Genomic DNA, 57,671 nt, shown 5'->3' on the forward strand with positions numbered 1-57,671 from the left:
CTAATATGGCGCCCAATGGTATATATCACTGGAAAAAGTACTTTTCGATCTGTAAAAGCATGATATTTAATCATTTCTTTAAAAAATGCATTTACTCCATAGAATGTAAAGCAGTGTACTAGGTAATCAACTTTAAGCTTTACTAAGCTTAATTTTACAATATCAGCTTTACTGTTATCGTACTTTTCCAAAAACAAAATAGCTTTTTTGTAGCCATCAATTAGTTTCTGATTTGCCTTCGCAACTGAACTTGTCGTTCTTTGTCTATAGTGCACCAATGATTTGTTAATGTGGTATATAGTAATATCTTCAAGATATATCTTCGAAAAGACTTGTACATCTTCAAGCAGGATGTTTTCAGGAAAAAGATTCTTTTGCATGATTTCTGCTTTAACAATCCGACTCCAAGATTGCCATGAGCACTCTTCAAATACTTTTTTAAAAAAATATGATCATTCTTAAACAAGCCTTCTGGTAATTGATCCCCTAATATTCCTAGTTGTTTATTGCTAACATCTTCAAAATGAATCGCTGAGAAACTAAATAAATCTACGTTTGGCTGTTGTTCAATATGAGTCAAAATTGTTTCAAAGTAATTATCTGCAATATAGTCATCGGAATCAAGAAAGCCTATATATCTTCCCTTCGCAATTTTGATTGCATTATTCCTTGCGACACTCTGTCCTTGATTTGATTGATTAAGTATGACGAACTGTTTTTGCTGATTTTCAGAAAGGCCTCTAAGAACCTGCTCGACTATGCACATCGAATCATCAGGAGAGCCGTCATTTATAATAATAACTTCAACATCACTTGGGAGCTGTCTTACTATGCTTAAAAGACACTCCTCTATGTAATCTTGTACCTTATAAACAGGTACAATTAAACTCAACTTCACTATGCACCTGCTTTCTTATAGGTTGAACTGAGGAAAATTCGTCTATGGGTATCAAAAATGATATTGTTTTTAAAGAAATAATTAAAAACAGTAGTCGAAAGAATTTCAGTAACAAGTATGGCAAATACGGCGCCATATACTCCGTATGCTTGAATGATTAAAAATGCCAGCACAATATTAAATACAACCAAAACGTTTGTTTTCTTTTGTAGATATGAATAAGCATTGAATTTTAATAAGTACTTTTCAGCAACTGTTGATAAACCAGAAAATAAACAAACAACGACCATCCACAAGATGATCTGTGCCGCCTGTTGAAACTGTTCGCCATACAATACTTTGATAATCCACTGCCCAAAGAGCAAGAAAAAGACAAATGCACCTATGCTAATAAATATGACCAATGCATTTAATCGAGCAACTTTCTTTTGAGACTCTTCCAATGACTTTTCTTGATAAATATCTGTCATAAAAGAAGAGATTAGAGCAACCAGTACAAAATAAAAACTTGTTCCCAGTGTGGCCGCTACAGTGTAAATACCTAAATCGTAAGCCGACTTTAAACCTAAAAATATTTGCGAGGTTTTAGTAAAAATTGCTACCGATAAACTATAAAAAACTAGTTTAGATCCCACATGCATCATATAAGATCTGTATCTTTTATCTTTAGAGTCGAGCAAAACATTCTTTTGTTTTACTCGCTTATAAAATATTACTCTTCGGAGAAGAAAAGGAATAAGCGCAACAGCAATAATTGGTATTACCAAATATTCTACATTTAATTCTAGTACCGCGATGATATAGCGCAAAATCAAAGATATGATAATACCGATGACGTTACAAAATGCATTTATTTTTGACTCTAAGACAGCATTGAAATATATATTAAAAACATCATGTAATGAAAAGAATACCGCAATACAAGACGCAACTGAAAAAATAAAAGTAAGTAAATCAACAGAAAAATATAAGTATGTTAGTAATATCGAGCTACTTATTAAGAATAATATATTCCGTATAATCCTTGTGGCTGCAATAATTTTAATCCCCATTTTGGGATCTTTACTTGTTTTTTGGAAAATAACACTTTCAGAGCCAAAAAGAGAAATTGTTTGGACAATTGCAAACAAAGATCCAGCAAATGTAAGCTTCCCAAAATTTTCAGGACCTATATATTTAGCAACAAATGATGTCACAAAGATTAGCCCAAAGATTGAGATAATTTTTTCAGATATCATCCAAAGCGAATTAGAAAAAAGCCGGCCTTTTAATAAAGAAAATAGTTTCATGGTTTATAATTTTGTACCGACTTAATTTCTATACAATATTTCATCTAGCTAGATTAAAAAATTTTATTTTCTAATATAGCCTGCTTTAAACTCAATGCGTATTTATCTTTATCTGTTAATTTCAGCTCAAGTCCATGCTCAATTGGCCATTCAATGTTAATGGTTTCATCATCCCAAACAATAGAGCACTCACATTCTTTAGAGTAATAGTTCGTTGTTTTATATAAGAACTGCGTATTATCCTCAAGAGCCACGAAACCGTGTGCAAAACCTGCTGGAATCCAGAACTGCTTATGGTTTTCGCCAGTAAGTTCTACACCGACCCATTGACCAAATGTAGGAGAACCTTGGCGAATATCAACAGCCACATCCCAAGCACGGCCTTGTACTACACGTACCAATTTGCCCTGAGCATGTGGATTCAGTTGGTAATGCAACCCTCTCAGTACACCTTTTTGAGAATACGAATGATTATCCTGAACAAAATTTGGAACCTCAAGACCGCGCTCTGTTAAAGCTTGTTCAAAGTTTTTTTGGTTAAAGCTTTCCATAAACCAACCACGGTCATCTCCAAACACGCGTGGTTCAAGTATAAGTAGGCCATTAATTTTTGTTTCAATAATATTCATTCGTATCACTCAGTTTTATCTAGTTTTTTATAGCACTATATTTATGCTTGACGCTCTTTATATAGTTTCAGCAAGTACTGACCATAACCTGTCTTTTTAAAGAACTCGCCACGCGCTTTGAGCTGATCGGCATTGATCCATCCATTGTTGAAAGAAATTTCTTCCAAACTCGCCACTTTCAAACCCTGACGGTGTTCAATGGTTTGTACAAACTGACTTGCTTCGAGCAATGAGTCATGCGTACCTGTGTCTAACCACGCAAAACCACGACCAAGCACTTCAACATTCAACTCATTTTGCTGTAAATAAAGGTTATTTACATCCGTAATTTCCAACTCACCACGGTGCGATGGCTGAATATTTTTAGCAATTTCAACGACTTTGTTGTCATAGAAATATAATCCCGTCACCGCGTAGTTTGATTTTGGTTGTTCAGGCTTTTCTTCAATACTGAGAGCCTTTCCTTCCGCATCAAAGTCAACCACACCAAAACGTTCAGGATCATTTACATAATAACCAAAGACTGTTGCACCACTAACTTGTGACGCAGCACGTTTGAGTTGATCACTAAAGTGTTGACCATAGAAAATGTTATCGCCCAATATCAGACAAACATTATCCTCACCAATAAACTCTTCCCCTAAAATAAAGGCTTGAGCAAGACCATCTGGTGAAGGTTGGACTTTATAAGAAAGTTTAATTCCGAGCTCTTCACCTGTACCTAAAAGTTTTTCAAAATTAGGTAAATCTTCTGGTGTCGAAATAATCAAAATTTCATTAATCCCTGCCAGCATCAGAACTGACAAAGGATAATAAATCATAGGCTTATCATAAATTGGGAGTAACTGTTTTGACGTTCCCATAGTAATTGGATACAAACGTGTGCCTGACCCACCCGCAAGAATAATGCCTTTGCGTTTTATTTGACTCATGGAAGAAGTTCCTCTAATACTTGTGCTACACCTTGCTGCCAATGTGGCAGGTGTAATTTAAAATTTTGTTGTAACTTATCTGTATTTAAACGTGAATTTAAAGGGCGCTTTGCTGGTGTTGGGTAAGCTTGTGTTTCTATGGGATTCACTTGTTTTAAGATCAACGGTTGATTATGTTCACGTGCCTGCGCAAACACAAATTGAGCATAGTCATACCATGTTGTTTCGCCTGTAGGCGCTAAATGGTAATGACCGTGCAGCAGTATTTTTTGTTCATCCGACTGTAAAGTATAATAGCGAATAGCTTGAGCCGTGACATCTGCAATCAGTGCTGCCCCAGTAGGTACACCAACTTGATCTTGGATGATATTCAGCTCTTCTTTCATTTGCGCCAATTTGAGCATGGTCTTAATGAAATTATTTCCTCGCGCCGCATAGACCCAACAGGTACGGAAATTTAGAAATGAAACTCCGCTTTGCTCTAAAGCAAGCTCACCGTCTCGTTTAGTTTGACCATACAAATTAACTGGGGCAGTTTGGTCATCCTCTTTCCATGCCAAAACACCTGTGCCATCAAACACATAGTCTGTTGAATAATGAATCAACAATGCACTATGCTTTTGACATTCCTCAGCCAAATGTTTAACCGCTAAAGCATTGATAAGATGTGCCTGTTCAGCATCAGATTCAGCCTTATCTACAGCGGTATAAGCGGTTGCATTCACAACAATATCTGGGCGAATTTGTTCAAAGGCTTTTGAGATTTCTGCAAAGTTTGCAACATCACCACACCAACCCTCAGGGTTTGTTTGACGATCTAAAGCAATCACCTCTCCAAGTGGTTGGAGTGCACGCTGTAACTCCCACCCCACTTGGCCATTTTTTCCTAACAACAGTATTTTCATAGTATTACGCAACTTAATTTGTTTCTTCTGCAACCTGATACTGTTGATTGATCCAATTTTGATATTCACCACTTTGGATATGTTGAACCCACGCTTGGTTATTCAAATACCACTCAACGGTTTTTCTTAAACCCGTTTCAAAACTTTCTTCAGGCACCCAACCAAGGTCTTTTTGAATTTTGCTTGCATCAATTGCATAGCGTAAATCGTGACCAGGGCGATCTGTCACATAAGTAATCAAGTCTTCATAACGAGTCACACCATTGGGTTTATTTGGTGCAAGTTCTTCTAACAATGTGCAAATGGCTTTAACAACATCAATATTCTTTTGTTCGTTATGACCGCCAATATTATAAGTTTCACCAACAGCAGCCTCAGTAACCACTTTATATAAAGCACGTGCATGGTCTTCTACAAATAGCCAATCACGAATTTGATGTCCATTGCCATATACAGGTAATGCTTTGCCATTGAGGGCATTCAAAATAATTAATGGAATCAGCTTTTCTGGGAAATGATAAGGGCCATAATTGTTAGAGCAATTGGTTAAAACGACAGGTAAACCATAGGTTCGGTGCCATGCACGAACCAAATGATCTGAACTAGCCTTACTTGCTGAATATGGTGAACTTGGAGCATACGGTGTTGTCTCAAGGAACAAGTCATCTGTACCTTCTAAGTCACCATAAACCTCATCCGTTGAAATGTGGTGGAAACGAAATGCTTGCTTTTTATCTTCGCTTAAACCGTTCCAATAATGACGAGCAGCCTCCAACAACTGGTATGTTCCAATAATATTGGTTTCAACAAATGCAGCAGGGCCTGTAATTGAACGGTCAACATGCGATTCAGCAGCCAAATGCATCACAGCATCTGGTTGAAAACTTTCAAATAATTGATCTAATGCAATGCGATCACAAATATCAGTTTGGGAAAATTGATAACGCTCATTATTTTCAACCAATGCCAACGATTCTAAATTACCCGCATAAGTGAGTTTATCGACATTGAGTACCTGATGGGGTGTATTTTGAATAATATGGCGAACGACTGCTGAACCAATAAAACCAGCACCGCCTGTTACCAATAATTTCATATTTTCCTGCTCTTAATTTAAATTGATTGATAGCAAAATAATTTTAGGTCGTTTATAGATAAATAAGATGTGTCTTTTATTCTAAAACTATTTCAGTATTTTATTCAAAATATGTGAATGAATTGTATAAATAGTTTAATTGAACACGTTAGGCTTTATCAAATTAACATCAATAAAATATATCAATTCTTGTGCAAATCTTTGGTTTTGTAACCCTCTACATAGGTTTGTAAGATATTTTTAATTTTTGCCTGATTATCTCCTTGTTCAGATAAATCAGATAACTGCAAAAATACGCTGTTAATTTGATCAAAAAAATAAAAATGCTCATACGATTTTAAAATTCGTTCATGGTCAGTTTTGCTAACATTTTCAGATTCGATGAGTAGCTCTTCATATAGTTTTTCACCTGGACGCAGTCCAGTAAACTGAAGTGCAATATCACCTAGACCTTTTTCATCCATAGGTTTAAACCCACTTAGACGAATCATCTGTTTAGCCAAATCAACAATTTTAACGGGTTCACCCATATCCAGTAGAAAAACATCTCCGCCTGTTCCCATTGCCCCCGCCTGAATCACTAGCTGCGCAGCCTCAGGAATGGTCATAAAATAACGAGTCACCTCAGGATGCGTTACTGTAACAGGTCCACCTTTTTCAATCTGTTTTTTAAACAAAGGAACGACAGAACCTGATGAACCTAATACATTACCAAAACGCACTATACTGATTTGTGTTTGCGGTTTTGTGGCAGCTAAACCTTGGCAATACAATTCTGCCATCCGTTTCGATGCACCCATAACATTGGTTGGGCGTACAGCTTTGTCCGTAGAAATCAAGACAAAAGTTTCTACCCCTTGAGCCACAGCGGCATCAACACTACGGGCCGTACCAATTGAAGTATTATAGATCCCTTCAAACGGGTTGGCCTCAACCAAGGGCACATGCTTATAAGCTGCTGCATGGTAAACCGTTTGCACAGCATGCTGTTGCAATATACGTTCCAATTTTATTTGGTGAGTCACAGAACCTAGTATAGGCACTACTTCTACACCTGCGTTTTGTAATTCGCGATCAATGGAATACAGTGCAAATTCAGACATTTCAAATAAAACAAGGCATTTTGGTTGATGCTTCACGATCTGACGGCAAAGTTCTGAACCAATTGATCCACCTGCACCAGTTACCATCACCACTTTATTTTTAATATTTTTTTCTAAAAGCGCTAACTTTGGTGGTACTGGATCACGTCCTAGTAAGTCAATAATGTCGACTTCTCTGATGTCAGAGACTTGAACGCGGCCACCTACCAGTTGGGTGACACCAGGCAGTTCCATAATTTTGACATTAGACGGTTCAAAAGACTCAATAATTGCTTTTTTACGTGCACGACTTACAGATGGCATAGCCAGTAATATTTCTTCGATGTGAAACTTACGAAATGCTCCGAGCGCCTTTTTCGGTGAAAAGATTTTTAGTCCGCTTAAAGACTGCCCTTGTAGCGAAGCTTTATCATCAATAAAACAGACGGGCAAATAGTCATCCGAGCGATATAATGCGGCCGCAATTTGTTGCCCCGCAAGTCCTGCACCATAAATCGCGACACGCTTACGGTTTTGCTTTTTCACAAAAGTACGCAGTGTGGCATAGCGAATCACAGCACGGCTCCACCACATCCAAGAAAACAGCACAAAGCCGTACATGAGCGGAATGCTCATAGGAATAAAGGCTAAACCAAGTTTCTTAACTGCATATAACCCAACAATTTGAATAAATGTCGCAATCGAGATCCGTAGCAAATAGTCTTCATTGAAGGAGCGTACAATCGCGCTATAAATGCCGAGTAAGGCAAAAATTGCAACACCAAAAACACCTACATACAGATACCAGAAATCTAAGCCTTCCATCACGGGAACATTGGGTTTGGCTAGTCGAATGGCATAAACCAGCCACATCATCAAAGGCAAAACACAGATATCCATGACCACTAACACAGCTTGTTTTTGACGGCGCGGCAAAGATGCAATGACTCGGATAATGTCTTTCACGATGGGCTCAATGGTTTAGATAAAGGCAAAAAGTTGCATAACAAATTATACGCTGTTTCACATGGAGATTTGTGAGATCACCTGTTGGATACCATCCACCGTTTTTTGCATATTGCTGTCGGACAAAGTCGGATGCACCAAGAACATTAAACTGCTTTCTCCCAAGCTTTTAGCATTAACCAGTCGTTGCTCAGGACGCCACGGCGTTCCATCGAAGGCTTTTTCTAAATACACTTCTGAACATGAACCACTAAAGCATGGTACACCCAGCGCATTAATTTCCGCCATAATGCGATCGCGCGACCAAGCTTCCGGCAATTGTGCTGTATTCACGTGTACATAAGCCTTATATGCCGCATGAACATAATTCGCAGGTGGCATTGGCACAGTAAAATAGGGGTTATTTTCAAAACTTGCTAAAACGCGACGCATATGCGCATTACGCACTTGCGTCCATTCTGGCATTTTTTGGAGTTGTAAGCGTCCGATAACAGCCTGCATTTCCATCATGCGCCAGTTGGTGCCAAAGCTGTCATGTAACCAACGAAAGCCGGGCGGGTGCTGTTTGTTATAAATGCTGTCAAAGTTTTTACCGTGATCTTTATATGACCACATTTTTTTCCATAAATTTTCATCATTGGTGGTGACCATACCGCCTTCACCACCCGTGGTCATGATCTTGTCTTGGCAAAATGACCATGCGCCAATATGCCCGATTGAACCTGCGGATTGACCTTTATAGAATGCACCATGGGCTTGAGCACAATCCTCAATGACCCAAATCCCTTTTTCCTCAGCCAACTGCATGATCGGATCCATATCACACATCCAACCCGCCAAATGCACACAAATAATGGCTTTGGTTTTCGGAGTAAGCACAGCTTCAATGGTACGGCGTGAAATATTCTGTGAATCCAATTCAACATCGGCAAAAACAGGATTAGCCCCTGCTGTCACAATTGAACTGGCAGATGCAAGAAATGTCCGTGAAGTGACGATCACATCATCGCCTGTGCCAATGCCAAGGGCTTTTAAGGCCAAATCCAGTGCAACTGTGCCATTCGCTACAGCGACGGCATACTGCGTCTGTGCAAATGCTGCAAATTCTTTTTCAAACTCACGGCACTCTTGTCCTGTCCAATAATTGACTTTATTGGATAAAAGGACCTTTGACACCGCATCTGCTTCAGCTGAGGTGAAACTTGGCCACGGTTCAAATGCAGTGTTTAACATGAGTTTTTCCTAAATTTATCATTTACTGGTCAGTATACGGGCAGGATTTCCCACCACTGTTACGCCCGCAGGTACGCTTTTGGTCACCACAGCGCCCATACCCACCACAGCACCACGACCAATTACCAAAGGTTGTGCAGGTGTGCCTTGTTTAATCACGGCACCTGCACCAATATAAACATGGTCTTCTATATGAATATTACCGTTGCATTTTACGCTCGGTGCAAACGTGACGAAATCACCAATCACACAATCATGCTCGACATAACTATATAAGTTGGCATGAAAACATTTGCCAATTTTAATATTGGATGTAATCGCGACAAAAGGACTCAACGCAGCACCTGCGCCAAGTTCTACCGTATCCATCAGCAACGTATTATCTGCCTGCACTGACCACAATGGAAGACCATCTTGCTCCAGTTTCAGCGCAATTTTTTCACGGACTTGACTGTTGGCAATTGCAATCAGTATCGCTTTGAAAGATACAGGCTCCGCTTTAAATTGTGGGTAGTTCATGGCACGATGACCATTCACTATCGTAATTTCAGTCAAGGCATCATCAATAAACACAATTTCAGCAGGCTCTTGCTGACGTGCTAATTGTTGACGTGCTACTGGCATCAAACTACGTCCACACCCCGAAGCACCATATACGGCATACAGCTTAGTCATGTTTGCTGCCTGTGAATTTATGCATCGTGACATCACCTTCGGCACTAATATCATCTTTCGCGAGCACTTTTTTGACGGTTTTCAGCATGATTTTAAAGTCGAGCCACAAGGACTGATTGTTGACATACCATGTATCGAGTTCAAACTTCTTTTCCCATGAAATGGCATTACGTCCATTCACCTGCGCATAGCCCGTAATACCGGGGCGCACATCATGGCGTTTGGCTTGCTCGCTATTATATAAAGGCAAATATTCCATCAACAACGGGCGTGGTCCCACGATACTCATGTCCCCTTTAATCACATTCCATAGCTCTGGCATTTCATCCAAACTGGTGGCGCGGAGCATTTTACCAAAGGGCGTTAAACGCTCACTATCGGGTAGCGGATTGCCTGCTGTATCCAGTGCATCTTTCATGCTACGAAACTTAATCATTTCAAACGGTTGCCCATGTAAACCCGGGCGGGTTTGGCGAAAAAGTACAGGAGAACCCAAATTCTTTTTTACTTTATACGCCACCAACGCATAGACAGGAGATAGCAGCACCAAAGCAGTTGAGGCGATCGCGACATCTAAAATTCGTTTCAGCATGCTTAAACTCCCATCTCGGACATCATGTGGGCATTCACTTGATGGACATCATATTTCTCTAAAGCGATTTCACGCGAACGTTGCCCCATCTGTACCATCAGTTGCGGGTCATCTATAAAAGTTTGCATGGCGTGCACCAATTCTTCAACTGACTTCACTGGCACCAAATACCCGTTCTGACCATGGATCACTGTTTCTCGGCAACCTGGGGCATCCGTAGTGATAATGGCGCGACCCATCGCCATCGCCTCAAGTACGGTGCGAGGTGTACCCTCACGATAAGATGGCAAGACATAGACCGAACTGGCTGCAATAGCAGGTCGTACATCACTGAGTTTACCCCAATAATTGACGACTTTCTCTGCCACCCAAGCATCTAGTTCAGCTTGCGCAATCGCAGCAGGATTTTCATCAATCCAACCCACCAAATGAAACTCGACTTCTGGATGCTTTGCTTTGATGATGCGAGCCGCTTCTGCATATTCTCGCACCCCCTTATCCCCCAATAAACGAGCAATCAGCAAGAAAGAAACCTTTGCTTGGCCATGTTCATTTTTAGGTAAATCCAGTACTGCAAAATCCTGCACATTCACCCCAGAACCATTCACCACCACCGTCGGTTTTTGAGGTGATAGGAGTTGCATACTTTGAAATAATTTTAAGTCGTCGGGATTTTGAAAAAAGACTTTGTGTGCATGCTTGAGCGCTTGCGCATACAGACCATGCACCATTTTTTGAAAAATACTGCGTTGACCCGATTCCGCATTTTGAAAGGCATACCCCAAACCCGTAATCAATGCAAAACGATGGGGCACTTTTGCCAGGCTTGCAGCCAATGTGCCATAAATCACCGGTTTGATAGTATAAGACAGCACATAATCAGGCTGAATTTGGCGAATCAGCTGATACATCGCTTTTAAGGTTTTGAGGTCTTGGATTGGGTTGGTTCCTGTACGTTGCATGGGCAGCGTATGTACCTGATAACCCAATTGCTGCAGTTTATTCAACTCATCAGGATAGTCGTGTAAATCAGGCGCTAAGACATGTATTTCTAAACCCTGAGCATGAATCGCCTCTAACAATTTACCGCGAAAGTTCAGTACAGACGGTAGATAACTACTGATCATCAAAAATTTCATCAACCTTGTCCCCATACCGTCATGTATTGCTGGCTTACGTGCTGAATACTAAAGTTCTGCTCTACCCGCGCCCGTGTTTGTTGCTTTAAACTGCGCTTATCAGCCTGTGACAATTTTACATAGTCTAAAATCGCCGCTTTCAACCCTGCTACATCGCGTGGCGCAACCACCCAACCTTTCTCTTCTACAATATATTTAGCATCCCCAACATCCGTCGTGATGCAGGGTAAACCTGATGCCATCGCTTCGACCAAAACATTGGGAAAACCTTCCGTAATCGAAGTCATCAAAAAAGCATCCAACGATTGATAAAAAGCTGGCATATCCGAAACCTGATCGAAGAGCTGTACTTTTTGTGGATCTAACTGATGCTCAGCAAAGGCTTGTTTGATTTCAGGGGTGGCTAAATTGGCACCACTTCCCGCAATTTTAAAAATAATCGGCTGATCTTTGAGAGCAGCAATCACTTGCAATAAATATGCATACCCTTTAGCTGTATGGTAGCGCCCTGCAAAACCAATTGTGATCGGTTCATGCAATTGCTCATTTACTAGAAACTGATCTAAGGCAACACCATTGGCAATCACCTGCTGATTTGCATTGTTAAAACCAAACGCTTGATGTTGCTCAAGGGATGAATGCGCACAATACACAATGCCTTTCGGCTGCTGAGAGAAAAGCTTGCTGAGGTTTAATGCCACTTTGGTACTCAGCGACTCTTCTTTAGGTGATGCCAGTGAATGATGAACCCCCCAAAAAACAGGTGGTTTTTGTTGCATGCCCAACAGACTTAGACTGGTCATCGCATTGGCATGGTACATCCAACCTTGTACCACATTCGGTTGAATCTGTTGCAGTAGTGTTCTGAGTTTAAGCATGACACTAAAACTGTTTATACCCTTCCAATTTAAACTGTAGTGTGAAGAGCACAGCTTCAAGGTTTCGGCATAAACATTGGATACATGCATTAATGAGATAATAATGTGTTCATACTCTGCCTGCGTTTGCGCAACCAAACGGGACAGCATCATTTCAGCGCCACCCACACCTGCGAAGTTGGTAATCACATGTACAACCACAGGTTTGTTCATACTGCCAACCCCATCATCTGAGCATAGCGTTGCAATACCGTATCTTTATGGAACTGCTGACAGTGCTGTTCAAATTCAGTCGCAGTATATTGCACACCGTCTGCACAAAGCGCTTGCTGCATAGCCTCTGCTAATGCAGGTGCATCATCGCAAGGCACCAATAAGCCGAATTTGGCATTATCCAAAATTTCCATCGGGCCACTTGGACAATCGGTACTCACCACTTTAATTTTTGAAGCTAGCGCCTGAATCAGCACACCTGGCAAACCTTCCCAATTTGAACTCAGCACAAACAGTTCAGCATATTTAAAATAAGCATAAGGATTGGCATCAAAACCGGGTAAATCCACAACATCGTGTAGACCCAAGTCAGCACGTAAATGTTCCAGTTCCTGACGCAACTCACCTTCACCCAAAATGATCAAACGGGTATTGGGCTGCTGTTGATGTAACCTAGCAAAAGCACGGATTAAATTAGCAAAGTTCTTTGCTTCCGTTAAACGTCCAACCGCCATGATGACTTTAAGATTAGGCTCAAAAAAACGATGCGTTACAGGTGCTTGAAGTTTAGTAAAATAACTGTCATCAATCACAGGGTTGTAAATGGTGACTAAATTAGGCTGTTGATAGCCATAGTATTTGCGAAAATCCTCTAACACCCCATTGGATACACAAACCACTCGGTCCGCCATCGGATAGCTATAGTTCACGAGGCTTTTCAAGACAAACTTGGCAAAACCTTGCAACTTCATATTTTTCGAAGGTGTCGACACTTCACGGAAGATTAATTTGGTTTTGACTCTTGCCAGTTTCTTGGCAAAGGCACAAATGATATTGCTATGGGTTTGGGTGGCAACGACTGCAAGGTACTGCCCTGTTTTTAATTGTTGTTTTAGTGGCATCAAAGCATTCACCACTCGCCCACAGTTCAAATCAAGCAGTTGGATTTTAGGGCTGACCTCAGGACGTAATTTTCCCTTTTCACCCTGTATATTACATACAGCCAAATCCACCTGAATACCTTGCTCAGCAAAGCTATTGGCCAGCTGGATGACGGTTCGCTCAGCCCCTCCACCACCCAGTGTTGGTAAAAAGAACATCACTTTATTCAACATCATAAAATCCACTTAAAGCTAAAGCTGAGATTGTTTTTGTGCTTGAAGCTCAATCGCACGCTGCACACGTTGAGTATAGTCCTGAATCCCTGCAAGCTCAGAGTCACTGGCACAAGTGGTTTTAATTTTGGCTTGAAAGTCATCAAAACTGCTCACCACTTTGGCAGGTACTCCAATTGCTACACTATTATCAGGAATATCTTTAGTCACCACTGAACCTGCGCCAATCACCACATTTGAACCAATCGTGACCCCCGGCATAATAATGCTATTGACCCCAATAAAAACATGAGAACCCACATGAATAGGGGCAAAACGTTGATAACGCTTGCCTTGCGCATCATAAACAAGGCAGGTACTACCATCATGCGTAATAAACTTAACGCCTGAGGTGACTGTAACGTGATTCCCTAGATGAATCAGAAAAGGTTCAGAGCCCCAGCTCTTGATATAAATTCGACAATGCTCACCGATAGTCACCCCTTTTTTACGCGCATAAGCAATACTGCCCTTGAACATAAAATAGGCTAAATCAAACACTGTGTTGAAAATTGACCGAATCAATGCCATGTATCAAAAAGACCCAAGATAAATAGATAAATGTGCAACAAAAGTACTGCAACGGGCTATTTTACTCTCAATTGTGCAACACGGATATGCTCTGTCCAACAGAGTTTTATTTTATTTTTTTTGCAGGTGTTCCCACGTAAACCCCCGCCTCGGGAATACTTTTACTCACCAATGAGCAGGCGCCCACGACCACATTATTGGCAATATTGACACCATCAAGCACGGTTACTCGAGCACCAAACCAAATATTTTCACCAATTTGAATCCCCTGTTTAGTAATTTGGTCTTTGACCAAAACCTCAGGATCATCAAACTTATGGTTACTGGCGATCATAATACTTTGCGTGCCAATCCGGGTATTATCCCCAATGCTTAGACCACCACAGCCATTGAGAAAAGATTTGGAGTTGATACTGACATTCTGTCCAATTTCAACCTTGCCACCAAAACACTTGATATAACAGCTTTCACCAATAAAACTGTGATCACCAATACAAAGCGTGGCGCCCTTTTCCACAATAATCGTGACATCATCGCCAATATAGACATTTTCCCCGATACTCACGACACCGCTAATATCGAGCTTAGTCCGCTTCCCAAAATATTTGAACCGACTTGAAAACGCCATGTTATACAGCGCTTTACGGCACTGTGCAGAGAACCAGTTGAGCAACTTCAAAGTTTTAAAAAACATCACAATTTTGCTCTCCACACCACATATAAAATGGAAAAATTATAAAAAATGAGTGCTACAGGAACAGCCAAAAGCATATAAATTTTATCATTCATCATGACATAGAGCCCAGCAAACAAAATGAACTTTAAAATCAATTCCACAATTTGCAGTCTAAACAAAACTTGGCTGTTTCGTTTCGCAATCAGATAAGCTGAACTGGGCGGATTACAAAAGACCGCCCAATAGCCCAATGCCAAAATTTGGAAATAGGTTGAAATACCGACCCACTCATGGCCAAAAGCCCACAAATAAACACTTTCAGGTAATACAAAAAATACTGCAAAAAATGGCAGCGAAATCAGGCTTAAAATCACACTGCTATGCAAAGCCTGACGATTGGTGTGTGCATGTTTAAATTTGCGAATAAAAAATTGGCGAAGGGTTTGCGACATTAGGTTAATTGGGACACGGAGCGTACGTTCAACAATGGCGTAAAAACCCATTGCCTGCACCCCGACAAAATGTGAAACCACATAGTATGGCAAGTTATGTGAAAAACTATTTAAAAGTGCATGTGGTGTATTGCTATAGATAAAATCTTTATAATGCTTAAATGCCTGCCAACTCACGCTATAGAGTTGATTTTTTAGAATATAAAGCACCACAATCATAAGCATGATCACTGAACTGACCGCATAACTACTCACCAGGCCAATGCTCATCCATAAAGGTAAACTTAACTGCACCACCACCACAATCAGGCTTCTAAAAATATTCAGCCCTGCACAAAAATATTCGGCATGTACTGAAAACTTATAGTTATAAAGGCTTTGAATCAAAGTATTGGCAAGTATTCCACTACAAATTGCCCCAACCATTGCTCCATCAAAAAAGCAACTCAAAACACCTGCCGAAAGCAAGGAAATAATGGTGGCAAAAATCGCACCTTCGAAAATCAGACTTTTTTGATGCTGTTGTTCGGCCACCAATTGCGCTTGGTCCAAACGCAAATTCGCTACCGTCGATAAGACACTAACGATGGCTAAAGCAATACCATATTCACCAAAGTCTTGAACCGAATATAAACGCGTTAAAAAAGGCAGGGCGATAAATGTCATTATCGCACCCACTAATAAACTGCTGGTGATTAAACCAATCGACTGGTATTTGGCGAACAGGCGCGCAATCATGTCAACCCGTTCAGGTCAAATTGTTGACATACCAACGCATTGCCAACTGAATGCCTTCAGCAATCGGGTATCCAGGCGCATATCCTAAAGCCTGTTGAATTTTGGCAATACTGGCTTGTGAATGGCGCACATCCCCTGCACGAAATTCACGATACACTGCAGACTTTTCATAGCGAATTGAGTTTTCAAACAATGCAACTTGAATTGCAGCATATAGATCATTCAAGGTGGTACGATCACCCACAGCTACATTATAAACTTGGTTTTTGGCCTCGTCAGGGGCTGTGGCTGCCAAAATATTGGCTTGTACCGTATTATCAATAAAACAGAAATCGCGACTGGTTTCTCCATCACCGTTGATGAAAACATCATCCCCTGCAATCATCGACGCAGTCCACTTGGGAATCACGGCTGCATAGGCACCATTTGGATCCTGACGTTGTCCAAAAACATTAAAATAGCGCAAACCAATGGCTTTAAAACCATAGCTACGGGCAAACACATCTGCATATAGCTCATTCACATATTTAGTTACGGCATAGGGTGAAAGTGGATTTCCAATATTTTCTTCAACTTTAGGTAATCCTGGATGATCACCATAGGTTGAACTGCTTGCCGCATAACTAAAACTTGAAACATGCGCATCACGTGCTGCGGTCAGCATATTCAAAAAGCCACTGATATTGGTGTCATTGGTCGTGATCGGATCAACAATCGAACGTGGTACAGAACCCAAAGCAGCTTGATGCAAAACATAGTCCACACCAGTACAAGCTGTTTGACAGTCTGCAAACTGACGAATATCACCCTCAATGAAATTGAAATTTGACCACTGTGCCTCTGAGACACATCCTTTCACTTCATCAAGATTATGTTGATAGCCTGTCGCAAAATTATCTAACCCGACCACGATCTGATCCAGCTTTAATAATGTTTCAAGCAAATTTGAACCAATAAATCCAGCAACGCCCGTGATTAGCCATGTCTTCGGTGCTTGTTGTAACTGCTCGCAGACCGTTTGATATTGGTTCATCGTAAATTTTCCAAAAACATTCAATAAATTATAGACGTAAATCAGACTCTGATTGATCTAATACATATTTTAAATCATACAAGACATGGCTTTCTTTACCTAAAGCACGAATTGCATCAGCGCCCATCACCTTAAATTGCTGGTGGGCAACCGCAAGAATCACCGCATCATACGTTTGCTGATTTAAAGACTGTACTGGGCTAATCGCATATTCACTTTCAGCCTCAATTGGGCTCACCCACGGGTCATATACATCAACATCAATATGATATTCTTCAAGTTCTTTCACAATGTCGATGATACGGGTATTACGAATATCAGGACAGTTTTCCTTAAAACTGAGCCCCAAGACTAAAACTTTTGCGCCTTCAACCTGAATCTTCTTTTTCACCATACTTTTAACAAGTTGGGTGACGACATAAGCACCCATGCCATCGTTCAGACGACGACCTGCCAAGATAATTTCAGGATGATAACCCATCGACTGTGCTTTATGAGTTAAGTAATACGGGTCAACCCCGATACAGTGCCCACCCACTAAACCTGGACGGAATGGTAAAAAGTTCCATTTCGTTCCTGCGGCTGTGAGTACATCTTCTGTATCAATGCCCATTTTATTGAAGATCAAAGCAAGTTCATTAATTAAAGCAATATTCACATCACGTTGCGTGTTTTCAATCACTTTTGCTGCTTCTGCGACTTTGATACTTGGCGCTTTGTGCGTGCCCGCTTCAATAATAAGATTATATACTTCATCGACAAAATCAGCGACTGCAGGTGTAGAACCTGAGGTGATTTTTAGAATATTCGTAACCCGATGGAGCTTATCCCCTGGATTAATCCGCTCGGGACTATAGCCCGCAAAAAAATCTTGATTGAATGTTAAACCTGATACTTTTTCTAAGACAGGAATACAGGCTTCTTCTGTTGCACCAGGGTAAACGGTCGATTCATAGACAACGATATCACCCGCAGATAATACCTGACCAATACTTTGTGATGCTTTGATTAATGGGGTGAGATCGGGTTGTTTAAATTCATCAATTGGTGTTGGAACGGTCACAATATAAAAGTTACAACTTTTTAGATCTTCTAAATCTGCGCTATAACTCAACTGAGTTGCTTGCATTAACTCATCTGGAGACACTTCTAAGGTATGGTCTTGACCAGACTTTAACTCATCAATTCGCTTCTGATGAATATCGAAACCCAGCACAGAAACTTTTTTACCAAACTCTACAGCCAGAGGTAAACCAACATAACCTAATCCGATGATGGCAATTTTTAGATCAGCGAGTTGTAGCATGGTACAGCCTTGTGCAATTTGAATAGGATAGGAGCAGAGATTTCAACGTTGCACAATATAGCAGAAATTTGATTTCTTTTAATGACTAAATTATGTTACTTAGTCCTCAAAAAATTATTCGATTAATTATAGAAACAGTACGTTTCACCAACATCTTAGGCTATGTTAAAGATATTAATTGGTATAAAATCTAACTGTTTTATATAAATTCTTCGGGTTGTCATAGCCCTGATCCATTATTCAAATTATTTATAAATAGGGTTTATTTTCGAGTGAGTTACTACCGCTATAGCATATTGTTAGCACTCAGTTTAAGCATAACTGGTTGTGCCGTAACATCAGGACTTCAAACTTATGATCTTCCTGAACAAGGCTCCTATAAAACAAATCAAGGTGCTGAACTTAATGTTGTACAGTTAACACAAGAGAATATCTCTAATATAGCGCAAGCACCTGTCAACAATTTTTCAGATATTCGAACTTTGTTTAATAAAAAACAAGGTATTTATCGCTTGAACTATGGTGATGTCCTATCTATCCAACTTTGGGCATATCCAGAAATTACTCCGCCTATTCAAGATGCGACCAGTGTGCGAACTGTAGGCTACCCGATTGATCCAAACGGGAATGTCCAACTTCCTTTAATTGGTTCTGTCAAAATTGCTGGAAAAACGCTTGCTGAAGCACATACATTCTTGCGTAGCCAATTTAGCAAGTATCTCAAGAATCCTGACGTGATTGTCCGCGTTCTGTCTTTTGAAGCAAAACGCTACTATGTCAACGGGCAAGTGCTTAAAAGTGGACAATACACCATCAATGATCTTCCAATCAGTCTCTATACTGCCCTAGGTCAAGCGGGCGGGATCGACACCAAGACTGGAGATACGACCAATATTCAACTCATCCGAAATGGTCAAACATATAATCTCAATACCATTCAGTTAGAAAAACAAGGCTTATCACTCCATAACCTACTGATCCAACCTGACGACACCATTTTCGTTAACACCAAACAAGACCAAAAACTATATGTCATGGGTGAGTCAAGTAAAAGCCAAGCGATTAGCTTAAGAGATCAAGGCATGTCTTTAAGTGATGTATTGGGTGAAAGTGAAGGTATTAATCCATATTCTGCAAGTGCAGCACGAATTTATGTAATGCGCACAGACTTAAAGTCCAAACAATCAACCATTTATCATTTAAACTTGAGTAGTCTGGGTAATTTGGCCTTAGCCAATCAATTCGACATGAAAAAGAACGATATTGTCTATATTGATGCAACAGGTTTAACTCGTTGGCAGCGTGTGATGAATCAAATTGTTCCGTTCTCAAGTGCTTTATATAGTTTTGATCAACTTGGAAAATAAGTCATGGGGATACAAAATATTTTAGTGGTTTGTGTTGGAAACATTTGTAGAAGTCCAATGGCGGAATATTTCCTCAAACAGGAAAATCCACAGCTCAATATTGACTCTGCAGGTCTATCCGCCATGGTGGGGCATGGTGCCGATGACAAGGCTATTCATTGTATGGATCAATTTAAGATTGATATGCGTCAGCATGTCGCAAAACAGATCAATGCCAGTCTCATTAAAGCTGCCGATTTGATTTTGGTGATGAGTAACAACCAAGCTCAACATATAGAAAAACAGTGGCCTTTTGCTAAAGGTAAAGTCTTTCGCCTAGGTCATTGGCAAAAACAAAATGTTGCTGACCCCTACCAGCATGATCAAGCTTTTTTTGATATAACCTGTAGCAATATTCAAAGCTTTGTTGCTGATTGGAAATCACATTTTTAAATTATTACGATATTAAATTATGAATCAAAACTCTAGCACTAGCGAAGATACAATCGACTTAAAAGAGTTATTTTTTTCTCTGATTGCTCAGTGGAAACTCATTGCTCTTTGTATTATTTTCAGTTTAATTTGTGCATTACTTTATTTAAGAGTCACTCAACCAGTCTATTCCACGGACGCTCTCGTTCTTGTTGAAGATGGTAAGAGCGCAGCCTCTGCTGCTCTTTTAGGTGAGCTCAGTCAACTCTCAGGAGCGATGGGGCAAAAGTCACCAGCCGATGCTGAAATTGAAGTCCTAAAATCTCGCATGGTTTTGGGACAAGTGATTCAAGATTTAAATCTTGATCTCCACATCACTGACTCAGAAAGTTCAGTATTTAATCGTCTAATTTCAAAGAACAAGTCAACAGTAGAATACACTCCGACTGAAGTAATTTATCAAAATCCATCTTCTTTAGTCCAAATTAAACAATTCAAAGTTCCTGATTTTTATCAAGATAAAGCACTTCAATTAAAGTTCAATGAACAAGGTACATTTCAACTTTTATATGAAGATGAAGTTGTTCTTGAAGGCAAAACCAATGCCAAGAATCAAGTACCTAGTCCGTATGGCTTATGGGAAGTCTATATAATTAAAAAAGATAAGCTTGCTTACGAACTTGGACTCACAAAATACTCTTTACCTTCAGCCATGAAAAACCTCATGCAAAATTATGGTGTGGCCGAACGTGGAAAAATGACAGGTGTAATCGGTTTAAACTACCAAGGTACTGATAAAGAACACATTACCAAAGTTCTGAATCATATTCTGAGTGTCTATCACAAACAAAACATTGAAAGAAAGTCCTTAGAATCAACGCAAACACTTGCCTTCTTAGATAAACAATTACCTTTACTTAAGCAACAACTCGAAGATTCTGAGATTAAGTTCAATAGATTCCGTGAAAAATACAACACCATTGATGTGACCCAAGAATCTGAACTGTTATTAAAGCAAAATATTGAGCTTGAACGCTTAATGATTGAGCTCAAGCAAAAACAAGCTGAACTTTCTGCAAAATATACCAATGATCACCCTTTAATGGCAGAAATTAATGCTCAGTTGAAAGAGTTGACTGGTAAAAAAGAACAGTTAAATCAAGCTTTGAAACAACTTCCAGAAACCCAGCGCTTATATTTACAGCTTTATCGCGATGTTAAAGTAAATTCAGAACAATACACTGCTCTGCTAAACAACTATCAACAGTTGAAAATTGCAAATGCCGGTGAGATTGGTAATGTACGTATTGTCGATACAGCCGTTAAGCCTTTTGAAAAAGTTAAGCCAAAGACACTTATCGTTCTAATTTTATCGCTCTTTGTCGGTGGTTTCCTTGGTACGCTGTTAGCATTATTACGCAATATGATGCGCTCAGGCATTAAAGACTCCGCTCAAATTGAAAATGAGCTGGATCTACCTGTGTATGCAACAGTCCCTCGTTCACCCGTGCAAGAAAGTCGCATCAATATTTTGAAGAAGAAAAAGAATATTCCTATTTTGGCTGTTAAAAACAGTGATGATATTGCGATTGAAAGCTTACGTAGTATGCGTACCGCCATTCATTTTGCTTTAAGTTCTGCAAAAAATAACCTGATTATGATTTCAGGCCCAGCACCAGAAGTCGGGAAATCTTTTATTTCGACCAACTTAGCCACAATTTTGGCGCAAAGCGATAAACGTGTTTTGATTGTAGATGCTGACTTACGTCGTGGATATTTACATAAATACTTTAACTACGACACTCAACCAGGTCTCACTGAATTACTCAATGGCCAACACAGCTTAGAGACAGTGATTCGAAATACTGAAGTACCTGGCTTAAGCGTCATCTCCAGAGGCAAAAGTCCAGCCAATCCATCTGAACTCTTAAGCTCGGCTCAGTTTAAGAACGTCTTGGAACAACTGTCTGAAAAGTTCGATCATGTGATCATCGACACACCACCAGTACTGGCTGTAACGGATGGGATTATTATTTCTCAATATACAGGCGTTAATTTAGTGATTGCGCGTTATGCGAAAACACAAATGAAAGAGCTTGAGTTAACCATCAATCGCTTTGAACAAGCAGGTGTTAAAGTCAATGGCTTCATTCTGAATGACATTCAACGTACAGCTGGTTCAGGTTATGGCTACAATTATGCTTATGCTTATAAAGCCAATAAAGAATCAGACTAAAGACAGCTATTAGCCGATAAAAAGCCAGAATGACAGTTCTGGCTTTTTATTTTGTATGACAAACGTTTATATATTCAAATCCTTATAGTTTTTTTAAGGACTTCGGCATATATTAATTTGGAAATGTACTCTAGGTACAAAACACGTGATTCATGAAGTCTGCTAAGATGCTGAAAACTTTTTGAATGTAATAGAATTAGGAAAAATTTCACATGAGTAAAGCCTTACCGATTGCTGTAGCTGTTCTTCTAGGCGGTGCTGCACTTGTTCCCGTTTATTATGCATCTCAACACCCTGCTTCGGCTGAAGCGCAAGTTTCAAAAAATGCATCTGCCGTAGAAAAAATTAGCTATGCACTAGGCTATGAAGTTGCTCATCAAACCCCACCAGAACTCGACATTAACAGTTTTGTCACTGGTGTTCGCGCAGGTCATGCACGTAGCCAACCCGCGTATACAGAAGAAGAATTAAAACAAGCCTATGAACAGTTCCAACAAGAAATGCAACAAAAACAGGCTAATGTTGCTCAACAAGCACAGACCACTAGCGATAATTTCTTAACTGAAAATGCAAAAAAACCTGGGGTGAAAACTACAGCTTCGGGCTTACAGTACAAAATCACCCAAGAAGGTACAGGTAAGCAACCAAATGCAAACTCGGTAGTGACGGTACACTACAAGGGCCAGTTGGTCGATGGTAAAGTCTTTGACAGCTCAATTGAGCGTGGCGAGCCAATTGAGTTCCCATTGAATCAAGTCATTCCAGGTTGGACTGAAGGTTTACAACTGATGAAAGAAGGTGGCAAAGCGACCCTCTATATCCCGTCCAACTTAGGTTATGGTTCACAAGGGGTACCTGGTATGATCCCAGCCAACAGCACACTTATTTTTGATGTAGAACTGATCAAAGTAAAATAACAATGCCAACTCAAGGAGAGCTTTTGCTCTCCTGTTTTTATTGAGAACAATTTATGAAAATTCAAACAACATTACTCTGTGGCTTGTTCCTTTCAACTCCTCTTTTCGCGGCGCCTATCACCAATAAAAGTAGTGTTCATCAACAGGTCGGTTATAGCTTTGGTTATTTGATGGGTCGCAGTAATGCAGAGTCTATTCAAGATTTAGATATAGATGCTTTTGTCCAAGGGTTACGAGAAGCATCTAAAGGCCAAACTGCCTCATTAAGTGATGAAGATATGGCGCGTGTACTCACCCAATATAAGCGTCAAGCCGAAGCGAAACAATTATTAGAAGTCAAACAATTGGCAGACAAAAATGCCAAAATTGGTGCAGCATTTTTTGCTGAGAATGCAAAAAAACCTGAGGTGAAAACTACAGCTTCAGGCCTGCAATATATGGTTTTACAACAAGGTCAAGGCAAGTCACCCAAGGCCAACAGTCGAGTCAAAGTCCATTATGAAGGACGTTTGATTGATCAAACGGTTTTTGACAGTTCGATTGCCCGCCAACAGCCTGCAGAATTCCAAGTCAGCCAAGTCATTCAAGGTTGGACTGAAGGTTTGCAACTGATGAAAGAAGGAGCGAAATACCGTTTCTTTATTCCATCTAAACTGGGTTATGGTCAAATTGGTTCAGGTGATGTAATTGAACCGAACAGCACGCTGATTTTTGATGTGGAACTGATTGCAGTATTGCCAAACTAAGGCAGTTAGGCAAAATAATTCTATAGATAAAATAAAAAGCCTGACATGTGATCAGGCTTTTTATTGATTACGCTTTTTATGAATTACAATCTATTCTCAAATCAAGCCATGCTTTTTTAAGCTACGCGCTTCACTGGTCTTGCAGCATAAAATCAAGTAGTGCTTTTTGTTTTATGCTTCATGCTTTAAATGGCGTGGTCTAAAACCCGTAATGAATAAACCAACGGCATAAGCCACTGCACCGACCACACACAGCCCAACCACTTCAGCAACGCGAATCCACTGTGACATTTCGCCATTATACCAAGTCAGTCCGTACCACAATGCTGCAATCATCACGGCGTTAGAAATACCAAACTGAATAAACAGTTTTTTCCAGTGAGCACCAAAACGGAAAATATCACGCTTATGTAGGTAGAAATACAACATTCCTGCATTTACAAGTGCAGACCCAGAAGACGCTAAAGCCAGTGCCATATGCTCTGCATGCCAGTCAATCAATTTAAAGAAACCAATAAACACTACGTTTAAAATCGCATTCGCAGCAACGGCCATTAGCCCCACACGGACAGGAGTCTTGGTGTCTTGTTGTGCATAAAACCCAGGTGCAAAGACTTTAATCAACATGAATGAAATCACCCCGGCGCTCATACACTGCAACGCTAAAGCCGTCATTTGAGTATCTTCAAGGGTAAATTGTCCGCGTTGGAATAGGGCCTGAATAATAGGGGTCGATAACATAAACAGTGCAATACTGGCAGGCACGCCAACCAAAACAATCACCTTCGCAGCCCAATCCATCATGCCACGAAACTTCGACATATCTTGCTCTGCATGACGGGTCGACAATGCCGGTAAAATTACCGTACCAATCGCCACCCCAATCAACCCCAAAGGCAATTCAGTCATACGTTCTGCACTATATAACCAAGACACAGAACCATCTTGCATAAACGAAGCCCAAATGGTGTTTAGAAGTAAGTTAATTTGCGTAACAGAAACACCAAATAGTGCAGGCAACATCAATTTCATGATGCGATCTACACCCTCATGTTTAAAATCGACTTTCGGCGGAATCAGTAATTTTTTATGCCAAAGTTCAGGAATTTGGATCGCTAATTGCAATACACCCGCAGCAATCACTGCCCAACCGAGTGCCATAATCGGCTCCGCCATATACGGCGTCAACCACCATGCTCCTGCAATCATCGCAACATTCAGCAATACTGGTGAAAATGCGGGTGAAGCAAAGGAACCATAACTATTTAGAATACTGCTGGCAAAGGCTGTCAGCGACATAAACAATAAATAAGGAATAGTGAGGCGGAACATCGAAACTGCAAGATCAAACTTCTCAGGGTCAGCATGGAAGCCCGGTGCATAAATATACAATACGGCAGGCGCCGCAACCATAGCCAAGAAAGTCAGAGCTGTCATGATCGTCATCAAGCAACCAAAGACACGGCTAATCAGGATTTGAACTTCCGCATGGGTACGCCCAGTTTTATATTCGGTCAGTACTGGAATAAACGCCTGTGAGAATGCCCCTTCAGCAAACAGCCGACGGAAGAAGTTCGGTATACGAAAGGCCACCACAAAGGTATCGAAATCTTTACCTGCACCAAAGACATTCAGTAAAACAATGTCTCGTACCAAACCCAAGACCCGAGAAAGCATGGTCATTGCACTTACAATTACGGTTGACCGCCACAGCGCCATCGTATCCACCTAGTTTTTCATTTGCCGCTATTGTAATGAAACTTCAACGAATATTTGATTGTTTAATGTTGTTGTCTGCACTCAATTTATTGACTTTTTAACTGCTGCAAACGACTTCTATATTTGTACCAATCGAAAAATGGGCCAGGATCCGTTTTTCGACCTGGAGCAATATCGGAATGCCCCGCCAAATGCTGTTGAATTTGAGGATAGGTTTGCTGTAAGCAGGCAGTCACATGTACCAATGCTTCATATTGGGCATCTTCAAAAGGCATGTCATCACTGCCCTCAAGCTCAATGCCAATCGAATAATCATTGCACTCTTTTTTGCCCAAATAACTCGAACGCCCTGCATGCCATGCACGGTCATGAAAGTTAACAAATTGTAAGACTTCCCCGCCTCTTAAAATCAGTAAATGTGCTGAGACTTGCATGCCTTGAATAGTTTGAAAATATGGATGTACTGACCAATCCAATTGATTTTGAAAAAATTGTTCAATATAGCCACCACCAAACTGTGAGGGGGGCAAACTGATATTATGAATGACAATCAGTTGAATATCAGCATCTGCAGGACGTGCGTTAAAATTAGGCGATGGGATTTGTCTCGCTCCCTGCAATTGACCAGCTTGCACTTGAAACGATGGAATGCCTTGCATATTTTTATTCCTTAAACCCATTGCGCCCTTCGGGCAATATTTTTGCTTTGTTGTCCATGCTAAATCTTTCCCTATCATTTCACAAATCTATGGTGTTTCGTTTTAGAAATTTTTACGCCTTTTCAGGAAAAATGCTAATATATTGCGCAATTTTCATGGCTTCTATAAAGATACGGACAATCGGATGAGCATATCGCAGCAACTGCTTGAACAATCTATTCAACTGAATATTCAACAGGCATTACAAGAAGACATCGGTGATGGCGACATTACGGCACTTTTGACGCCTGAAGATGAGCAAGCAACTGCGACCATTATTAGCCGTGAAGACATGATTCTTGCAGGTCAACCTTGGGTCAATGCATTAATTGCAGCTTTTGATTCGAGTGTACAAATCACGTGGCTAAAAAACGATGGCGATCTAGTTCGTGCCAATGAAACCCTTTTTAAACTGGCGGGTTCAGCACGCAGCTTACTTACGGTTGAACGCCCTGCGCTCAACTTTGTACAAACCCTGTCTGCGGTAGCAACCAAAACGGCTGAATATGTCAAACAGTTAGACGGCTTAAATACAAAGTTGCTAGATACCCGTAAAACGCTACCGGGTCTGCGCATTGCACAAAAATATGCGGTCGTGATCGGCGGGGGGCAAAACCATCGTTTAGGCTTATTCGATGCTTTTTTAATTAAAGAAAATCATATCATGGCAGCTGGTGGCATTGCTCAGGCGATTGCCAAAGCGCATCAAATTGCCCCGGGCAAACCTGTCGAAGTCGAAGTCGAAACATGGGCTGAATTAGACCAAGCATTAGAAGCCCAAGCGGATATCGTGATGTTAGACAACTTTAGCCAGCAACAAATGATTGATGCGGTCAAGCATGTCGCAGGACGTTGTAAATTGGAAGCGTCAGGTAACATCACCATTGACAACTTACGTGAAGTGGCAACCACAGGCGTGGATTATATTTCGATGGGTGTGTTGACCAAAGATGTCAAAGCCGTCGATCTTTCCATGCGTTTTAATGCTTAATTTGAAAAGATTGCATTTAGTCAACATGCCATAAAAAAACGCACTAGATAGTGCGTTTTTTTTGCGTGAGAACTTACCAGCCCAGCGCTTGCTGTTGTTTTTTCACCAATTCTTGAATGCCCTTTTCCGCCATTTCTAACATGGCATTGCACTGTACACGGGTAAATGGTTTATCTTCCGCTGTACCTTGAATCTCAATAAACTCACCTGCTTGGGTCATCACCACGTTTAAATCTGTTTGGCAGTTTGAGTCTTCTTCATAACACAAGTCTAAAAGCACTTCGTCTTGGAAAATACCGACTGAAATGGCAGCAACCAAACCTTTGAGTGGATCCTGCTTAATTTTCTTTTTCTCAAGCAGCGTATTCATCGCATCAATAAGGGCCACCGCAGCACCAGTGATTGCAGCAGTCCGCGTACCACCATCTGCTTGAATCACATCACAGTCAATGGTAATCGTATTTTCACCGAGTTTCTTTAAATCCACCATGGCACGTAAACTACGACCAATCAAACGTTGAATTTCTTGAGTACGACCACTTTGCTTACCACGTGCCGCCTCACGGTCACTACGGGTATGGGTTGAACGTGGCAACATGCCATATTCTGCTGTTACCCAACCTTGACCTTTACCTTTTAAAAAACGCGGAACTGAGTTATCAATGCTCGCAGTACAAAGAACTTTGGTATGACCAAACTCAACCAATACCGAACCTTCTGCATAACGTGTATAGTTACGCGTAATAGTAACATCACGTAATTGATCTAATGCTCGTTGGTCGATACGCATAATACGTCCTTCATCTGACTAAGTTGATTGGCGCATAGTATAGCAGAAGCAAAGCCAAAGCATTTGCTCCACAAGCTCGCTTTTGTAATTGATCGCCAACCTCACTTTAGATCTTGATTCTTTGTTAAACTAAAAGACAAATGAGCTTGAGGCCACATCTATGTCGATTCGTGAAGAGCGCAAACAACAAAGTCGCCAAGCATTGCTCAATGCAGCCTTACAGCTCAGCACCTCTGGTCGTTCCTTTAGTCAGATCAGTCTCCGTGAAGTTACCCGTCAAGTCGGTTTAGTGCCAACCGCCTTTTATCGACACTTTAGTGATTTGGATGAACTAGGGCTTGAACTGGTCGACCAAGCTGCCTTACATATCAAAAATGTGCTGACCCAATTAGGTCAAAGCTATGTTTACCGCCCACATGCAACCATTGAGCACAGCCTCGATTTATTCTTTGATGCCGTTGAGCAACACCCCGAACAATGGATCTTTCTCATCGGCGAGCGTTGGGGAGGCTCAACATTGGTTCGTAAAGCCATCGAACGAGAGATCACGTTTTTAATCGACGACTTTGCCTATGCTCTCACCCGTATTGAAAGTATGCAGCATATCCGCGATTCAAAAGACCTTAACGTTTTAGCCAATATTCTAATGAACGCCTCTTTTAACTGGGCCATGCGCTGGATGGGTTTTAGCCGAGATGTACCATCAGTACAATTACAACAGCAACAACATGACTTTAAAATGCAAACAGTGGTACAGATTCAACTCATGTTTCGTGGTATTTCCAATTGGCATCGACCAACAATACAAACAGAACAAGCCAACCCGACACTGCATTAAACTCCAGCTAGAATGATGTTTTAATACATTACAAATTTTTTAACACTGTTTGCTCAAACTTAGACGCTTTTTCACTATCATAGAGCCAGTTTTTTCATCTGTACCTCTTATGCGTTTTTTTCTTTTTTTAGCTGCCAGTGTATGTATGGCCTTAGCATGGCTTTTGCCCATTCATTATCGACCATGGGTCACTTATACAGGTGAGCTGTTTGCCTTTTTGTCATTATTTACACTTTCCGCACTGTTTCTAAAAGAAAAAATTTTATTCCCCAAGATCACACTACCTCTATTGCTCTTAAGCCTTGTACCCTTTATACAGTACGGCTTTGGTGAGCTGTTCTTTTTCAGCAAAGCGTTGATGTGCGGCCTATACATTTTTGCCTTTTGGCTCAGTATTGTTTTAGGTTTTAACCTCAGTCAAAGACCGCTCGCGCGTGAACAATTGTTTGCTGGTTTAAGTACGGTTTTTTGGTTGGTTGGTGTGGTCACTGCTCTGATTGCCATCTGCCAATGGCTCAATATTGAACAGAAAATACCGGGGATGACCATATTAAAAGGTGATCGCCCGTATGCCAACTTCGCTCAGCCGAATAATATGGCAAGCTTCTTAATTCTGTCCTTACTGGGTACTCTTTACTTATTTGAGAAGAAAAAATTCAATACTCTTCTTCTCTGCACTAGTGCCGTACTGATGTTGTTTGCTGTCGCACTGAGTCAATCTCGCACATCATGGGTCGCGAGTATTTGTGTACTACTGTATTTACTCTATCAACAATACAGAGGCACACTACAACTCAAATGGTATAGTGCTCTTGCATGGTTTGTGCTCTTTGTTTCTTTAATTGTGTTAACTCCTCAGCTCAATCAGTTGTTGGCTCAACTTTCTAATGTTGATGTCACACAAACTCGCGATGTCGTTGCTCGAGCAACCAAGGGGGATATGTCACGTCTTGCCATTTGGCAGCAAATGCTACATGCAATCGCAGAACGCCCTTGGTTTGGCTATGGTTGGCATCAAACCAGTGTCGCTTACACATTGATTAGTGATCAGTTCCAAGGTCCAGTTTGGGTGAAAAGTGCGCACAACTTCATTCTCGACTTCATTTTATGGAATGGTCTACTGATTGCAGTTCCATTTTTTGCTTACATAAGCTATTGGGGTTATCAACTACAAAAGCATGCAACTTCATCCGAATCTGTGGTGGGTTTGCTCATGGTAGGGGCTGTACTCATTCATGCGATGCTCGAATTTCCTTTATTCTATGCCTATTTCTTGTTGCCGCTCGGCTTTATTCTCGGGATTATTCAAGCCCAGCAAAAAGTAAAAACATGGACCGTAGCAAGTTATGTTATGCCAGTGGTATTTACAGTCTGTGTGATCTTGGTCGGACTCATTATCCGTGATTATGAACTGATGGTGCCGAAGCTGAATCAAGCCTCTCGCTATGAAAAAACACCTGAAAAATTCACCAATCACGATCAAATTTTACTGCTGTCTGAGTTTAACCGTCGTATCGAATGGATTCAGTTAAATCCGTATAGTAAAGTCAGCCCTAAGCAAATTCGGGACTATGAGGAAATGGTGTTGAACTACCCGATTCCTTATGATTTAACCAAGTTTGCTAAACTCTTGGCTTTCAATGGCTATGAGGCTGAGGCTCGTCACCAACTTTGGCGCTTAAAAACTTTAAGAAAAATTGATCTGCGTTATGAGGATTTATTACAGCCTGCATCAAGTGTGCAATAAATTTTGTCACCCCATAAAAAAAGCCTGCATCAGCAGGCTTTTTTTATGGGCGAACTATACGCTCATTATTTTGCCGCACGTTCTTTTTCGATGAGATATTCTACAACTTGCACAACTTTCTCATTTTCGCCTTGAACAATGTACTTACCATTAACTGTGACCGCAGGGACACCACTCAGTTGATAACGTTTCGCTAAGTCTTGCGCTTGTGCAATTTTTGAAGTGATCGCAAAAGACTTATACGTACTGTTAAATTTCGCTTCAGGAATACCAAATTGAGTATAGAACTTAGCTAAAGCAGGTTGTTCTAAAATTGGTTGGTTTTGATCATGAATCGCATGGAATAACATAAGGTGTGTCTTCTTGCGCACACCTAAAGCTTCAGACACATAATAAGCTCGAGCACCCTGCTCCCAAAGTGGATTCATCGCTGCTGGTGTACGTACAAAACGTACATCTTTAGGTAATTTCTTTAACCAAGTCTGCATATGCGGTTCAAGTTTAAAGCAGTGTGGGCAGCCATACCAGAAGAACTCACGCACTTCAATTTTTCCAGGTACTTCGACCTGTACTGGTGTTGGTACCACAGTATAGTCTTGACCTGCTACAAAGTTTGCAGCCAAAGCACTACCAGAAATAGCGAAAACAGCGGTTGCTAGTCCACTCAAAAGGAGTTTTTTCATTGAACTTATTGTCCTCAAAATCATTATGATAAGTTTATGCAAATACTATAAATCAAATATGCCAAATTCGTTTTCATTCTGTGAACTTTTTTCAGGCTTTTATCGCTTTTTCCAGAATAAACGCTACACTAGGCCCTATTGAATTTTTTTAAATATTACAACCTGATTGAGGTGACGATGATGTCGCAACTGAATGTTGATCCACAAGAAATTGCCAAATTTGAAGCATTTGCTGCCATATGGTGGGATCAGCACTCGGAGTTCCGTCCTTTACATATGATCAATCCATTACGCTTAAACTGGATTGATGAGCATGCTGGTGGACTCAGTGGGAAAAAAGTCCTTGATGTCGGCTGTGGTGGCGGCATTTTGGCTGAAAGTATGGCACGTCGTGGTGCAGATGTTCTTGGTATTGATATGGGCGAAGCCCCACTGAATGTGGCGCGTTTACATGCAGAGCAAGAAGGTGTTAAGCATATCGAGTATCGCCAAGTTCCAGTTGAACAGCTCGCAGAAGAACACGCAGGACAATACGATGTCGTGACCTGCATGGAAATGCTGGAACACGTACCTAATCCAGCTTCAATCATTGAAGCCTGCCATAAACTGGTTAAACCAGGTGGTCATGTGTTCTTTTCAACCATCAACCGTAATCCCAAAGCCTATCTGTTTGCCATTATTGGTGCTGAATATGTACTGCGTATGTTAGCGAGAGGCACCCACGATTATCATAAATTCATTAAACCATCAGAGCTTGCACATGATATTCGCGGTGCTGGACTCAAACTAAAAGACATGACAGGTTTACATTACAATCCATTGACCAAACGCTATTGGTTAGCGCCGAATGTCGACGTCAACTATATGGTCTACACTGTCAAAGAAGGTGCTGCATGAAAGCCGTCTTATTCGACCTTGACGGCACACTGATCGACACGGCTGCCGACTTTATTCGCATTATTCAAAACATGTGCCGTGAAAAAGGTGTTGCTGTGGTCGATGCAAACCTGATCCGTAGCCAAGTCTCTGAAGGCGCACGGGCTATGGTGAAATTGGTTTATCCCGAACTGGAAGTCGAAGACCCAATTTTTCTGGCACATCGTCAGCGTTTTTTAGACACCTATGGGGCGGATATTGCGGTAGATACCGACCTGTTTACCGGCATGTATCCGCTACTTGAAAAACTTGAAAACCAAGAAATTCCATGGGGCATTGTCACCAATAAACCACGTTGGCTCAGTGAAGCATTATTAGACGCGCTGGATTTGACAAAACGCTGCGCTGTTTTGGTCTGCCCAGAGGATGTCAGCAAAACCAAGCCTGATCCTGAACCGATGTATTTGGCAGCCCAACAGATTGCAATTGCACCTGAAAACTGTATTTACGTCGGGGATCATCCACGTGATATAGATGCAGGTCGTAACGCGCAGATGTATACCATTTTAGCCGCTTATGGCTATTTACCATTCGCGCACAAAGATGACTTAACAGCTTGGCAAGCAGATTGTATAGTGAAGAATGTAGCTGAGTTAGATGAGGTCATTCAGTCCCTGGTCAACCAGACATCAAAAGCAAGCTCACTGACTTGATCACAATTAAAAAATCACAATAACGAGGAGGTAATGATGAAATATTCAGAATATCAACCTCGCCCCGATCTACTCAAAGATCGTATCATCTTAATTACAGGTGCGGGCGATGGTATTGGTCGTGCTGCTGCATTAAGTTATGCCCTACACGGCGCAACCGTGGTGCTGCATGGGCGTACCTTAAATAAGCTCGAAGTCATTTATGATGAAATTGAAGGCTTAGGTGCGCCGCAACCTGCAATTCTACCCTTGCAGCTATCAAGTGCCTCTCCTCGTGACTATGAATTATTGGTCGACACCCTAGAACGTCAGTTTGGGCGCTTAGATGGTATTTTGCATAATGCAGGTATTTTAGGTGAGCGTACTGAACTGGAAAATTATCCTGTCGATGTTTGGGATGACGTGATGGCGGTCAACTTACGTGCGCCATTCGTTATGACTCAAGAATTAATGCCCCTCCTGAAAAAATCTGAGCATGCCTCTGTGGTTTTTGCCAGCTCAGGTGTCGGGCGGGAAACGCGTGAACGTTGGGGCGCATATTCCGTGTCTAAGATCGCGATTGAAGCGGTCAGTCAACTGTTCGCCAAAGAAAATACCGCACCGAATATCCGATTTAACTGTATCAATCCGGGGGCGACCCGCACAGCGATGCGTGCCAAAGCCTATCCTGATGAAGATCCAAAAACATTGCCGACACCTGAAAATATCATGCCTGCCTATCTGTACCTGATGGGCGATGACAGTTTGCATATGAATGGTCAAAGTATTGATGCACAAGACTAAAATCGTTCATTTAAAAGGAAGCTTCGGCTTCCTTTTTTATGCATCAAACTTTGGCTTTGTGTTCATATAGAATGTTTTAGACTTTGGCAGCGCTTGTCTTTTCCCAATTTTTGCGGATACTGATGTCCAATTCTATTTGCTAAGAGCATACCATGACGGACTTGAGCAACATCACCGTACAACCCACTGAAGATGGGATGGTGAGTCTATTGATTGACCAACAACCGATTTCAGAAAAATATGGAATGAAGTTTGAAGCCAGTATTGTCAAAGAACTGCAAGCACTGGAAAATGGTGCGACTCTGAAACTCTTTGATCAGTTTGTTTTTGCCCATACCGACTTAAACTTTGAACATAGCTACCACTATGTCACCGTGATTGCAAAAAACGACGACCAATATCAAACGAAGAAAAATTTTGTTTATAGGATTAAAATTGAAGGTCAGCCCGACATTGAGCATGCCATTCGTAAAAATGGTGAAGCAATGACCGCAGCCGATGTACATGAATTTATCCAAGCCCATGTACAGAAGTCGTTGAGTGATTATACCGACCTCAACTACGCTTATTAGGCCGAACCAGCCAAGTTGCATTTTTAACTTGGCTCTTCCTCTACTTTAAATCGTATTTTTAAATTATTTTAATGAAAATATTCGGTTTTACAGATGAACATTTCATGCTTATCATTCTGATTCATCAAGAACTTAAAATCAGGGCTCAGCATGACTGATGTACAACGTAAACATGACACCATTCGTCATATCCACAATTTACAACTGCCTGAAAGCTTAATTTCGGCTTTGGAGGATGCTGTTCAAGCCGAATCCGTTGTAAACGCGATTTTTTCATTGCAAAATCTGACCAAGCAATGGTATTAAATAATCGCCTTTGCTTTCTTCAGCAAGGCCAAGCGATGCAATACCACAATGCAGAAAAACAGAAATATTTGACCGATTGCTTTCGACTTTGAATCAATTGGTGATTTAATTAACGGTCAAAATTAGGCATAATCTTCTTAATATCTCTGCATTTGTTAATAAATGCCCAATTTATCTTCACAGTTTCTCTGCATTTTTTTCGTACATTATAGGAAAGAGTGAAATTACCCTAATGAGGATTCAACATGAAAAAGATTTTGACAGTATTGGCAATCTCTTTCAGTGCTTTGATGGCAAGTAGTCTCAGTACTGCTGCCCCTCAGTTTGACAACGACCATCCACGCTTTGGTAATGAATCACGTGGTCGAGACTTTCGTGGTTCAGATGACGATGATCAACAAGACCGTCGACGTATGCGTGAAGAACGGGGTGTCAAACGTTTGCAACAGCATAAATGGCAACAAGGTTATGTGATGCCACAGCATTACCGTGGTAATGGCTATAAGGTCGAATACAAAGAGCATAATCTCCCTAAACCAAACCGTAACCAACAATGGTACAAAATTAATAATGACTACATCTTAGTCGATGCAGATAGCAACAATATTTTGCGTATCATGGGACTTTAATTTCCTCGTTGATCTTGCACCGCAAATCCACTATTTAAACCTGAATCATCATACTTTTATTCGCTTTCACACAATTTTAGACTGGGGTCTAGAGATGATAGTGAAGCGGAGTATAAAAGATGTTTTTCAGGTTTTTTTATGTCTAAAACCCTGTAATGGACAATATTTCAAAGAAATAACAATCTCCTCAGTCTCTTCATACATTTCACAATTCACCTAAATAGCCCTCACGCTTTCTCTAGAGTTGTTCGCTAATTTTGAATCATCGAAACAAGATAAATACTGGATGAAAGCAATGAAAAAAATTCTGACTGTAATCACCCTCTCTTTAGGTGCACTCATAACAACATCTGCCATGGCAGCACCTCAGAATTATAATCGCTCTCATGATCATGACTCGCGTTGGGATCAACGTAATGATCACCGCTCTAATACAAACGACCGCTATAAAAACAGCCGTGTCAACCCGAGCCGAGACTGGCGCTCAGGTCAATATCTTCCCCGAAGTTATGATTCATCACGTTATCATGTCAGTAACCGCGAAGCGCGTCGCCTACCCAACACAGGGCGTTACCAACAGTGGTACAAGATCAATGGCGACTATGTCCTCGTCAATGAGCGTAATAACCGTATTCTCCGCATTATTAACTAATCAGCCATTCATTTCGGCAAGCCAATCAAACACCTGATCTTTGCATCAGGTGTTTTTTAATTTAAGACTTCCTCTTCTGCATTTTTTGATTAAAATCATGCTAAGCAGTTCATTTTGAGACAGGCATGCACGCAAATTCCATCGAAACACATCACAGTACAACTTTGCAGTATGTGCATTGGTTTCGACATTCTGCGCCTTATATCAATGCTCACCGCAATAAAACCTTTGTAATCATGTTTGATGGTGAAGCCGTTCAGCATGATAACTTTCAACATATTATTCACGATATTGCCTTACTGCATTCACTCGGGATTCGTCTGATCTTGGTGCATGGCGCACGTCCGCAAATTAACCACAATCTAAAACAAAGCCAGCTACAGACACCATTTCATCAACATCGCCGCGTGACCACGCGAGAATCCCTAAGTTGCGTGATGAACGCGGTAGGCTCAATTCGTTTGCAAATTGAAGCCTTACTGTCGATGGGGTTGGCCAACTCACCGATGTATGGTGCACGCATTGATGTGGTTTCAGGGAATTTTGTTACAGCCAAGCCCTATGGCATTCGCGATGGGGTCGATTTTCAGTTAACAGGTGAAGTCCGTACGGTCGATACCGATGCCATTCAACGCCATTTGGATAACCACAATATTGTGCTACTCGGGCCAACTGGCTACTCCACCACAGGCGAAGTATTCAACCTGCTAGCAGAAGAAGTGGCAACCCGTACGGCGATTCATCTTAAAGCAGACAAGTTAATTTTCTTGGGCAAGCAACATGGTCTGCTCAATGAACATAGTCAGTTGCAACGCGAAATTTCTCCACACAAACTCGATGCACAAATTGAGAAATATCAAGACTCTAATCCAGACATTGCCTTACATTTACGTGGTGCCAAAAAGGCCTCGACGCATGGCGTACATCGGGTCCATCTCATTTCCTATGCTTATGATGGTGCCTTGGTTGAAGAGCTCTTCACGCGGGATGGCTCAGGCACCATGATTACCGATGCCCATTATGAAGAAGTCCGTATGGCCAACATTCAGGATGTCGGCGGGCTGATTAACCTATTACGTCCGCTTGAAGAAGAAGGTATCTTGGTGTATCGCTCACGTGAACGTCTCGAAAACGAAATTGGTCAATTTGCCGTGATTGAACGTGATGGCATGATCTTGGCCTGTGCTGCCCTCTACCCACTACCAGCGGCGGAAGGTGAAATACACAGTGCTGAAATTGCGTGTGTTGCAGTCGATCCGAGTTATCGCAAATCTAATCGCGGCAGCCAAATTTTGCATTATCTCGAAGGTAAAGCCCGCAGTATGGGGATTCAGCAGTTGTTTGTACTGACCACACGTACTGCACATTGGTTCTTAGAACATGGCTTTGAAACCGCCAATGTCGATGAACTTCCCAATGCCCGCCAAGCCTTATACAACTATCAGCGCAACTCACTGGTCTTTAAAAAGCCACTTTAAGTGGCTTTTGCAGGATTATGGATATCTTTATTTCTCATATCTTTATCGAGAAAATACCACCCCAATCGCTCAAGTCCATATAGCGTGAAAGACTAAGCTTATTCAAAAAATAAAAATGCATTTTAAATAATAAATATCAATAAGTTAATCTTAATAAATTTTATATTTTATGTTTTTTATATTGCTCATTTTCACATAAGTTTTGCACTTTTGTTTTTATCTTTTTTTTTCATGTCTAAAGCCTGATTTCTTATTTTTTCTGAAAAGAAAAGCCCTTTAGCGTATGTGTTCACCAACTCACCACTTTATTTATTTGGAGTTAAGAAACACATGAGCACCTCTCAAGCAAAGTTCTGGATCAAAACAAGCGTTCTTGCTGCAACAGTCGCGGGTGCCATGATGTTATCTGGATGTGGAAAAAAAGAGACTGAAACCGTCACACTGAATATTGGCTTTCAAAAATATGGCATTTTGCCAATCGTCAAAGAGCGAGGCACTTTAGAAACGGCGCTTAAAGCACAAAATGTCCAAGTCAAATGGGTTGAGTTTCCCGCAGGTCCACAGCTCCTCGAAGGTTTAAATGTCGGCAGTGTGGTCTTTGGTGAAGCAGGTGAAGCCCCTCCAATTTTCGCTCAAGCCGCGAACGCTAACTTGGTTTATATTGCCAACCAACCAGCAGCACCCAAAGCAGAAGCACTGATCGTACAAAAAGATTCGAAAATTCAAAGCATTCAAGACCTAAAAGGTAAACGAATTGCACTCAACAAAGGTTCAAATGTGCATTACCTGCTACTTAAAGTATTAGAAGCGAATAACCTCAAACTTTCTGATATTGAAGCAGTGTATCTACCCCCATCAGATGCACGTGCTGCGTTTGAACGAGGTGCAGTCGATGCATGGGTCATTTGGGATCCCTTCTTTGCGGCCGCTGAACATCAAATTTCGGCGCGTGTGATTGCTACTGGAGAAAACTTGGTGAGTAATCATCAGTTCTATTTGGCCGATCGTAAGTTTGCGGAAGCTCACCCCGAAGTCTTAAAAACAGTCGTGAAAGAATTAAATACCACAACACAGTGGGTTAAACAAAATCAACAACAAGCTGCCCAATTGCTAGAAAAACCAACGGGCTTGTCTTTAGACATTTTACAAAGCTCGATTGGTCGTATGGGCTTTGGCGTTCAGCCCATTTCAGCCGAAGTCGCAAAAAAACAGCAGTACGTTGCCGATGCTTTCTATCAACAAAAACTCATTCCAAACAAGCTGAATATTGACGCTGCCATTATTAAATAAAAATATAGAGATCATTATGAAAACACTGAAAACAGTTTCTAGTATTGGCATCGTCAGCTTGAGTCTTGGACTCGGGGCATGCCAAAAGCAAGACACAGCAGCACCGAACACGCCAGAAAAACAGGCAGCAGCTCCAGTTAAAACACTGTCAATTGGCTACCAAAAGTCGTCTTTGAACCTATTGGTCGCGCGTGAGCAAAAATTATTTGAGCAGCAATTTCCTCAAGCCAAAATTGAATGGAAAGAATTTCCTGCTGGTCCACAAATGTTAGAAGCATTATCCGTTGGTGCTGTCGATTTTGGTGCTGTGGGCAATACCCCACCGATCTTTGCCCAAGCTGCTGACAAAGCACTCAGTTATGTCGGCTACGAACAAGTACCCGCTAACTCTCAAGCCCTGTTAATTCCTAAAAATAGTAGCATTGGTTCAATCCAAGCCTTAAAAGGCAAACGCATTGCCGTTCAGCGTGGTTCAAGCGCGCATGAGTTGTTGGCGAAAATCTTACAAAAAGCAGGACTCAGTTGGCAGGACATTCAACCGATTTGGCTGCCCCCTGCGGATGCACGTGCCGCGTTTGATAAACAATCCATTGATGCATGGGCCATTTGGGAACCCTACCTCAGTGCAGCAGAACAAGATGCTCATGCCAAAGTTTTGATTGATGGCACAGCATTTCCACAAACCTATTCTTTTTATATTGGCAATCCAAAATTTATTCAGGCCTATCCTGAAGCGACTGCCCAATTCATCCACGGCTTGAATCAGGCCGATCAATGGGTGCTGAAAAACCAAGTACAAGCACTTTCGGTCTATACCCAAAGTACGGGTTTACAGCCCTCTATTGCTCAACGGGTCATCGACAAACGTCTAAAACCGTCTCCGATTCAAACCCTGACGCCTGAAGTGGTACAAGCCCAACAACAGATTGCCGATTTGTTTCAACAAGTCCAGCTCATTCCGAAACACATTCAAGTTCAAAGTACCGTTTGGGTTGCACCGAGCAAACCTTAAACGACTCTATCTAAGGATTTTTAAAAATGAAAATTTTCTGGTTTATCCCAACTCACGGTGACAGTCGCTACTTAGGTACCAGCAAAGGTGCTCGTCAAGTGGACCATGCTTATATGAAACAGATTGCGGTTGCCGTGGATAATTTAGGTTATGAAGGTGTACTGATTCCAACGGGTCGTTCATGTGAAGATCCATGGTTGACCGCAGCCAGTCTGATTGATGCCACGAAAAAATTAAAATTCTTGGTTGCATTACGTCCAGGCGTGACCACGCCGGCACTGGCTGCACGGATGGCAGCCACCTTTGACCGTCTCTCCAATGGTCGAGTTTTATTGAACTTGGTGACAGGTGGCGATGAAAAAGAACTGCAAGGCGATGGTGTCTATGAAGACCACTCGACTCGCTATAAAACCGCCAATGAATACGTCAAGATTTGGCGTGAGATTTTAACCCGCTCCCATACAGGTGAAAGCTTTACCTTTCACGGCGAACGTCTAAACGTAGATGATGCCAAACTGCTGTATCCACCTGTACAACAACCCTACCCTCCACTTTGGTTTGGCGGTTCATCGGATGATGCCATCGAGTTGGCGACGGATCAGGTTGACACGTATCTGACATGGGGAGAACCTCCTGCGGCAGTCAAAGCAAAAATTGACACTGTACGTGCCAAAGCCGAGGCCAAAGGCCGTACGCTCAACTATGGTATCCGTCTGCATGTGATTGTACGTGAAACCAATGAACAAGCATGGCAAGCGGCAGAAGAGCTCATTCAATATGTCGATGATGCCACCATTGCTGCAGCACAGGCAAAATTTAAGAGCATGGACTCGGTCGGCCAACGTCGCATGGCCGAACTACACAATGGTGACCGCAGTAAACTTGAAGTATCTCCCAACCTTTGGGCTGGTGTAGGACTGGTTCGTGGGGGTGCAGGTACGGCATTGGTCGGTGACCCTGAAACAGTTGCAGCGCGTATTCAAGAATATGCTGACTTGGGCATCAGTACCTTTATTTTCTCAGGCTATCCACATCTTGAAGAGTCGATTCGTTTTGCCGAGTTAGTGTTCCCACTCCTGCCGCTTGAAACTCAAACAAAGTTAGCACAACCAAATTTAACAGGTCCCTTTGGTGAGATTGTGGCAAACAACTACACACCCGATGAAAACAAAAAAACAAAAGCGATTCAGGAGCCTGCCTAATGTCCAAAATCGTTTCAGTGCAAACCCTCCAGCAGGAAAAGGTTTCACGTGGAACCCAGTTGGGGCAGCTATTGCTGCCTTGGCTCTTTCCTATCGGCTTAATTGTGCTTTGGCAAATTGCTTCCAGCACAGGACTCTTAGAAAGTCGCATTTTACCTGCACCTACCGCAGTGGTTAGCGCTTTCTGGCACCTGCTACTGAGTGGTGAACTATGGAAGCATGTTCAAGTCAGTGCAGGCCGCGCCTTACTCGGCTTATTGGTGGGTGGCGGTTTAGGGCTATTTCTGGGTTTGTTAAATGGTTCATCGAAAATGGCGTCCACCCTGCTCGACACCACTCTACAGATGATCCGAAATATTCCCGCACTGGCACTTATTCCATTGGTGATTTTGTGGTTCGGAATTGATGAAAGCGCCAAGCTGTTCTTGGTTGCGGTCGGGGTGTTTTTCCCCATTTACATCAACACCTATCACGGCATACGTTCGGTAGATCCGCAACTGATTGAAATGGGGAAAAGCTATGGCTTGACCCGTTGGCAACTGTATAAAGAAATTATTTTACCCGGCGCGATGCCCTCTATTTTGGTTGGTCTGCGCTTTTCACTGGGTTTGGTGTGGGTGTTACTGATCGTTGCCGAAACCATTTCTGCACAAGCGGGCATTGGTTATATGACCATGAATGCACGTGAATTTTTACAAACTGACATCGTCTTGGTGGGGATTTTACTGTATGCCCTACTTGGAAAACTGGCTGATGTACTGGCCGTCACATTAGAAAAATACCTGCTGCGTTGGCATGCAGGATACCAAAAATAAGGAGTCTGAGATGACTGATTTAAGCCTTGGTCGCCATGCCACTATTACATCGCAGCCAAATCATAATCAAGACATTAACCCTCAAGCGGTGCTTGGGGCCGAAATTATTATTGAACAACTGCATAAGTTTTATGGTTCAGTTAAAGTTCTTGAAGACTTAGACCTGCATATTCAGCCAGGTGAGTTTTTAGCCATTGTCGGACGTAGTGGTTGTGGTAAAAGTACGCTACTGCGTCTGATTGCCAACTTAGAACAACAAAGCTATGGTGAAATTAAGTTTAAATCCGCGCGACACCTCCGCGAAGGGATTACCGCAGACGATATACGGGTCATGTTTCAAGATCCACGTTTACTGCCATGGCGCTCTATAGAAAAAAATGTGCAACTGGGCTTAGCCAAAGAACAACATGCCAATGCCTCTAGTCTGTTGGAAAAAGTCGGGCTTAAAGACAAAGCGGGGCTTTGGCCTTCGCAGCTCTCTGGGGGACAACGCCAACGCACTGCCTTAGCACGGGCTTTATCCCATAAGCCACGGATTTTACTGCTGGATGAACCTTTAGGTGCATTGGATGCCCTCACTCGCTTGGACATGCAGAATTTGATTGAAAAATTATGGACGGAACAAGGTTTTACCGCCATCTTAGTTACGCATGATGTCAGCGAAGCCGTTCAACTGGCAGATCGAATTATTTTGTTAGACCGTGGTCATATTGCCAAAGAGTTTCAAGTCAACCTACCCCGTCCTCGGGTCAAAGATGTCGCTTTTAACTCACTTGAACAGCAAGTATTAAATGCCGTTCTGGCCACCTAACTTTATTCAATATCCTTAGCATGGTGCTAAGGATCTTTTTGCACAGGCGTGAAAATATGAGACGCTCATGTATTTCAAACACTTACATATTTAAAAAGTGAAATTTCACGTTATTTTTACAAAACACCCCTGAAAAAAATCCATTATTTCGTGTCTGTGATACAAAATAGTTTTTACATAATGATATTTTATTGGACAAGTTTTAGAATTTATCGCAATTTATTAGTCAATCTACAGAATAAATGATCATTATTCAAAAAATTAAATTTCCACTTTGTGCACAAGTCTGATGATTTGCCGTACAATTTGTCCTTCCCCCTTTTTATTGTTTTTTAAATTAGCGAATGGAACAGAAAAAGAGTACTCAAAAACGCCACCAGCTGCTGAATGCTGCACTAGATGTCTTTTCACTCTATGGTTTTAATGGAGCGAGTTTAGATGAGATCGCACAGATTGCTGAGATGCACAAATCGAATATTTTCTATTACTATGAAAATAAAGAAGCTTTGTACGTTGAAGTTTTAACGACGGTTCTGCAAAAGTGGTTAGCGCCACTGCAAATGCTAGAAGCGGACTTAGAGCCAGAAGAAGCGATCACCAACTACTTATTGCAAAAGATTGAGGTTTCTCGGACTCAACCTAAAGCCTCACGCTTATTTGCGCTAGAAGTCATTCAAGGTGCTCCACATATTCTGGAAATCCTCAAAGGGCCTCTAAAGAAATTGGTCAAACGTAAAGCTAAAGTGATTAGCAATTGGCAAGAACAAGGCAAAATTTCAAAAGCAATTGATCCTGAATTGCTCATTTTGAATATTTGGGCTTTGACACAGAACTATGCTGACTTTGCCACACAAATGGAAATGGTGACAGGTAAAACCCTACGTAACCGTAGTATGCAACAGCGTGTAATTCAACACACTGTACATATGATGTTATATGGTGTGATCCCAAGAACTCCGTCTGACTTATTCAAACCTGAATAGTTTTGGCATACGACCATAGCACTCTATGGTCGCCAAATTTAAAAAGACAAAATCAAAACCTCAGATACTTTCAAATAATCTCAATAATTTCTGAGCGCCCAATAGTAGATTGTCTTCCCAATCCAAATGAGCAGTGTCGTTAGCTCCATCTGAAATATATTTAACTGAAATCAGACGTACATCGAGCTTTTTACAAACCTTTGCCAAGGCATAACCTTCCATATCCACCAAGTCGCACGCGACTTTGGGTGTTCCTGTTTCAAAGCTATCGCCAGTCCCACAGATACCTGTGCGTAACTGCTGAAAAAAAGGCTCCAAATGAATTTCAGCGGGGTCCATGCTGTCAAATGGTGTAAAGCCGACCGCAAAACCGAGTGGTGAAACATCCATATCACGCTGTACAAATTGAGAAACTTCGATCAACTCATGCTGATCAAAATAACTACTGCCAGCGGTACCTAAATTAATCAGGGTTTTACAACCTGTTTTTTGAATCACTTCAAATGCTTTATAGGCCGCATTGACTTTGCCCACACCACTGTAATGAACTTCAATCCCTGCTTGTTCAAATAATCCTTTGGATTCATTCGGCAAAGCCATGATCAGTGCAACATCTGACATAACATACTCAAATAACAGACTTCATTCAGCCCATTAGAAAGCAAATCTATGCGAAAGAAAAGTAGTTTAAACACCACGACCCAAAATCGTATCCAGCATTTTGATCTAAGTAAAAAATAGCATTTTCACTGACTTTAATGCTGTTCCAAATAGGCTTTTAAACAGGGTGAAAAAAACAAATGGCCTTGATAAAAACCATGCGCGGTTTTGCTTGCAACTAAACACCAAAGTATCAGCAGAATGGCAGCAAAGGCATAGCCAACAGCGTAGAGGAAAGCTAAATTCAATTGCTGCGCTAAATTAAGAATCGCGAGGGTGTACACGCCCAACGGAAATGTCAGTCCCCACCAGCCGAGGTTAAAAGGTAATTCCTGTTTGGCATGGTGTAAAGTGGTCATCACAGCAATGCCTAACCACCATAACCCAAAACCGAGCAGAATGAGACTACCGAAAATTCCTGCATATTGAAAAAGCTGACCCATTTCAGCCAAATCTATGCTCACCAAAACTGTCGGTGCTTGCTGTCCTAAAATCAATAAAGTCAAAGCCCCCGTACCGATCGGCCCCAAAGCCAACCAACTGCTGACTGCCAGCTCTTTTTCGGGTAGTTTATGTAAGACTAAACGCAACATTAAAATCGTTAAAATAGCAAAAGCAGGTAAAACAGAAATACCCCAAAGGACATAACTAGCCAATAAAATCGCAACAGCATGACCATCTGTTGGCAAATACCCCAGCAATAGACCGCCACTGCTGGCTGCAACCTCACAGGCCACGATCGGCAACAACCAAACTGCTGTCATATTGCTCAAACTATGTTGCTGACGCTGATACATGACAAAAGGAACACCCCATGCCACCAATAGTGCAAGGAGCACGTCTACGTACCAAAGGCTCTTGGCGACATGAACCGCAATATCTCCATAAATCGGCTGCCCATACTTTAAACAGCCATTTAGAATCGTCGCCAGTGCCATCGGTATCGTACCTAAAAATAGGCTCATGCTTGGATGTTGAAAAATCTGTTTGGCTTCGTGCGGATAAAATACCCAACGCAGTCCATAAAGCACAGTAAAAAGTACAAAAAGCGCAATATTGAGACACCAAAGCGTTGTGCCGAACGACCATGTGAATGACTTTAAAATCGGAAACTCTGATACAATAAGCGCCACCACACCTGTTCCCATACTGACAGTAAACCAGTTGGGGGTAAATTGACGGATCAGATTTTGCCGCTGTCCAAGTTGTGTAAATGGTTTTTGCATGAGTTGGTCCTCATTAGAAACTACATCTATACTAACCAAAACCATAAATAAGAAAAATTGATTAATTCACATTAAATAAATCAATTAAAATAATATATGTGAACTTTCTACGAAATTTTGCATTGTCAAAAAACAACCACAAGACGAATGCCCAAGAATATGGCAATATATAAGCCGTTATTTATTCTAAGCACTTGATTTGCCCATGAAGCTGCTCCGTCTACATGCTTTGCCCTCACACTCTGAATTAGAAAAAACCGTTGTCACCATCGGTAATTTTGACGGGGTGCATTTGGGTCATCAAGCCATGATTCATCAGCTCAAAGCCGTTGCAAAACAACACAACCTAAAAACAGTGGTGATGATTTTTGAACCTCAACCACTTGAATTTTTTAAAGCTTATGATGCTCCACCGAGGATTTCATCCTTACGTGAAAAAGTCGAATATTTAACTGAGCTAGGTGTGGACTATATTGCAGTTGCTAAATTTGACAATAGCTTCCGGAGTTTAAGTGCCGAAGCATTTGCCGATATTTTAAAAGACAAACTCAATGCCCAAAGTTTGGTTTTAGGCGATGATTTCCACTTTGGTAAAAATCGCCAAGGCAATAGTGAATTTCTTAAAAATTATGGTTTTCAAGTGCATAATCTTGAAACCGTCCTCGCAGAAGGTGAACGCGTCAGTTCAACCCGGATTCGCCAAACTCTTGCAGCAGGGGATTTGGCACTCGCAGCACAATTATTAGGCCGACCTTATAGCATTACAGGTCGAGTGCAGTATGGCGACCAAATTGGTCGAACCCTAGATTTTCCAACCATTAATGTGCGTTTAAACCGTCACAAACCTTGTTTAAACGGCATTTATGGTGTCGATGTAATTTGTGAAACCACATCCCTACGCGACAAAGTCAAAGCAGACCAGCCTGAACGGTTGGGCATTGCTGGATATGAACCTTCTGCCCTTTTTGGCGCAGGTCATGTTGGAACACGGCCAGCCATTCAGCAAGATCATCCTGAATGGCGATTAGAAGTACATTTCCCTGATGTTTCTGCTAATCTGTATGGCTTATTAATGCGGGTCACCTTCTTAAACTATTTACATGGTGAAAAGAATTACCCTTCGCTGGAAGCACTAAAAGCAGGAATTGATGATGATGTGGTGAAACTGCTTGAGTTTCGTCAAAACACCCCAACATTTCCCTTTTAAATACCCAATCAATTTTATGTAAAACGCGTCAGTCTAAAAGCTGATTAAATTGGAAGAAAACTTGCATGAGCGACAAGCAAACTACTGAAAATGCAGTGGATTATAAAGCCACACTTAACCTCCCAGGTACCGATTTTGCCATGAAAGCAAATCTTGCGGTGCGTGAAGCAAAATGGTTAGAAGAGTGGTATGCCGACAACATTTATCAGCAGATTCGTGCGTCGCGTATTGGCAAGAAAAAATATGTCCTACATGACGGCCCTCCGTATGCAAATGGTCAAATCCACTTGGGTCATGCGGTAAACAAAGTCCTCAAAGACGTCATCATTAAAAGTCGCGTGCTCGATGGCTTTGATGCACCGTATGTTCCAGGTTGGGACTGTCACGGTCTACCGATTGAACTCAAAGTTGAAGAAAAAGTCGGGAAAGTCGGTGTAAAAGTGGATGCTTCGACTTTCCGTAAAGCCTGCCGCGAATATGCTTACACCCAAGTCGAATTACAAAAGAAAGACTTCGTGCGCATGGGTGTGTTTGGGGATTGGGACAATCCTTATCTGACCATGAACTTTAAACAGGAAGCAGACATTGTGCGCTCTGTCGGCGCGATTGCGAAAGCAGGTCATATCGAACCAGGTCTCAAACCAGTAAACTGGTGTCTCGACTGTGGTTCAGCTTTAGCTGAAGCAGAAGTCGAATATGAAGATAAAAAATCAGATGCAATTGATGTTGGTTTCACAGTTGTCGACTTAAAAGATTTAAGCGCACGCTTAGGGGTGGATGTTCAAGACCCAACCGATATCGTGATTTGGACCACCACACCGTGGACTTTACCTGCGAACCAAGCGGTTGCTGTACATGCAGAAATTGACTATCAATTGGTTCAAGTCACAACTGATCGCGGGACACAAAACTTTATTTTGGCCAAAGACTTAGTTGCGTCAGCAGTTGAGCGTTATAAGCTTGAAAACCCTATCGTTTTAGCTGATTTCACGGGTTCGGCTATCGAAAACTTATTATTACAACATCCTTTGATTACAGACCGTCAAGTGCCTGTGATTTTAGGTGAGCACGTCATCGCAACCAGTGGTACAGGTGCGGTTCATACTGCGCCAGGTCATGGTGTGGACGACTATAAAGTCGGTTTACTGTACAACTTAAAAGTTGAAAACCCAGTCGGTGGCAATGGTGTATATTTACCAACGTCACCCGTTTTTGCTGGTGAGCACATCTACAAAGCCAATCCAAAAATCATTGAAGCGTTGGGTGCAGTCGGTCGCTTGTGGGCGCATCAACCGATCAAACATAGCTATCCGCATTGCTGGCGCCATAAAACCCCAATTATTTTCCGTGCAACCCCGCAGTGGTTTATCAGCATGGATGCACAAGGCTTACGTCAAAATGCTTTAAATGCGATTGAAAACGAAATCAGCTTCGTGCCAGATTGGGGCAAAAACCGTATTCAAGCTATGATCGAAGGTCGTCCAGACTGGTGTATTTCGCGTCAACGTACTTGGGGTGTACCAATCCCATTCTTCGTGCATAAAGACACCAATGAGCTACATCCGCGCACAGCGGAATTGATCGAAGAAGTTGCTAAACTAATCGAACAAGAAGGAATTGATGCTTGGTATAACCGTGAAGCGAAAGATTTTATTGGTGATGAAGCGGAACAGTACAATTGTGTGCGTGACACTTTAGACGTGTGGTTTGACTCAGGCACAACCCACTATGCCGTGCTGCGTGAACGCGAAGAACTCACTGATCCTGCCGATTTATACCTTGAAGGCTCAGACCAACATCGTGGTTGGTTCCAGTCTTCATTATTAACCTCTGTCGCTATCAATCAACGTGCGCCGTATAAAGGCTTGCTAACTCATGGCTTCGTGGTGGATGAAAAAGGCCGTAAGATGTCAAAATCTTTAGGCAACATCATCACCCCACAAGACATCATTAAAGACATGGGTGCAGACGGCTTGCGTTTCTGGATTGCATCGGCAGATTACCGTTATGAAATGACTGCAGGCAAAGAAATTTTTAACCGTGCATCAGATGGCTATCGTCGTATTCGTAATACTTTGCGCTTCTTGTTGGCGAACCTCAATGGTTTCAAACCATCGACCGATGCACTGCCTGTAGATCAATTGATCGCACTTGATCAATACATCTTGCAACGTGCAGCAGATGTACAGAAAACCATTCAGCAAGCCTATGAAGATATGAACTTCCATATCGTGACCAATGCGCTGACCAACTTCTGTATCAACGACTTGGGTGGTTTCTATCTAGACATCATCAAAGACCGTCAGTACACCACTAAAGCAGATTCGCAAGCGCGTCGTTCGGCTCAAACTGCGTTGTATCATTTGGTACAAGCCTTTGTGCGTTGGATGTCACCAATCTTAAGCTTTACCGCTCAAGAGGCATGGCCACTGATTCCAGAACAAACTGAGAAATATGTGTTCACTGCGGAATGGTATGAGATTCCTGTGGCTTCAAAAGCAAACCTGTTGTCTGAAGCCGATTGGCAAACCCTCATTGCGGTGAAGTCTGCGGTGAACAAGTTCATCGAAACCGCGCGTACCGCGAAAATCGTGGGTTCAAATCTCTCTGCCAAAGTTGAACTGTGGGCAGATGCCGAACTCAAAGACGTACTTGATCGTCTAGATGATGAACTTCGCTTTGTCCTGATCACATCGCAAGTACTTGTGAATACATTCGATGCAACTCAAGGCGAAGCTTCTGATCTGGCAGGTCTGAATGTTAAAGTCTCAGCTGCTGATGGTGAAAAATGTGTACGCTGCTGGCATGTTCTACCAGATGTGAATACACATGTTACACATCCAGGTTTATGTGGACGTTGTATTATCAACCTTCCTACAGGCCAAGGCGAAGAGAGAAAATATGCCTAACCCTCAACAGAAAAAGGGCTTATTCCAATTCTATCCGCATAATTTAGTGTGGGTAGGCTTGGCTATTCTAGCCATTGTCTTAGATCAATGGACCAAATGGATTGCCAGTACCCATCTGAATTATGCAGATCCAGTACCAGTTCTGCCCTTTTTAAATTGGACCTTATTGCATAACTATGGCGCAGCCTTTAGTTTCTTGTCCGATGCTGGTGGGTGGCAACGCTATTTCTTTACCTCTCTTGCTGGTATTGTGTCTGTCATTTTCCTGTTCTGGCTGATGCGTATGCCAAAAACAGTAAAAGTCCTGCCCATTGCAATTGCGCTTATTCTAGGTGGTGCTATAGGCAATTTAATCGACCGTATTAGCTTAGGCTATGTGGTTGATTTCATTCATGTGTACTATCAAAACAGCCACTTCCCTGCGTTTAATATTGCTGACAGCTCAATTACGCTTGGAACTATCCTTTTGTTGATCGATACCTTTTTTCTCGAAAAAAATCGTATCCAACGTACCGAAGTAAAAAATGACTGATTTTATTAATCCTAATGAAGAAACTCGCGTAAGCGAAGGCTCAAAAGTTGAGTTACATTTTTCTGTTTCCATTGAAAATGGCGTGGAAATTGACAATACGCGTAGCCGTGAAGAACCTGTGAGTCTCGTGATGGGTGATGGTAGCCTATTGCCCGGTTTTGAAAAGGCGCTGTTTGGTTTACGAGCTGGTGACCGCCGTACCGTAAGCCTACCACCAGAAGATGCTTTTGGTCCTTGGAACCCTGAGAATGTACAAAAGTTTGATACGGTTAAATTTGAACAGCGACCAATCGAAGGTCACATGATTGAGTTTGAAGACAAAGCCAAACAAAGTCTTTATGGTGTGGTTAAAACTGTAGGTGATGACATCACCGAAGTAGATTTTAATCATCCATTGGCAGGTAAAGATATTACCTTTGAAGTTGAAATCTTCAAAGTGACCCCTGCCGGACAACAAGGCATCAAAATTATGTAAAGCCACAGATCGACCGTCTGTGTGTCATTCAAAGCTCCTTCGGGGGCTTTTTTAATGCCTCAAACATTTATCCATCAGATACATATTCAATCTATGCAAAGCTTAATTTTCATACTACCGTAACGTGATCACATTTATTTTCCAAGGATTTTGCATGAAAATTCAAGTCATTATTGGCAGTGTCCGCGAAGGGCGTACTGCCATTAAAGTTGCGCGATGGGTGCAAAAAGGCTTTGAACAACTTGGGCTCAATACGGTCCAACTCGAATTGGTCGACTTAAAAGAGTGGGATTTGCCAATTTTTGCAGGTGCAAATCCCCCAATGACGGGCATTTATGATCAACCTAAACAACAAGCATGGGCCGATCACATTGTCCAAGGCGATGCCTTTATTTTTATTAGTCCTGAATATAATCACGGCTATAGTCCAGCACTCAAAAATGCATTGGACTATTTAGGCAAAGAGTGGCAAGGCAAACCTGCAGCTTATATTAGTTATGGTGGCACCAACGGCTCACGCTCCATCGACCAAATTCGCCAAGTCGGTACTCAACTCGGCCTAGTCGATACCAATGCCGTGATTGAAATTCGGGATATTTTTTCACGCAATAAAACCGAAGATTTTGAACCGAATCCTTTTGATGAGAAAAATCTAAAAGCAGCAATTGATAAACTGATTAAATATGTCAGCGCATAAAGATGAGATTCTTATGTACGCGATTGCTTACAGTAACTTGAGTATTTGTCGGCTTTTCAATCAACAGTATCGACGCTATAGTTAAATCATACAGAGACAGGAAGTCTCAATTAAAAACAAAAATAATAAAATATATAGCAGGATGCTGATCGGTAGGACAGGAGTTATACCGTTTGAAAGAATTTAAAAAGCCCCCGACAGGATGTTGGGGGCTTTTTAATTCCAGTTTGATATTTTAAATATTCACATCAAATCCTAAATTAACATCAGATGCGGCTTGACCACCTCGTATCCCCCAATTCTCTAAGTTAGACTCACGAATTAAAATAGAAATATGGTCTTGTGGAATACCTAACTCTGCTAAATGCTGAACTAGGAGTTGATACAGTCTTCGTTTAGTCTCTAGCGATCTTCCAACAAAGCAATCAACTTCAATCCAAGTAAAAGAAGCGGGTTGTGTTAAATAAAGTGGATACGCAAAATGCTCAGGTGCATGCTCAACTAAACGAATATTGCGATCATATTGGGGGAGTTGAAACGCAGTAGATAATGCCGTATGGACTGCTTCAATTATCGCTCGCGCTTCATCCTGACTATAGTTTTTACGAACATGAATTTGGGTACTTGGCATCACACATCCTCTATTCTTTTATTATTAAAGTTTTTCATTTTTGATATTCGTAACCACAGTGCGATTAAGCTGACCGTTTATCGTTATATCAGGCATAGCAACCAAATATTACATCAATATAACGCACTACGTTCTATACTTTTGCCCATCTGAACGTCGGGCAGTTTTGCGCAAAACGTTTTTATATAAAATCAATTAAAAACAAGAAGAACAGAGAACACCTCATGCAACTGAGTACTACATATTTAACTGATTATTGCAAAATCTATGTCGCAGACCCTGAATATACGCAGGCAGATGCTTTAGCAGCCTATTGTAGAGTTCATCGTACTGAAATCATGCAACAACTCCATCAGCATGGGATTTTATTATTCCGCGGTTTCAAGATAGAACGCAGCTATGAATTCTACGAACTTATTGAACAACATTTACAACTTGAACCAAGGAATAGTATTACTCCGAATACGCAGGGCTGGTTTGCCACACTTATGCGTAAGCACAGTGAAAAACTTTTCGGTATAAATAATGAGAAGCTGTACCACAATCACAATATCGTACAATTGAAACCTCGTGAGAATGCCATTCAAAACTTACATATCCAAGGAAGTATGCATTCAACCCGATCACGTTATGTTGCACTGTTTTGCCAACAGACTTCCACTCATCTGGCCGAAACAGGTTTTAATGACTTAGAAAAAATTTGGAACCAGTTTCCAACCAGTATTCAAAAAAAATATTTAGGCGCGTGGAGCCATTTTTCTTATATTTCAATCCGTAAACTCAATATATTAGACCGTTTACTATTAAAGAACAGCCCATTTTATTTAAGCAAGCTAGCCAATAAAAGAGCCAAACTCACCTTAAAACGCTCTCCCTTCGTCATCACCCATCCTGATACTCAAAGACTAGCGATCCAACCATGGGTCTTTGCCAATAATACCCATACCTTTGCACATCACACGACACAAACTATATGTAAGCATCGCGGATCACTTCAATCAGGTTTTACAGCGAATCACATGCAATTGTCTTGGGAACTCTTCACATACACAGGTGAAAAAATTGAGTGGACGCATCAGGAAAAACAGCAATACTTTGATGCACTCTATCGTGATGCACTTTTAGTTCAATGGCAACAAGGAGATATAGCCTTAGTCGATAATATTAAAATTGCACATTGGCGTATCAATGATGGCAATGAAAGCCATAACTTGCTTCAAATTCAAGCCAATGTTTTCCATGCCGATCTACACTCTGCTATTTAAAATTCATCGCTTAGTCATATTTCTTTTAATATGACTAAGGTTTGCCCAGTTGAATTAAATCAGCATGCTTCCCATCCTCAATCACCCAAATACTGCCATCTTTCGCTTGTTGTAAACCACGGATACGTTGTTTCATATCTATCCGTTGAATTTCTTTTGCTGGCTGTGCTGTGGTGTCTACAATAATCAACGCTTCAGATGAAAGCCCGCCAATGATGGCTTTACCCTGCCACTTGGGAAACATCTGTCCCGTATAAAAAATCAAACTCGATGGAGAAATCACAGGGGTCCAGTCCAATTTCGGTGCTTCAAACTCAGGTCGCGTAACATGGTCAGGGATATTCAAACCACTATAATGATCACCATTGGAAACCACTGGATAACCATAGTTTTTCCCTTTCTGGATCAAATTAAGCTCATCACCACCTTTCGGACCCATTTCAACCACCCAAAGTTGACCTTGTTCATCAAAAGCCATACCTAAAGGATTACGATGCCCGAAACTCCAGACTTGTTTCGCTACTTCACCTTGCGACTGAAAAGGATTATCCACTATCACTGAGCCATCATCATTAATCCGAATGATTTTCCCAAGATTCGATGTCAAGTCTTGGGCAGGATCAAATTTCTGTCTCTCACCAGAGCTAATCCATAGTTTTCCAGAACCATCAAACAGTACACGATGTGCATAATGCCCTTGCCCACGAACCTTAGGTACCTGTTTCCAAATGGTTGTTATATTATCTAATTGTGGCTGTGCTTGATCTAAATTCAAATCTGCACGAATCACCACTGCACCATAGCCACCTTGCCCTGCTTCTGCATAACTGAGATACATTTGATGGTTTTGTTCAAACTTAGGATGTAAAACAATGTCCCCGAATCCACCCTGACCACCATAAGCCACTTTAGGTAGGTTTTTAATAAAAGTCTTTTTCTGATCTCTAGGATTAAATAAAATCAATTGCCCCGACTTTTCAGTAATCAATAAACGCCCGTCAGCTAACACAGCCAATGCCCATGGTTCATTAAACTCAGCGATACGTTTCATCTGTATAGATGTTACTGCAACAACTGAACTAGGCTGATTTTCTTTCGACTGAGTTTCTGATGGAGTTTGCGCATGGCATGCCGTTAGAACAGACAGCACACTCAATGTAATCAGTCTATGAAAGGCTTTAATATTCATCCTTGTCTCATTTCTTCTATCACACTACTTACAATCCATTGTAGAAGAGAAATAAATGCTTGCAGTATAAGCTTTAGTAACAAGATGAATCCTTGTAAGTGAATGCTTACAACTACTGAAGAAAGTAATCACTAGCTTTAAAATAAGCGAAAACGTATATTTAAAATATCAGGAGACAGGACGTTTCCCAAACGAAAAACAACAATAATCAGTTTGAGCATCAGGATGTGAGATATGACAGGAGTTGTATCTAAGCACTGAAATACAAAGAAACCTCGACAGGATGTCGGGGTTTCTTTTTTGGAAAAGAATTTTATTTCTTCTTCTCATATTGCCGAATAATCTTTATGGCAATTCTATGCCCCTTTATATTCTGAGCATCATGTAAAATTTGATCAAAGTTCTGCCAAATTCATGTTCTTTTACTATAGGTACTTAGACGTTTACGGTGCGTGATTAAACGATTTCATCAACCTGCTTCAATGAAAAGCTGAGCTCTATTTTTTGAATGAGGTTGATCCAAACCAAAAACCAGATACTGATAAGACATCAGCATTAATCAATGACAATAAATTCACTATTTCACTAACCGCATAATAAAAAAAGCCCCCTAACAATTAAGTTAGGGGGCTTTTGAATAATGAGCTGGCGATGACTTACTCTCACATGGCAAACGCCACACTACCATCAGCGCTAAGAGGTTTCACTTCTGAGTTCGGGAAGGGATCAGGTGGTTCACTCTTGCTATTGTCGCCAGCACAACTGTTTATGACTATTCGTTTGGTCTTATTTACACATTGTGTATGCCTAACTTTCATCAAATGAGTTATTAACAGAACATCTGAGTTAATTTAATTTGCACATTGTACTTAGCTTTATAACTAAATCAAGGTATTTGCAGTGATTTGAACCACAACACCAACTGTTTGGGTGTTGTATAGTCAAGCCTCACGAGCAATTAGTATTGGTCAGCTTCACATATCACTATGCTTCCACATCCAACCTATCAACGTCGTAGTCTTCAACGGCTCTTTAGAGGACATAAAGTCCTAGGGAAATCTTATCTTGAGGTAGGCTTCCCGCTTAGATGCTTTCAGCGGTTATCCCTTCCGAACATAGCTACCCGGCGATGCGACTGGCGTCACAACCGGTACACCAGAGGTTCGTCCACTCTGGTCCTCTCGTACTAGGAGCAGATCCTCTCAAATTTCCAACGCCCACGGTAGATAGGGACCGAACTGTCTCACGACGTTCTAAACCCAGCTCGCGTACCTCTTTAAATGGCGAACAGCCATACCCTTGGGACCTGCTTCAGCCCCAGGATGAGATGAGCCGACATCGAGGTGCCAAACACCGCCGTCGATATGAACTCTTGGGCGGTATCAGCCTGTTATCCCCAGAGTACCTTTTATCCGTTGAGCGATGGCCCTTCCATACAGAACCACCGGATCACTAAGACCTACTTTCGTACCTGCTCGACTTGTGGGTCTCGCAGTTAAGCGCGCTTTTGCCTTTATACTCTACGCGTGATTTCCGACCACGCTGAGCGCACCTTCGTACTCCTCCGTTACTCTTTAGGAGGAGACCGCCCCAGTCAAACTACCCACCAGACATGGTCCTCGTCCCGGATTACGGGACAGAGTTAGAACCTCAATATTACCAGGGTGGTATTTCAAGATTGGCTCCACCGAAACTAGCGTCTCGGTTTCAAAGCCTCCCACCTATCCTACACAAGTAAGATCAAAGTTCAATGTCAAGCTGCAGTAAAGGTTCACGGGGTCTTTCCGTCTAGCCGCGGGTACACCGCATCTTCACGGCGAATTCGATTTCACTGAGCCTCTGCTGGAGACAGCGCCCCCATCATTATGCCATTCGTGCAGGTCGGAACTTACCCGACAAGGAATTTCGCTACCTTAGGACCGTTATAGTTACGGCCGCCGTTTACTGGGGCTTCGATCAAGAGCTTCGCTTACGCTAACCCCATCAATTAACCTTCCAGCACCGGGCAGGCATCACACCCTATACGTCCACTTTCGTGTTTGCAGAGTGCTATGTTTTTAATAAACAGTTGCAGGGGCCTGGTTTCTGTGGCTGCCAATAGCTCAAGGAGTAAATCCTATCACCGTCGGCAGCGTACCTTCTCCCGAAGTTACGGTACCATTTTGCCTAGTTCCTTCAGCAGAGTTCTCTCAAGCGCTTTGGTCTACTCGACCTGACCACCTGTGTCGGTTTCGGGTACGATTCCTATGTAACTGAAGCTTAGAGACTTTTCCTGGAAGCATGGTATCAGCCACTTCACTGTACAAGTACAGCTTGCTATCAGTTCTCAGCATAGAGTACCCCGGATTTGCCTAAGATACATGCCTACAACCTTCCACCTGGACAACCAACGCCAGGCTGACTTAACCTTCTCCGTCCTCTCATCGCATTACATAGAAGTATTGGAATATTAACCAATTTCCCATCGACTACGCCTCTCGGCCTCGCCTTAGGGGTCGACTCACCCAGCCCCGATTAACGTTGGACTGGAACCCTTGGTCTTTCAGCGAACGGGTTTTTCACCCGTTTTGTCGTTACTCACGTCAGCATTCGCACTTCTGATACCTCCAGCATACTTCTCAATACACCTTCATCGGCTTACAGAACGCTCCCCTACCACTTGCAATAAATTGCAAATCCGCAGCTTCGGCATATAGTTTTAGCCCCGTTACATCTTCCGCGCAGGCCGACTCGACTAGTGAGCTATTACGCTTTCTTTAAAGGGTGGCTGCTTCTAAGCCAACCTCCTAGCTGTCTATGCCTTCCCACATCGTTTCCCACTTAACTATAATTTTGGGGCCTTAGCTGGCGGTCTGGATTGTTTTCCTCTTGACTACGGACGTTAGCACCCGCAGTCTGTCTCCCGGATAGTACTCATTGGTATTCGGAGTTTGCATCGGTTTGGTAAGTCGGGATGACCCCCTAGCCGAAACAGTGCTCTACCCCCAATGGTATTCGTCCGAGGCGCTACCTAAATAGCTTTCGGGGAGAACCAGCTATCACCGAGTTTGATTAGCCTTTCACCCCTATCCACAAGTCATCCCCTGGCTTTTCAACGACAGTGGGTTCGGTCCTCCAGTTAGTGTTACCCAACCTTCAACCTGCTCATGGATAGATCACCCGGTTTCGGGTCTACACCCAGCAACTAAACGCCCTATT

General features: G+C 41.8%; 55 protein-coding genes and 2 rRNA genes (2 of these 57 only partly in view). 28 read left to right on the plus strand and 29 right to left on the minus strand.

Annotation, left to right across the window (positions count from 1 at the left end; genetic code table 11):
• From ACZ8ZH_RS17435 to tviB, 19 genes are all read right to left on the minus strand, one after another.
• Window positions 1–16 carry the start of a glycosyltransferase family 32 protein gene (locus ACZ8ZH_RS17435; protein WP_162900299.1) on the minus strand. It extends 956 nt beyond the left edge of the window, so only the first 16 of its 972 coding nucleotides appear in the window; it begins with the start codon at window positions 14–16; the stop codon falls past the left edge of the window.
• 204 nt (window positions 17–220) lie between these two features.
• A complete protein-coding gene (locus tag ACZ8ZH_RS17440; RefSeq protein ID WP_470247791.1) occupies window positions 221–892 on the minus strand; it encodes a glycosyltransferase family A protein in 672 nt (223 codons plus the stop codon).
• A gap of 5 nt (window positions 893–897) precedes the next feature.
• Entirely contained in the window at window positions 898–2,187 is a 1,290-nt protein-coding gene (locus ACZ8ZH_RS17445) for an oligosaccharide flippase family protein (RefSeq protein ID WP_228199448.1), read from the minus strand.
• 53 nt (window positions 2,188–2,240) lie between these two features.
• The gene (gene rfbC / locus ACZ8ZH_RS17450; protein WP_034698014.1) at window positions 2,241–2,816 is read right to left on the minus strand and encodes a dTDP-4-dehydrorhamnose 3,5-epimerase; all 576 of its coding nucleotides are present in this window, start codon (window positions 2,814–2,816) and stop codon (window positions 2,241–2,243) included.
• A 41-nt stretch (window positions 2,817–2,857) separates the two neighbouring features.
• Window positions 2,858–3,748 (minus strand): glucose-1-phosphate thymidylyltransferase RfbA, encoded by an 891-nt coding sequence (gene rfbA, locus ACZ8ZH_RS17455; protein WP_042891498.1) that lies wholly within the window; start codon window positions 3,746–3,748, stop codon window positions 2,858–2,860.
• Window positions 3,745–4,653, minus strand: a complete 909-nt coding sequence (rfbD, locus tag ACZ8ZH_RS17460) for a dTDP-4-dehydrorhamnose reductase (protein WP_119064484.1) — start codon at window positions 4,651–4,653, stop codon at window positions 3,745–3,747. Before rfbD ends, rfbA begins: the two co-directional genes overlap by 4 nt.
• 13 nt (window positions 4,654–4,666) lie before the next feature.
• On the minus strand, window positions 4,667–5,749 hold the full coding sequence (rfbB, locus tag ACZ8ZH_RS17465) for a dTDP-glucose 4,6-dehydratase (RefSeq protein ID WP_119064486.1): 1,083 nt from the start codon (window positions 5,747–5,749) through the stop codon (window positions 4,667–4,669).
• 182 nt (window positions 5,750–5,931) lie between these two features.
• Window positions 5,932–7,797, minus strand: coding sequence for a polysaccharide biosynthesis protein (locus tag ACZ8ZH_RS17470; protein WP_119064488.1), 1,866 nt, complete (start codon window positions 7,795–7,797; stop codon window positions 5,932–5,934).
• A 57-nt stretch (window positions 7,798–7,854) separates the two neighbouring features.
• Window positions 7,855–9,030, minus strand: coding sequence for a DegT/DnrJ/EryC1/StrS family aminotransferase (locus tag ACZ8ZH_RS17475; RefSeq protein ID WP_119064490.1), 1,176 nt, complete (start codon window positions 9,028–9,030; stop codon window positions 7,855–7,857).
• 18 nt (window positions 9,031–9,048) lie between these two features.
• On the minus strand, window positions 9,049–9,705 hold the full coding sequence (locus tag ACZ8ZH_RS17480) for a NeuD/PglB/VioB family sugar acetyltransferase (RefSeq protein WP_119064492.1): 657 nt from the start codon (window positions 9,703–9,705) through the stop codon (window positions 9,049–9,051).
• A complete protein-coding gene (locus ACZ8ZH_RS17485) occupies window positions 9,698–10,297 on the minus strand; it encodes a sugar transferase (protein WP_086210710.1) in 600 nt (199 codons plus the stop codon). The genes ACZ8ZH_RS17480 and ACZ8ZH_RS17485 overlap by 8 nt, the downstream gene beginning before the upstream one ends.
• A gap of 2 nt (window positions 10,298–10,299) precedes the next feature.
• Window positions 10,300–11,436: a glycosyltransferase family 4 protein gene (locus tag ACZ8ZH_RS17490; RefSeq protein ID WP_119064494.1), complete on the minus strand. Its 1,137-nt coding sequence runs from the start codon at window positions 11,434–11,436 to the stop codon at window positions 10,300–10,302.
• Entirely contained in the window at window positions 11,436–12,527 is a 1,092-nt protein-coding gene (locus ACZ8ZH_RS17495; RefSeq protein ID WP_119064496.1) for a glycosyltransferase, read from the minus strand. Before ACZ8ZH_RS17495 ends, ACZ8ZH_RS17490 begins: the two co-directional genes overlap by 1 nt.
• The gene (locus ACZ8ZH_RS17500) at window positions 12,524–13,645 is read right to left on the minus strand and encodes a glycosyltransferase (protein ID WP_470247792.1); all 1,122 of its coding nucleotides are present in this window, start codon (window positions 13,643–13,645) and stop codon (window positions 12,524–12,526) included. The genes ACZ8ZH_RS17495 and ACZ8ZH_RS17500 overlap by 4 nt, the downstream gene beginning before the upstream one ends.
• 15 nt (window positions 13,646–13,660) lie before the next feature.
• The gene (locus tag ACZ8ZH_RS17505) at window positions 13,661–14,212 is read right to left on the minus strand and encodes an acyltransferase (protein ID WP_086210714.1); all 552 of its coding nucleotides are present in this window, start codon (window positions 14,210–14,212) and stop codon (window positions 13,661–13,663) included.
• A gap of 106 nt (window positions 14,213–14,318) precedes the next feature.
• Window positions 14,319–14,906, minus strand: a complete 588-nt coding sequence (locus ACZ8ZH_RS17510; RefSeq protein WP_119064499.1) for an acyltransferase — start codon at window positions 14,904–14,906, stop codon at window positions 14,319–14,321.
• A complete protein-coding gene (locus tag ACZ8ZH_RS17515) occupies window positions 14,906–16,078 on the minus strand; it encodes a lipopolysaccharide biosynthesis protein (protein WP_110974432.1) in 1,173 nt (390 codons plus the stop codon). Before ACZ8ZH_RS17515 ends, ACZ8ZH_RS17510 begins: the two co-directional genes overlap by 1 nt.
• Window positions 16,079–16,088: 10 nt before the next feature.
• Window positions 16,089–17,111, minus strand: coding sequence for an NAD-dependent epimerase/dehydratase family protein (locus ACZ8ZH_RS17520; RefSeq protein WP_119064501.1), 1,023 nt, complete (start codon window positions 17,109–17,111; stop codon window positions 16,089–16,091).
• 28 nt (window positions 17,112–17,139) lie between these two features.
• Window positions 17,140–18,417, minus strand: a complete 1,278-nt coding sequence (tviB, locus tag ACZ8ZH_RS17525) for a Vi polysaccharide biosynthesis UDP-N-acetylglucosamine C-6 dehydrogenase TviB (RefSeq protein ID WP_119064503.1) — start codon at window positions 18,415–18,417, stop codon at window positions 17,140–17,142.
• Window positions 18,418–18,689: 272 nt separating this feature from the next.
• Between tviB and ACZ8ZH_RS17530 the strand changes: the two genes are divergently transcribed.
• The 5 genes from ACZ8ZH_RS17530 to ACZ8ZH_RS17550 all read left to right on the plus strand — a co-directional run bounded on the left by ACZ8ZH_RS17530 (window position 18,690) and on the right by ACZ8ZH_RS17550 (window position 24,094).
• Window positions 18,690–19,784, plus strand: coding sequence for a polysaccharide biosynthesis/export family protein (locus ACZ8ZH_RS17530; RefSeq protein WP_086210719.1), 1,095 nt, complete (start codon window positions 18,690–18,692; stop codon window positions 19,782–19,784).
• A gap of 3 nt (window positions 19,785–19,787) precedes the next feature.
• Window positions 19,788–20,216 (plus strand): low molecular weight protein-tyrosine-phosphatase, encoded by a 429-nt coding sequence (locus ACZ8ZH_RS17535; protein ID WP_119064505.1) that lies wholly within the window; start codon window positions 19,788–19,790, stop codon window positions 20,214–20,216.
• 19 nt (window positions 20,217–20,235) lie between these two features.
• Window positions 20,236–22,431 (plus strand): polysaccharide biosynthesis tyrosine autokinase, encoded by a 2,196-nt coding sequence (locus ACZ8ZH_RS17540; RefSeq protein ID WP_119064507.1) that lies wholly within the window; start codon window positions 20,236–20,238, stop codon window positions 22,429–22,431.
• A gap of 212 nt (window positions 22,432–22,643) precedes the next feature.
• Window positions 22,644–23,348 carry an FKBP-type peptidyl-prolyl cis-trans isomerase gene (locus tag ACZ8ZH_RS17545; protein ID WP_119064509.1) on the plus strand — a complete coding sequence of 235 codons (705 nt, stop codon included), beginning with the start codon at window positions 22,644–22,646 and terminating at the stop codon, window positions 23,346–23,348.
• A gap of 53 nt (window positions 23,349–23,401) precedes the next feature.
• Entirely contained in the window at window positions 23,402–24,094 is a 693-nt protein-coding gene (locus ACZ8ZH_RS17550; protein ID WP_470247793.1) for an FKBP-type peptidyl-prolyl cis-trans isomerase, read from the plus strand.
• Window positions 24,095–24,265: 171 nt separating this feature from the next.
• On the opposite strand, the gene murJ is transcribed toward ACZ8ZH_RS17550, so the two are convergent.
• Entirely contained in the window at window positions 24,266–25,822 is a 1,557-nt protein-coding gene (gene murJ / locus ACZ8ZH_RS17555) for a murein biosynthesis integral membrane protein MurJ (RefSeq protein ID WP_171405809.1), read from the minus strand.
• A 77-nt stretch (window positions 25,823–25,899) separates the two neighbouring features.
• Window positions 25,900–26,472 carry a 1,6-anhydro-N-acetylmuramyl-L-alanine amidase AmpD gene (gene ampD, locus ACZ8ZH_RS17560; protein ID WP_086210725.1) on the minus strand — a complete coding sequence of 191 codons (573 nt, stop codon included), beginning with the start codon at window positions 26,470–26,472 and terminating at the stop codon, window positions 25,900–25,902.
• A 184-nt stretch (window positions 26,473–26,656) separates the two neighbouring features.
• Between ampD and nadC the strand changes: the two genes are divergently transcribed.
• Window positions 26,657–27,502: a carboxylating nicotinate-nucleotide diphosphorylase gene (gene nadC / locus ACZ8ZH_RS17565; RefSeq protein WP_119064515.1), complete on the plus strand. Its 846-nt coding sequence runs from the start codon at window positions 26,657–26,659 to the stop codon at window positions 27,500–27,502.
• Between the two features lie 73 nt (window positions 27,503–27,575).
• On the opposite strand, the gene rph is transcribed toward nadC, so the two are convergent.
• Window positions 27,576–28,292 carry a ribonuclease PH gene (gene rph, locus ACZ8ZH_RS17570; RefSeq protein ID WP_086210727.1) on the minus strand — a complete coding sequence of 239 codons (717 nt, stop codon included), beginning with the start codon at window positions 28,290–28,292 and terminating at the stop codon, window positions 27,576–27,578.
• Window positions 28,293–28,452: 160 nt separating this feature from the next.
• Here rph and ACZ8ZH_RS17575 point away from each other — a divergent pair, with 160 nt between their 5' ends.
• Entirely contained in the window at window positions 28,453–29,130 is a 678-nt protein-coding gene (locus ACZ8ZH_RS17575) for a TetR family transcriptional regulator (protein ID WP_119064517.1), read from the plus strand.
• Window positions 29,131–29,239: 109 nt separating this feature from the next.
• Window positions 29,240–30,877 (plus strand): PglL family O-oligosaccharyltransferase, encoded by a 1,638-nt coding sequence (locus tag ACZ8ZH_RS17580; RefSeq protein ID WP_119064519.1) that lies wholly within the window; start codon window positions 29,240–29,242, stop codon window positions 30,875–30,877.
• 65 nt (window positions 30,878–30,942) lie between these two features.
• On the opposite strand, the gene ACZ8ZH_RS17585 is transcribed toward ACZ8ZH_RS17580, so the two are convergent.
• Window positions 30,943–31,560, minus strand: a complete 618-nt coding sequence (locus ACZ8ZH_RS17585; RefSeq protein WP_086210730.1) for a thiol:disulfide interchange protein DsbA/DsbL — start codon at window positions 31,558–31,560, stop codon at window positions 30,943–30,945.
• A 180-nt stretch (window positions 31,561–31,740) separates the two neighbouring features.
• Here ACZ8ZH_RS17585 and ubiG point away from each other — a divergent pair, with 180 nt between their 5' ends.
• The 14 genes from ubiG to ACZ8ZH_RS17655 all read left to right on the plus strand — a co-directional run bounded on the left by ubiG (window position 31,741) and on the right by ACZ8ZH_RS17655 (window position 43,682).
• A complete protein-coding gene (gene ubiG, locus ACZ8ZH_RS17590) occupies window positions 31,741–32,457 on the plus strand; it encodes a bifunctional 2-polyprenyl-6-hydroxyphenol methylase/3-demethylubiquinol 3-O-methyltransferase UbiG (RefSeq protein WP_110974474.1) in 717 nt (238 codons plus the stop codon).
• Window positions 32,454–33,149 (plus strand): HAD family hydrolase, encoded by a 696-nt coding sequence (locus tag ACZ8ZH_RS17595; protein ID WP_119064521.1) that lies wholly within the window; start codon window positions 32,454–32,456, stop codon window positions 33,147–33,149. The genes ubiG and ACZ8ZH_RS17595 overlap by 4 nt, the downstream gene beginning before the upstream one ends.
• 36 nt (window positions 33,150–33,185) lie before the next feature.
• A complete protein-coding gene (locus ACZ8ZH_RS17600; protein WP_110974420.1) occupies window positions 33,186–33,932 on the plus strand; it encodes a YciK family oxidoreductase in 747 nt (248 codons plus the stop codon).
• A 152-nt stretch (window positions 33,933–34,084) separates the two neighbouring features.
• Window positions 34,085–34,504: a hypothetical protein gene (locus ACZ8ZH_RS17605; protein ID WP_119064523.1), complete on the plus strand. Its 420-nt coding sequence runs from the start codon at window positions 34,085–34,087 to the stop codon at window positions 34,502–34,504.
• Between the two features lie 150 nt (window positions 34,505–34,654).
• Window positions 34,655–34,810, plus strand: a complete 156-nt coding sequence (locus tag ACZ8ZH_RS17610; protein ID WP_162900301.1) for a hypothetical protein — start codon at window positions 34,655–34,657, stop codon at window positions 34,808–34,810.
• A 245-nt stretch (window positions 34,811–35,055) separates the two neighbouring features.
• Window positions 35,056–35,439 carry an RcnB family protein gene (locus ACZ8ZH_RS17615; RefSeq protein WP_110974418.1) on the plus strand — a complete coding sequence of 128 codons (384 nt, stop codon included), beginning with the start codon at window positions 35,056–35,058 and terminating at the stop codon, window positions 35,437–35,439.
• Window positions 35,440–35,734: 295 nt separating this feature from the next.
• Window positions 35,735–36,091, plus strand: coding sequence for an RcnB family protein (locus ACZ8ZH_RS17620; RefSeq protein WP_119064525.1), 357 nt, complete (start codon window positions 35,735–35,737; stop codon window positions 36,089–36,091).
• Window positions 36,092–36,216: 125 nt separating this feature from the next.
• Complete coding sequence (gene argA / locus ACZ8ZH_RS17625) at window positions 36,217–37,569, plus strand: amino-acid N-acetyltransferase (RefSeq protein WP_110974416.1); 1,353 nt, start codon at window positions 36,217–36,219, stop codon at window positions 37,567–37,569.
• Window positions 37,570–37,899: 330 nt separating this feature from the next.
• Window positions 37,900–38,859: a sulfonate ABC transporter substrate-binding protein gene (locus ACZ8ZH_RS17630; RefSeq protein WP_110974415.1), complete on the plus strand. Its 960-nt coding sequence runs from the start codon at window positions 37,900–37,902 to the stop codon at window positions 38,857–38,859.
• A gap of 16 nt (window positions 38,860–38,875) precedes the next feature.
• Window positions 38,876–39,871, plus strand: a complete 996-nt coding sequence (locus ACZ8ZH_RS17635; protein ID WP_110974414.1) for an aliphatic sulfonate ABC transporter substrate-binding protein — start codon at window positions 38,876–38,878, stop codon at window positions 39,869–39,871.
• Window positions 39,872–39,897: 26 nt separating this feature from the next.
• Window positions 39,898–41,073 carry an FMNH2-dependent alkanesulfonate monooxygenase gene (gene ssuD / locus ACZ8ZH_RS17640; protein ID WP_119064527.1) on the plus strand — a complete coding sequence of 392 codons (1,176 nt, stop codon included), beginning with the start codon at window positions 39,898–39,900 and terminating at the stop codon, window positions 41,071–41,073.
• Window positions 41,073–41,888 (plus strand): aliphatic sulfonate ABC transporter permease SsuC, encoded by an 816-nt coding sequence (gene ssuC, locus ACZ8ZH_RS17645; protein WP_110974412.1) that lies wholly within the window; start codon window positions 41,073–41,075, stop codon window positions 41,886–41,888. The genes ssuD and ssuC overlap by 1 nt, the downstream gene beginning before the upstream one ends.
• 10 nt (window positions 41,889–41,898) lie before the next feature.
• Window positions 41,899–42,699: an ABC transporter ATP-binding protein gene (locus ACZ8ZH_RS17650; RefSeq protein ID WP_110974411.1), complete on the plus strand. Its 801-nt coding sequence runs from the start codon at window positions 41,899–41,901 to the stop codon at window positions 42,697–42,699.
• Between the two features lie 344 nt (window positions 42,700–43,043).
• Window positions 43,044–43,682 carry a TetR/AcrR family transcriptional regulator gene (locus ACZ8ZH_RS17655; RefSeq protein ID WP_110974410.1) on the plus strand — a complete coding sequence of 213 codons (639 nt, stop codon included), beginning with the start codon at window positions 43,044–43,046 and terminating at the stop codon, window positions 43,680–43,682.
• 60 nt (window positions 43,683–43,742) lie between these two features.
• Here the strand turns inward: ACZ8ZH_RS17655 and ACZ8ZH_RS17660 are convergent, their stop codons facing one another.
• On the minus strand, window positions 43,743–44,303 hold the full coding sequence (locus ACZ8ZH_RS17660; protein ID WP_110974409.1) for a 5'-methylthioadenosine/S-adenosylhomocysteine nucleosidase family protein: 561 nt from the start codon (window positions 44,301–44,303) through the stop codon (window positions 43,743–43,745).
• Between the two features lie 134 nt (window positions 44,304–44,437).
• On the minus strand, window positions 44,438–45,568 hold the full coding sequence (locus ACZ8ZH_RS17665) for a TDT family transporter (protein WP_119064529.1): 1,131 nt from the start codon (window positions 45,566–45,568) through the stop codon (window positions 44,438–44,440).
• A 205-nt stretch (window positions 45,569–45,773) separates the two neighbouring features.
• On the opposite strand from ACZ8ZH_RS17665, the gene ribF reads away from it, so the two are divergent.
• The 5 genes from ribF (at window position 45,774) to ACZ8ZH_RS17690 (ending at window position 51,388) form a co-directional block, all read left to right on the plus strand.
• Window positions 45,774–46,775, plus strand: coding sequence for a bifunctional riboflavin kinase/FAD synthetase (ribF, locus tag ACZ8ZH_RS17670; RefSeq protein ID WP_110974407.1), 1,002 nt, complete (start codon window positions 45,774–45,776; stop codon window positions 46,773–46,775).
• A gap of 65 nt (window positions 46,776–46,840) precedes the next feature.
• Complete coding sequence (gene ileS, locus ACZ8ZH_RS17675; RefSeq protein WP_119064531.1) at window positions 46,841–49,684, plus strand: isoleucine--tRNA ligase; 2,844 nt, start codon at window positions 46,841–46,843, stop codon at window positions 49,682–49,684.
• Window positions 49,677–50,216 (plus strand): signal peptidase II, encoded by a 540-nt coding sequence (lspA, locus tag ACZ8ZH_RS17680; RefSeq protein ID WP_119064533.1) that lies wholly within the window; start codon window positions 49,677–49,679, stop codon window positions 50,214–50,216. The genes ileS and lspA overlap by 8 nt, the downstream gene beginning before the upstream one ends.
• Entirely contained in the window at window positions 50,209–50,691 is a 483-nt protein-coding gene (locus tag ACZ8ZH_RS17685; RefSeq protein WP_086210742.1) for an FKBP-type peptidyl-prolyl cis-trans isomerase, read from the plus strand. Before lspA ends, ACZ8ZH_RS17685 begins: the two co-directional genes overlap by 8 nt.
• 154 nt (window positions 50,692–50,845) lie before the next feature.
• Window positions 50,846–51,388, plus strand: coding sequence for an NADPH-dependent FMN reductase (locus ACZ8ZH_RS17690; protein WP_086210743.1), 543 nt, complete (start codon window positions 50,846–50,848; stop codon window positions 51,386–51,388).
• A gap of 235 nt (window positions 51,389–51,623) precedes the next feature.
• Here ACZ8ZH_RS17690 and ACZ8ZH_RS17695 read toward each other — a convergent pair whose 3' ends face one another.
• A complete protein-coding gene (locus tag ACZ8ZH_RS17695; protein ID WP_087527562.1) occupies window positions 51,624–52,019 on the minus strand; it encodes a tautomerase family protein in 396 nt (131 codons plus the stop codon).
• A gap of 224 nt (window positions 52,020–52,243) precedes the next feature.
• Between ACZ8ZH_RS17695 and ACZ8ZH_RS17700 the strand changes: the two genes are divergently transcribed.
• Window positions 52,244–53,284 carry a TauD/TfdA family dioxygenase gene (locus tag ACZ8ZH_RS17700; RefSeq protein ID WP_119064535.1) on the plus strand — a complete coding sequence of 347 codons (1,041 nt, stop codon included), beginning with the start codon at window positions 52,244–52,246 and terminating at the stop codon, window positions 53,282–53,284.
• Between the two features lie 34 nt (window positions 53,285–53,318).
• Here the strand turns inward: ACZ8ZH_RS17700 and ACZ8ZH_RS17705 are convergent, their stop codons facing one another.
• The 3 genes from ACZ8ZH_RS17705 to ACZ8ZH_RS17715 all read right to left on the minus strand — a co-directional run.
• Entirely contained in the window at window positions 53,319–54,473 is a 1,155-nt protein-coding gene (locus tag ACZ8ZH_RS17705; RefSeq protein WP_119064537.1) for a PQQ-dependent sugar dehydrogenase, read from the minus strand.
• Between the two features lie 643 nt (window positions 54,474–55,116).
• Window positions 55,117–55,231 (minus strand): 5S ribosomal RNA (gene rrf / locus ACZ8ZH_RS17710).
• Between the two features lie 179 nt (window positions 55,232–55,410).
• Window positions 55,411–57,671, minus strand: a 23S ribosomal RNA gene (locus ACZ8ZH_RS17715) (it continues 633 nt past the right edge of the window).

It is taken from the genome of Acinetobacter sp. SW-226, assembly GCF_055632855.1.

What these genes read in the sequence shown, in the direction of transcription:
- ACZ8ZH_RS17510 (WP_119064499.1), bottom strand. Translation starts at nt 14,906, where the DNA reads ATGTTTTTTAAAACTTTGAAGTTGCTCAACTGGTTCTCTGCACAGTGC.
- rfbB (WP_119064486.1), bottom strand. Translation starts at nt 5,749, where the DNA reads ATGAAATTATTGGTAACAGGCGGTGCTGGTTTTATTGGTTCAGCAGTC.
- ACZ8ZH_RS17485 (WP_086210710.1), bottom strand. Translation starts at nt 10,297, where the DNA reads ATGCTGAAACGAATTTTAGATGTCGCGATCGCCTCAACTGCTTTGGTG.
- ACZ8ZH_RS17515 (WP_110974432.1), bottom strand. Translation starts at nt 16,078, where the DNA reads ATGATTGCGCGCCTGTTCGCCAAATACCAGTCGATTGGTTTAATCACC.
- ACZ8ZH_RS17685 (WP_086210742.1), top strand. Translation starts at nt 50,209, where the DNA reads ATGACTGATTTTATTAATCCTAATGAAGAAACTCGCGTAAGCGAAGGC.
- ribF (WP_110974407.1), top strand. Translation starts at nt 45,774, where the DNA reads ATGAAGCTGCTCCGTCTACATGCTTTGCCCTCACACTCTGAATTAGAA.
- ACZ8ZH_RS17490 (WP_119064494.1), bottom strand. Translation starts at nt 11,436, where the DNA reads ATGAAATTTTTGATGATCAGTAGTTATCTACCGTCTGTACTGAACTTT.
- ACZ8ZH_RS17610 (WP_162900301.1), top strand. Translation starts at nt 34,655, where the DNA reads ATGACTGATGTACAACGTAAACATGACACCATTCGTCATATCCACAAT.
- ileS (WP_119064531.1), top strand. Translation starts at nt 46,841, where the DNA reads ATGAGCGACAAGCAAACTACTGAAAATGCAGTGGATTATAAAGCCACA.
- nadC (WP_119064515.1), top strand. Translation starts at nt 26,657, where the DNA reads ATGAGCATATCGCAGCAACTGCTTGAACAATCTATTCAACTGAATATT.
- ACZ8ZH_RS17500 (WP_470247792.1), bottom strand. Translation starts at nt 13,645, where the DNA reads ATGATGTTGAATAAAGTGATGTTCTTTTTACCAACACTGGGTGGTGGA.
- ACZ8ZH_RS17620 (WP_119064525.1), top strand. Translation starts at nt 35,735, where the DNA reads ATGAAAAAAATTCTGACTGTAATCACCCTCTCTTTAGGTGCACTCATA.
- ACZ8ZH_RS17480 (WP_119064492.1), bottom strand. Translation starts at nt 9,705, where the DNA reads ATGACTAAGCTGTATGCCGTATATGGTGCTTCGGGGTGTGGACGTAGT.
- ACZ8ZH_RS17605 (WP_119064523.1), top strand. Translation starts at nt 34,085, where the DNA reads ATGACGGACTTGAGCAACATCACCGTACAACCCACTGAAGATGGGATG.
- ACZ8ZH_RS17445 (WP_228199448.1), bottom strand. Translation starts at nt 2,187, where the DNA reads ATGAAACTATTTTCTTTATTAAAAGGCCGGCTTTTTTCTAATTCGCTT.
- ACZ8ZH_RS17650 (WP_110974411.1), top strand. Translation starts at nt 41,899, where the DNA reads ATGACTGATTTAAGCCTTGGTCGCCATGCCACTATTACATCGCAGCCA.
- ACZ8ZH_RS17580 (WP_119064519.1), top strand. Translation starts at nt 29,240, where the DNA reads ATGCGTTTTTTTCTTTTTTTAGCTGCCAGTGTATGTATGGCCTTAGCA.
- rph (WP_086210727.1), bottom strand. Translation starts at nt 28,292, where the DNA reads ATGCGTATCGACCAACGAGCATTAGATCAATTACGTGATGTTACTATT.
- ACZ8ZH_RS17535 (WP_119064505.1), top strand. Translation starts at nt 19,788, where the DNA reads ATGGGGATACAAAATATTTTAGTGGTTTGTGTTGGAAACATTTGTAGA.
- ACZ8ZH_RS17695 (WP_087527562.1), bottom strand. Translation starts at nt 52,019, where the DNA reads ATGCCAAGTACCCAAATTCATGTTCGTAAAAACTATAGTCAGGATGAA.
- ACZ8ZH_RS17690 (WP_086210743.1), top strand. Translation starts at nt 50,846, where the DNA reads ATGAAAATTCAAGTCATTATTGGCAGTGTCCGCGAAGGGCGTACTGCC.
- ACZ8ZH_RS17600 (WP_110974420.1), top strand. Translation starts at nt 33,186, where the DNA reads ATGAAATATTCAGAATATCAACCTCGCCCCGATCTACTCAAAGATCGT.
- ACZ8ZH_RS17665 (WP_119064529.1), bottom strand. Translation starts at nt 45,568, where the DNA reads ATGCAAAAACCATTTACACAACTTGGACAGCGGCAAAATCTGATCCGT.
- ssuC (WP_110974412.1), top strand. Translation starts at nt 41,073, where the DNA reads ATGTCCAAAATCGTTTCAGTGCAAACCCTCCAGCAGGAAAAGGTTTCA.
- ACZ8ZH_RS17545 (WP_119064509.1), top strand. Translation starts at nt 22,644, where the DNA reads ATGAGTAAAGCCTTACCGATTGCTGTAGCTGTTCTTCTAGGCGGTGCT.
- lspA (WP_119064533.1), top strand. Translation starts at nt 49,677, where the DNA reads ATGCCTAACCCTCAACAGAAAAAGGGCTTATTCCAATTCTATCCGCAT.
- ACZ8ZH_RS17505 (WP_086210714.1), bottom strand. Translation starts at nt 14,212, where the DNA reads ATGGCATTGATTCGGTCAATTTTCAACACAGTGTTTGATTTAGCCTAT.
- ACZ8ZH_RS17520 (WP_119064501.1), bottom strand. Translation starts at nt 17,111, where the DNA reads ATGAACCAATATCAAACGGTCTGCGAGCAGTTACAACAAGCACCGAAG.
- rfbA (WP_042891498.1), bottom strand. Translation starts at nt 3,748, where the DNA reads ATGAGTCAAATAAAACGCAAAGGCATTATTCTTGCGGGTGGGTCAGGC.
- ACZ8ZH_RS17540 (WP_119064507.1), top strand. Translation starts at nt 20,236, where the DNA reads ATGAATCAAAACTCTAGCACTAGCGAAGATACAATCGACTTAAAAGAG.
- ubiG (WP_110974474.1), top strand. Translation starts at nt 31,741, where the DNA reads ATGTCGCAACTGAATGTTGATCCACAAGAAATTGCCAAATTTGAAGCA.
- rfbC (WP_034698014.1), bottom strand. Translation starts at nt 2,816, where the DNA reads ATGAATATTATTGAAACAAAAATTAATGGCCTACTTATACTTGAACCA.
- tviB (WP_119064503.1), bottom strand. Translation starts at nt 18,417, where the DNA reads ATGCTACAACTCGCTGATCTAAAAATTGCCATCATCGGATTAGGTTAT.
- ACZ8ZH_RS17615 (WP_110974418.1), top strand. Translation starts at nt 35,056, where the DNA reads ATGAAAAAGATTTTGACAGTATTGGCAATCTCTTTCAGTGCTTTGATG.
- ACZ8ZH_RS17700 (WP_119064535.1), top strand. Translation starts at nt 52,244, where the DNA reads ATGCAACTGAGTACTACATATTTAACTGATTATTGCAAAATCTATGTC.
- rfbD (WP_119064484.1), bottom strand. Translation starts at nt 4,653, where the DNA reads ATGAAAATACTGTTGTTAGGAAAAAATGGCCAAGTGGGGTGGGAGTTA.
- ACZ8ZH_RS17655 (WP_110974410.1), top strand. Translation starts at nt 43,044, where the DNA reads ATGGAACAGAAAAAGAGTACTCAAAAACGCCACCAGCTGCTGAATGCT.
- ACZ8ZH_RS17495 (WP_119064496.1), bottom strand. Translation starts at nt 12,527, where the DNA reads ATGAACAAACCTGTGGTTGTACATGTGATTACCAACTTCGCAGGTGTG.
- ACZ8ZH_RS17475 (WP_119064490.1), bottom strand. Translation starts at nt 9,030, where the DNA reads ATGTTAAACACTGCATTTGAACCGTGGCCAAGTTTCACCTCAGCTGAA.
- ACZ8ZH_RS17575 (WP_119064517.1), top strand. Translation starts at nt 28,453, where the DNA reads ATGTCGATTCGTGAAGAGCGCAAACAACAAAGTCGCCAAGCATTGCTC.
- ampD (WP_086210725.1), bottom strand. Translation starts at nt 26,472, where the DNA reads ATGCAAGGCATTCCATCGTTTCAAGTGCAAGCTGGTCAATTGCAGGGA.
- ACZ8ZH_RS17630 (WP_110974415.1), top strand. Translation starts at nt 37,900, where the DNA reads ATGAGCACCTCTCAAGCAAAGTTCTGGATCAAAACAAGCGTTCTTGCT.
- argA (WP_110974416.1), top strand. Translation starts at nt 36,217, where the DNA reads ATGCACGCAAATTCCATCGAAACACATCACAGTACAACTTTGCAGTAT.
- ssuD (WP_119064527.1), top strand. Translation starts at nt 39,898, where the DNA reads ATGAAAATTTTCTGGTTTATCCCAACTCACGGTGACAGTCGCTACTTA.
- ACZ8ZH_RS17550 (WP_470247793.1), top strand. Translation starts at nt 23,402, where the DNA reads ATGAAAATTCAAACAACATTACTCTGTGGCTTGTTCCTTTCAACTCCT.
- ACZ8ZH_RS17660 (WP_110974409.1), bottom strand. Translation starts at nt 44,303, where the DNA reads ATGTCAGATGTTGCACTGATCATGGCTTTGCCGAATGAATCCAAAGGA.
- ACZ8ZH_RS17705 (WP_119064537.1), bottom strand. Translation starts at nt 54,473, where the DNA reads ATGAATATTAAAGCCTTTCATAGACTGATTACATTGAGTGTGCTGTCT.
- ACZ8ZH_RS17635 (WP_110974414.1), top strand. Translation starts at nt 38,876, where the DNA reads ATGAAAACACTGAAAACAGTTTCTAGTATTGGCATCGTCAGCTTGAGT.
- ACZ8ZH_RS17595 (WP_119064521.1), top strand. Translation starts at nt 32,454, where the DNA reads ATGAAAGCCGTCTTATTCGACCTTGACGGCACACTGATCGACACGGCT.
- ACZ8ZH_RS17585 (WP_086210730.1), bottom strand. Translation starts at nt 31,560, where the DNA reads ATGAAAAAACTCCTTTTGAGTGGACTAGCAACCGCTGTTTTCGCTATT.